We start from the raw sequence: 57,671 nt of genomic DNA, 5'->3' as shown, positions 1-57,671 counted from the left end.
AAGAGCAAATGTGTTTTTAACTGATGCTTTTAAAGACGGATTATTTGAAGTGCAAGATGCTTCATCGCAATTAGTAGCTTATTTCTTGGATGTTCAGCCAGGAATGAGAGTTGTAGATACTTGTGCTGGTGCTGGTGGAAAAACCTTGCATTTGGCTTCTTTAATGGAAAATAAAGGACAATTAATTGCTATGGATTTATACGAAAGTAAATTAAAGCACTTAAAAATTAGAGCTAAACGTAATGGCGCTTTCAATATTGAACCTAGAGTAATTGAAAGTACAAAAACAATAAAAAAATTACACGAAAAGGCCGATAGAGTTTTAATTGATGCGCCTTGTAGTGGTTTAGGTGTTTTAAAAAGAAACCCTGATAGTAAATGGAAATTACAACCTGAATTTATCGACAATATTCGTAAAGTTCAAGCTGAAGTATTAGAAAATTATTCTAAAATTGTAAAACCTGGCGGGAAATTAGTATATGCTACATGTTCGGTTTTACCATCTGAAAATCAAGAACAAATTAAGCATTTCTTAAGCACAGAAATCGGAAAAGAGTTTAATTTTGTTAAAGACCAAAAAGTCTTAGCTAGCGAAAGTGGCTTCGATGGATTTTATATGGCATTATTAGAAAGAAAAAACAAATAGTATATGAAAAAAAACTTTACTTTATTAGCATTTTTATTGTGTTCAGTTATAGGATTGGCACAAATTCCTGCAGGATATTATAATACTGCAACCGGAACTGGTTACACCCTAAAGACACAATTAAAAAGAATAATTGATAATAACAATGATGGACTTCCATCAGAACGTATTTCAACTGATCCTGGATATGCAGGCTTATATGTTACTTACACTACATCCGACATTGATTTATATTATGAAAATAATGGAACGATGTTAGATATGTATACTGAAAATCCAACTGGTCCAGATAATTGTGAATTTACTTATGGAACTAATCAAGATGATGGCACATTAGGTACAGCAGAATGTCAAAGATACAATAGAGAACATATTATTCCGCAATCTGTATTTAGTTCGGCTACACCAATGTATTCTGATGCTCACTTTGTAGTACCATCGGATAAATATGTAAATGCACAAAGAGGAAATTTCCCTTTTGGAAGAGTTAATGTTGCTACCAATACCTATTCTAATGGTTCAAAAAAAGGAAACAATTTAAATTCAGGTTACTCAGCAGGTTATTCAACAACAGTTTTTGAACCTATCAATGAATTTAAAGGCGACATAGCTAGAATGTTTTTTTATTTTGCTACCCGCTATGAAGACCAAGTTGCTTCTTGGCCATATGATATGTTTAATGGAACATCTAATCAAGTTTTTGACAATACTTTTTTAAATATTTTAATTACATGGCATTTAAACGATCCTGTAAGTCAAAGAGAAATTGATAGAAATAATGCTATTTACGCAAGACAAAATAACAGAAATCCATTTATTGATAATTCAGGTTATGTTTGCCAAATATACCCAACACAATGCGCAACTTTGTCAACTAATAGTTTTGAATTTGAAAACACTATTTCAATTTATCCAAATCCAGCTGTTAATAACGAAGTTACAATTTCATCTGAAACAGAATTAAAATCAATTGTTTTATACAATATCAATGGTCAAATCATTCAGGAAATTAAAAACCCTACGAGAGTTGATAATTCTTACAAAGTAAATAATTTATCAAGTGGGTTTTATTTAGTTCAAATGGCTTCTGAAAATGCAATCGCAACTAAGAAACTTATTGTAAACTAAGATTCAAAATATATAATAAATAGAAAAGTCTCATCAGTTGATGGGACTTTTTTATACAATAAAAAGAGTGCTAAAGTACAAACCTTAACACTCTTTTCCCCTATTAACAAAAAATATTTAATGACAATTGGCTTCGGGCTGCACAAATAAACTCATATTACTTGGCGATAAATATGGGATATTTAACCCTAAACCTCTTATTATAAATAACATTCCAATAATAACTGCTACTAACGGAATTGCTTTTTGAATAGCTCCTCTAAATGAAAAAGATAACAATCCTGAAGCATAAACTACTGCTACCATCATAGGAATTGTCCCTAATCCGAAAAGTAACATATACCCTATTCCTAAAGTTACATTTTGCATAGCAATTGCACCAAACAGCGCTACATAGACCATTCCACAAGGTAAAAAACCATTTAATAATCCAATAGTAAACAACGATTTATAGCTTTTGTTTTTAAATTGTTGGCCTAAACTCGATTTTACTTTCGTTATCAATCTGTAAACTGGTTTTGAAAAATTATATTTAGCAAATACTTTTTCAGGAATTACGGCTACCATAATCATTAAAACCCCAACGATTATAGATAATTGCTGTTGCATTCCTGCTAAATAAAAGCTTCTTCCTAATAAACCAAACAATAATCCTAGAATTCCGTAAGTTGTTAATTTTCCAATATGATACGTAATAATTTGAGTGATTTTTTTGGCTTCATTTGTTCTATCAATGGGTAACATCATAGCAATTGGACCGCACATTCCAATGCAGTGAAAACTACTAATTAACCCAAATATGAAAGCCGAATAAAACATTACAATTTAAATGATTCTTTGTTTAAATATGCTACACCATCGTAATTCCATTCTATAGAAATGTCCCAAAGACCGTCAGCCAAATTACTTTTAGGTATGAGCAAATGTGGACTAGATAGTGAAATCGGAATTTCAAAATCTAATTTCTGACTTGACGGTCTATAAAAGGACACTTTTCCATTAATTTTTGAATAATCGAAATCTACCGGAAACTGAATTTTGACGCCTTCCGCAGTATTTTCAATAGTAACTTTATTTGTTAATGCATTCGCATTTTCTTGTTTTTCAATATCGCCTTGAACTAATGCTTCTTTTTTGTAATAATCTTCTACTACTAGTTCGTGATCATATTTATCATTGGATTGAACTTTGTACACATATGACAAAATAAATGTCATAAAAAGCGCAAAAGCAATAACGATACCTGTTCCCCAATTAAATTTCATAATATCTTTTTTTTAATTAAAGTTTCTTGGTCCTTGGAAATTTGTTGATGTTTCTTCAATCAACTTATCTCCATTATATAATTCTAATTTTAAGTGTACTTTTTCGTCTTTTAATAAATTCTCTGGAATATCTATATATAATGTTCCACTTACTAATCCTTGTTTTGGTACTTTAATAACTGGACTTCCAACTAATATTATTTCTCCTTTATAATTTACAATTTTAACAGTAACATTGTCAAATTCTTCTTCAGTTTTATTTACTACTTTATAAGTATAAAAATTTCTAATATTTTCTCCATTATGTTGGAATAATTGTCCAGACATAGGTAAGAAATTAGCTTCTACATCATTTCGTAAGAACAACATTCCAATTAAAACTCCAATTAACAAAGTTAAAACTCCAATATAACCTTTCATTCGAAGTGTTAACTTGAACTTTTCTTTATTGACAATTTCATCTTCACTGGCATAGCGGATTAATCCTTTTGGCAATCCTACTTTATCCATAATAATGTCGCATTCATCAATACAAGCGGTACAATTGATACACTCTAATTGCGTACCGTTACGAATATCAATTCCTGTTGGACAAACTACTACACATTGATTACAATCGATACAATCACCATAACCTGCTGCTGTTCTATCTTCACCGTTTCTCCATTTTTTTCTTCCGTTTGTACTTTCTCCTCTTACATGGTCGTAGGCAACATTTATGGATTTATTATCCAATAAAACACCTTGCATTCTTCCGTAAGGACAAGCGATAATACAAACTTGCTCTCTAAACCAAGCGAATACAAAATAGAAAACTTCTGTAAAAATTAATAAAGCAATAAGTGTACTTAAATTATTTGCTGGACCTTCAGTAACCATCTTGATTAACTCGTCGCTGCTAATTAAATACGCTAAGAAAACATTAGCAATGAAGAATGAAAAAATAAAAAAGATAATCCATTTAGTAACTCTTTTTCTTATTTTTTCAGCATCCCACTTTTGTTTTGCTAATCGCATTTGAGCTCCTCTGTCACCATCAATCCAATACTCGATACGTCTGAAAACCATTTCCATAAAAATAGTTTGCGGACAAAACCAACCACAAAAAATACGTCCGAAAGCCACGGTAAATAAGGTTAACCCTACTACTCCAACAATCATTGAAATTACAAACAAATGAAAGTCTTGAGGCCAAAATGCAAATCCGAAAATACTAAAACGTCTTTCTAACACATTGAACATCAAAAACTGATTTCCATGAATTTTAATGAAAGGTGAAGCAATTAAAAAAACCAAAAGAAAATAACTCAGTAACTTTCTCTTTTCATAAAAAGGGCCAGAAGGTTTTTTAGGATGGATAAAATTTCTCTTACCTTCCGCATTTATTGTGGCTATGGTATCTCTAAAACTATCGTCTGGTAAATTTGACATAATAAATCATTTGTTAGTTTAAAAAAGGTTTTGAGAATTTCCCAAAACCTTTTTATTTACTAGTTATTTTTTTGCTGGTATTTCTACTTTAGTTGAATCTACAACAGCTTCTGTTGCTGGTTTAGCTTCTGCAGTTTCTTTCCAAATTTCTCCTTCAGCTGCTTTTGCTCCAGCTGGATTAGAACCTTTTAATGTTAAAATATAACTTGCTATACTTTGAATATCTTTAGAAGATAAAGTTTTATTCCAAGCCACCATTGAAGGATTATTTTTACTACCCTCAGAAATTAATTTGAAAACATTTTTAATTCCTCCTCCATTAATCCAATGGTCATCAGTTAAATTTGGACCAACTAAACCTCCACCATCAGCTTTATGACAAGCAGCACAAGCATTTATAAAAATTTCTTTTCCTTTTGCTAAACTTGCTGCATCTGTAACTGCTACTACAGTTTCATAACTTACTTCATCAGCTGGATCTTTAGGTAATTTAGATTTTTCTAATTCTGCTAACTCCACTTCATTTTTAAATTCTTGCTCTTGATCATATTCATTAATTACATGGAAACGAACCATATAAACCAAGGCAAAAATAATTGTACCATAAAATAAATATACCCACCATGGTGGTAATACATTATCTAACTCTTTGATACCATCGTAGTCGTGATCTAACATGATATCCTCTTCTCTTTCAATTTCTTTAGAGCGAGTAAGTTTGCTAACAATATTTTGGTACCACTTACTTTCTGTAAAAGAAACTGACTGAGCGTCTGCTAATTGTTTCTTTTGATCGTCTGTTAATAAATGATAGGTAACTTTATCAACAGCGTCAATTACAATTTCGATTGCAATTAATAGGAATAAAAATACTCCTAAAAATAAAGCTACCATTGGAAACTTTATAAAAGCTGGCCTGTCTCCTGAATCGATAAAATATTCCATAGCTGCAAATACAAATGCGAATAGCAACGGAACTCTTACGTATGATGGAATTAATTTTTTCATTTGTTGAAAATTTTTGATGTTATGAGAACCTGTACAACCACGATACTACCCAAAAAATTACAATTATCTTGGTTGTATCAGTTTCTCTCTATTTATAATTATTCGTCGTTTAAAGGCATTTCGCTTATTTCTTTGATTTTTTCTTTACTGTAGGTAAACGCCCAAACCGTGAACAATACAAAAGCAGTGAAAAAAATTGTCAAAGAAATGATTGGATAAATTTCTACTCCCGTTATGGTTTCTAAATTATGTTTAATGAACTTTAGCATAACTTTTATTTTTTAACTTGAGTATCTGTTCCTAATCGTTGTAAGTAAGCAATAAGTGCTACAATTTCTCTATCTTTTAATGGAGACGCTGTTTCATTTCCGAATGATTTCTTAATTTCTGGATTAGCTAATAAATTAGTTTCAATCTTAGTAGCTTGTTCCTCCATATGTTTAAGAGCATTATTAATATCTGCATCAGAATAAGGTACACCTAACGTAACCATAGCCTTCATTTTATCTTGAGTAGAAGATTTATCTAACTCATTTTTAATTAACCATTGGTATCTTGGCATAATTGATTTCTCATTTAAACCTTGAGGATCGTACATGTGGTTAAAATGCCATACATCATCTCTACCTCCGTTGAATGGTTTTCCTTTAACACCTTCACGAGCTAAATCTGGACCAGTACGTTTAGAACCCCATAAGAATGGATGGTCGTAAACGAATTCTCCTGCTTTAGAATAATCTCCATAACGTTCCACTTCTGAACGGAACGGACGAACCATTTGAGAGTGACATCCCACACAACCTTCACGGATATATAAATCTCTACCTTCTAATTCAAGTGGTGTGTAAGGTTTAACTGCTGCTATTGTTGGAATATTTGATTTTACTAAAATCGTTGGTAAAATTTGGATTAAACCTCCAATTAAAATAGCAACTGTAGTCAATAACATGAATTGAACTGGTTTTCTTTCTAACCAAGAGTGTAATTTTTCACCTTTTAAACGGTTTGGAGAAATTACAGCTAAAGCTGGAGCTTCTACTAATTCGTTTTCTACTGGAGAACCTTGTCTAACTGTTCTAATAATGTTGTACACTAATACGATAACTCCTGTAAGATATAATGTTCCTCCAATAGCACGCATCCAATACATTGGCATTAATTCGGTAACTGTTTCAAGGAAGTTTCCGTATTGTAAAGCACCACCATCTGGTTTAAATTGTTTCCACATAGAAGCTTGTAAAAACCCAGCTACATACATTGGAAGCGAATATAAAATAATACCTAAAGTACCAATCCAGAAATGGAAATTAGCTAATTTTTCAGAGAATAATTTCGTTTTTGTCATTCTTGGGATTAACCAATAGATCATACCAAATGATAAGAAACCATTCCAAGCTAAAGCCCCAACGTGTACGTGAGCAATAATCCAGTCAGTAAAGTGTGCAATAGCATTAACGTTTTTTAATGATAACATTGGACCTTCAAAAGTTGCCATACCATAACCTGTAATAGCTACTACGAAGAATTTCAATACTGCATCTGTACGTACTTTATCCCAAACACCTCTTAATGTTAATAATCCATTAATCATACCTCCCCAAGATGGAGCTATCAACATTACAGAGAAAACAACTCCTAAGTTTTGAGCCCAATCTGGTAAAGCAGTGTATAATAAGTGGTGAGGTCCAGCCCAAATATAAATGAAGATTAACGACCAAAAGTGAATAATTGATAATCTATAAGAGTATACTGGACGATTTGCTACTTTAGGTACAAAGTAATACATCATACCTAAGAAAGGCGTAGTTAAGAAAAATGCTACCGCATTGTGACCATACCACCATTGTACTAAAGCATCTTGAACACCAGCATATACTGAATATGATTTCATTGCTGAAACTGGTAATTCTAAACTATTAAAAATATGTAGTACTGCAACCGTTACAAACGTTGCGATGTAAAACCAAATTGCTACATAAATATGACGTTCTCTTCTTTTAATAATGGTTCCAATCATGTTGATACCAAATACTACCCAAATAAGAGCAATTGCAATATCAATTGGCCATTCTAATTCGGCATACTCTTTTGATGTAGTGAAACCTAATGGTAATGAAATTGCTGCAGCAACAATAATTAACTGCCATCCCCAAAAGTGTATTTTACTTAAAAGGTCGCTAAACATTCTTGCCTTTAATAAACGCTGCATTGAGTAATAAACTCCTGCAAACATTGCGTTACCAACGAAGGCAAAAATGACCGCATTGGTGTGTAAAGGTCTTAAGCGTCCAAAACTTAAAAACGAAACGCCGCTCGTTAAGTTTGGAAACAAAAATAGGAAAGCCAAAATAAGCCCTACTAACATCCCCACTACTCCGAAAACGATACTAGCGTAGATGAAATTCCTTACAATTTTGTTGTCGTAATAAAATTGTTGCTTCTCCATAAATTAGATTGATTTTTGTTTTTCTGTTTGTATTAATTTGTTTGGATTTTCTTTTACAATTTCATCGTCAAATAACATTCTGACTGATGGTGTGTAGTCATCATCGTATTGGCCACTTTTAACTGCTTTAATAAAAGCAACTAAAAAAGCTATAGCAACTACTATACTGATCGTGATTAATAAATAAATGACACTCATACCTTAAATTGTGTTAACAAAGTTACTTGTACTCCTTTTTATAAAACATGACTTTTATCATGTATTAAAATTTTCTTAAATATTACTTCTTACTAGCGTACCAATTTGTCATGATAGTTACAAAACTTACAATAGTTATGGTGCTCAATGGCATAATGATAGCCGCTACAATTGGGTCTAATTTTCCTGTGATTGCATAACTCAATCCTACTACATTATATAATAAGGATAAGCCAAAACTCATATAAATGGTCTTCATAGCGTTTTTAGAATAGCGCATATAAAAAGCAATCTTATCAAATTGTGATGCGTCTAAAATTCCATCGCAAGCTGGCGAAAAAACATTTACGTTTTCTGAAATGGATAATCCTAAATTACTTTGAGCTAAAGCTCCAGCATCGTTTAAGCCATCGCCTACCATCATAACATTTTTACCTTCATTTTGTAATTGTTCGATGTATTGTAGTTTTTGCTCTGGTTTTTGATTAAAAACTAATGTTGTTTTAGCTGGCAACATTTTTTCTAATATGCTACGCTCACCATCATTATCACCAGATAAAACAACCAAATTGTAATGCTTCGCTAAATCATCAAACAATTGTTCTAATCCTTTTCTGTATTGGTTATTGAACACATAACTTCCTTTATAAACTCCATTGACTTCCACATGCACTTTGGTTTTCTTATGCGTGTTTTCGGTCATGGTTTTTAGGAATTGAGACGAACCAAGTTTTATTGTATTTCCATCGATTTCGGCGAAAATTCCTTTTCCGATGATTTCCTCGAAGCTTGAAGTTTCTAATTTTTCTTGATTCGGAATAAACTCGTACAATCTTCTGCTTAAAGGATGATTAGAACCTCGTAAAACGTTTTTTAATAATTTTAATTCGGAAGTATTTAATTCGGTTCCTTCGTAAGTAATGGCTGTTTTTTTATTGGTTGTAATCGTTCCTGTTTTATCGAAAACGATGGTATCTACTTTGGCTAATTGTTCTACCACCAAAGCATTTTTTAAGTATAATTTTCTATTACCTAAAATTCGCAACACATTTCCCAATGTAAACGGAGCCGTTAATGCTAATGCACACGGACAAGCCACAATCAAAATCGCAGTGAAAACATTAAAAGCGGTTTGAACATCTATAAAAACCCAATAAATAAAGGAAACGACCGACAAAGCCAGTAAAGCCGGCGTAAAATAGCGACTAATTCTATCCGTAATGTTTTTGTGTTGCTGTTCTACGCGTTTTTGGAAGACATCGTTGCTCCATAATTGAGTCAAGTAACTGTTTGAAACTGAAAACAAAACTTCCATTTCGATGACTTTCCCCATTTGTTTTCCACCAGCGAAGACTTTATCACCTGATTTTTTTTCAATTGGAACCGCTTCACCTGTAACGAAACTGTAATCTATTGAAGCTTTTTCGGAAATTAAAATTCCATCTACCGGAATTAACTCTTGATTACGAATTAAAAGCCTATCACCTTTTTCAATATCATAGACTTGAACCGATTCTTCTTCTCCATTTGGTAATATTTTCGTGATGGCAATTGGAAAATACGATTTATAATCGCGCTCGAAAGAAAGGAAATCGTATGTTTTCTTCTGGAATAACTTTCCTAATAACATGAAGAAAATCAATCCCGCCATACTATCAAAGAAACCTTGACCGTAATCGAAAATGATATCTACTGTACTTCTTACGAACATGACTACAATTCCTAGAGCAATTGGAATATCAATATTCAATAAACCCGATTTCATGCTTTTCCAAGCGGAAACATAATAACCAGAAGCCGAATAAATAAACGTAGGAAGCGATAATCCAAAAATCAACCAACGGAAAAATCCTCGATATTGATCAATCCAATATTCTTCTACTTCAAAGTATTCGGGAAACGAAAGCAGCATGATATTTCCAAAACAGAAAAAAGCTACTCCTATTTTATAGATTAAACTTCGGTCAATTTTTTTCTTTCCTTCATCAAAATTTTCTAAACTGATATACGGTTCGTAACCTATTGAACTCAATAAGTATACAATATCCTTTAAAGAAGTTTGTTCGGGATTGAACGTAACTCGGACTTTCTTTTCGCCAAAGTTAACTTGAGAAGCGTTTATTCCTGGTTGAAGTCTTTGTAGATTTTCCAGAATCCAAATACACGAACTACAGTGTATATGAGGAATGTAGAGTGAAACAATATGTGTTGTACGCTCTTGGAATTCCAATAGTTTTGAAACAATTTCTTCATTGTCTAAAAAGTCATATTTGCCCTGAATGTCTTGTGGAGTGGCGCCGGGTGCTGCCTGAAAATCGTAATAACACGTTAAATCGTTCTGACTAAAAATTTCGTACACGGTTTTACAACCATTGCAACAAAACTTCTTTTCATCAAATAGAATTTCGTCTTTTTTTATGATTTCATTACCACAATGGAAACAATTTTCTGTGTCCATATATTTGCTCATTTTACCTAAGCACAAATTTCTTACTTCGTGGCAAAACAAAATATGATAATTGTCATACTTTGTTTATATTTGTATCAAACTCTAAACATTTCTTAAAATGAGTAAATGCGAACAATGTATTGTGAGGCAATTTAGTTCATTAAAAGCCTTAAATAAAGAAGAATTGCTACGCATGGCCGAATGCAAAACATCTTATACCATAAAAAAAGGCGAACCTATTTTTGAAGAAGGTGAAGTAACCAATGGTATTTATTGTATAAAAGATGGAATTTGTAAATTATCTAAGTTAAGTGATAACGGAAAAGACCAAATTGTAAAACTAGTAAAACCAGGAGAATTGCTAGGACAACGTTCTATGATTAGCGACGAACCTGCAAATTTAAGTGCGGTGGCGCTTGAAGACATGGAAGTTTGTTTTATTCCAAGAAGCGAAGTCATGCAGTTTTTTAATCAAAATAATCAGTTTTCGATGAATGTGATGCGTACCATTTGCGACGATTTAAAAGGAGCCGATGATCACATGGTGAATATGGCACAAAAAACCGTTCGCCAACGTTTAGCCGAAACCTTAATGTATTTGGAAGAAACGTTTGGTAAAAACGAAGATGGCTCATTACACATTCAACTATCCAGAGAAGAATTAGCCGGAATGATTGGCACCGCAACCGAGAGTTGTATTCGATTGTTATCTGAGTTAAATAAATCAGGTTATATTGAATTAACAGGTAAGAAGATTACGCTGTTAGATAAAAATAAATTAAAACGATTAACATAAGAGAATCCGCTGAAGAGCGGATTTTTTGTTGGGTGAAATTGTAAGATTTTTTTAGTATTTTTGAAAAAGGTTACTTGTAGGGCATATACAACCAAAAATGGGTAGATTGGCGCTATTTTGTAGCGCATATATACAAGTTGTGTGTAATTATAAAAACCAAATAATTGAAAAACAAAATCATCTTTTTTATTTTAATTTTATCTTGCAACTTTCAATTGATTGCACAAACAAAAGTGCGTGAAATTGAATCTGAATTAATTAGTGGAGAAAATATAAAACCATTCATTGACAGCCTAAATCATAAAATCCTTAATGATACTGTAAAATTTGATCTAAAAGATTTAATACACTTAGATGGATATACAAAAAATCTAAAACCTTATTCAATGTTGATTATTGTTAATTCAAAACGTAGTTATAGCTATCGACTAGATATTATAGAAAGTAATTTAGTGAAAGAGTTCGCAGATGAAATATTAAATTATCAAAATATTGAATCAATTAGATATATAAAAAAAATAGATGCTCCGCTTTTATACGGACCAATGGCAAAAGAAGGTTGTATTTTTATAACTTTAAAACCGAAAGTAAAATTAAATTATAAAGTTGGAGGTTTAAAATATCGAAAAGGCAAAAAGAGAAAAGGTGGAGACAATTTTCTCCAACGAAAAGAAGGCGAAATAATGATCAGGACATAAAAATTAACTACACGCAACAGCGGTTTGCTTCAATGGCTACTTCCGGATTTTCCAGCGGAAAATCCGCTGCTGAATGGAATGTTTTGTTAAATTTGTAATGGTTTGGTGTTGGTTCAGCGCCACTGAAAGCAAGCCTCATAACGTTAACAACAAGTTTGATGAAATACATTATTTTATTTACAAGTCTTCTTCTTATTTCTTGCAATCAAAGTAAAAAAACAGAAAAGGATTTTCTAAAGTTTTCTGAATTAATAGTAACAAAACTAAAAAACAAAAAACTTGAAAATCTTGACAAGATGTTTTATGATATTGATGTAATTAAAACAATTAATAAGACGTCAGATTCATTAGGGTTTAAAAATGAAGTTGAAAGGAAAATTTTCCATTCGAGATATAATTACACTAGGCATGCTTCGGAATATCTTAAAAATATTTCAAGAAAGCTAACTGGTGAAATTAAGATTACGAATTATTATTTTGAAAATAATAATTTTCATGTAATTATCTGTTCTGAAATAAGTGATAAAATTGAAGGAACAGAACTAATCCTAACCGAAAAGAACAATAAAATAGTTATAGATAATTATTATTCGTTCACAACTGGTCTAAATATTAAAAAAAATTACATTGAAAACGCTATTTATGAATTAAACGACCGAAGTTTAATGGATTCAAATAAAATATTGAAACAGTCCTTAAATCTTCATAAAAGTGGATTAAATCATCAAGCATATGAATTGATTAAACAAATTCCTTCTGAACATTCATCTTTGCATAATTTTTTAGCAGCTAGATATAAAATAATGCGAAGTACAATAAAAGATTTAAACCCAGAAGAAGTTGATGAAATTTATCGTGAATTAATTTCAAACAATTTTGATAATAAAGGTTTTCGGTATAACTATACAATTGAATATTTAAAAGTGTTTAGACAAGACAGTATAGCAAACATATACAAAGACTCGCTTTTCGGAATAGTTAAAGACCAATACTTCATAAAAAAACTAAAATAAAAACCTGTTGTTAACAGCGGTTTGCTTCAATGGTTACTTCCGGATTTACCCGATAGCATTAATTACATTCAATACCCACAAAAAAAATCCGCTCTTCAGCGGATTTCTTTTTATTCTGTTGGTCCTTCCCAATTAGAAAAACCACCTACTAAATTAAAGGTATTTTCAAAACCTAATTGTTCCATGGCGTTACAAGCGTTGGCACTACGTACTCCAGCCGCACAATACACATAATAGTTTTTCGATTTGTCTAACTCCTCTACTCTATAAATAAAACCTTGTCCTTTATAAATGTCGATATTAATCGCGCCTGGAATATAACCATCGTTAAATTCATCTTCAGTACGAACATCTACTATTACACCGTTTGCATCTTGCAAAAACTGGCTCCACCACGTATTTTGATCTAAGTTTTTCATCTCTATTTTTTTTTCAAAAGTACTATCAAAAAATACAATTTTAAAACTTTAACAAAAATTTATTAAACATTTGTACATACAAATAAAATTATTACTACATTTGTACATACAAATTTTACAACATCAAATGAGAATAGAAGAAATCATAAAACCAAATACTCCAATGGCAATGGAGAAGAAAACATTACTTAACGTGATGTACACTCAAAATGTCATTTCGGAAAAGTTTAATGAGATATTAAAGCCATTTGACCTTTCCCCAGAACAATTTAATGTGTTACGCATTTTACGTGGTCAGAAAGGAAAGCCTGCTAATATGTGTATGATACAAGAACGCATGATTGCGAAAACCAGTAACACCACACGTTTAGTAGACAAATTGTTATTAAAAGAATTAGTGCTTAGAGAAATTTGCCCCATCAATCGCCGTAAAATGGAAATTACCATTACCGAGAAAGGGTTGCAACTTTTACTACAATTGGATCCATCAGTAGAAGCTCATGAGCGCTCTTTTTCTAAAAATTTGACGGTTGAAGAATTAGAATTGTTAAACGAATTGCTAGAAAAATTTAGAAATTAAAAACCCAACATTTACTATGAGTCACTTTATAGAAAACCAAAAATGGCGTTACGCCACCAAAAAATTTGACGCTGCTAAAAAAATATCTGCAGCAGATTTAGAAACCTTAAAAGAAGCAATCCAATTAAGTACTTCTTCTTACGGATTACAGTTATACAAAGTTTTTATCATCGAAAATCCAGAAGTTAGAGCCAAGTTACAACCGGTTTCTTGGGGACAATCACAAATTGTAGATGCATCTCACCTATTAGTATTTGCTAACATTGTAGATGTACAAGAAAATCACATTGATGCATATGTTCAAAACATTGCAACTACAAGAGGATTATCAGTTGACGATTTAAAAGGATATTCAGACTTTATGAAATCTAAGATTGTTTCGTTACCAGTAGACCAAAAAGCAGTTTGGACATCAAAACAAACGTATTTAGCTTTAGCCAACTTAATGAATGCAGCAGCTGAATTAAAAATTGATGTTACACCAATGGAAGGTTTTGAACCAGAAAAATACAATGAAATTTTAGGTTTCAATGCATTAGGATTAAACGCTTCATTAGTAGCAGCTGTTGGATATCGTCATGAAGAAGATGCAACACAGCACTATGTAAAAGTGAGAAAACCAAAACAAGAATTATTTACTACCATTTAATTATAACCATTAACATTAAAACAATTTTAAACATGAAAAATTTTAAATCAATCGCTTTAGCTCTTGTAGCATTAGTAACTTTTACGGCTACAGCACAAAAATCAAAAAAAGTAGACGCATCAAAAAGTACTATCAACTGGGTTGGTAAAAAAGTAACTGGATCTCATGAAGGTACAATCACTTTAAAAGAAGGTGCTTTAATTTTCAAAGGAAAAAAATTAGTAGGTGGAAACTTTACAGTTGACATGACTACAATTAATACAACTGATTTATCAGGAAAAGGAAAAGCAAACTTAGATGGTCACTTAAAATCAGATGATTTCTTTGGTGTTGAGAATTTCCCAACAGCAACTTTAGTTATCAAATCTCTTGGTGAAAAAGGAAACGGTGTTTACGCTGTAACTGCTGATTTAACAATCAAAGGAAAAACTGAATCTATTAAATTTGACTTAACTGTAGGTAAAAATACAGCTGAAACTTCTTTAAAAATAGATAGAACTAAATACGGTATCCAATATGGTTCTGGAAGCTTCTTTGATAACTTAGGAGACAAAACAATCAGTGACGAATTCGAATTAAAAGTAAAATTAGTATTCTAATTGAACTGGGAAACTTTGCTATGAAAAACAAAAAGCCTTGAAGAAATTCAGGGCTTTTTTGTGTTTTTCTAGAAAAAATTAATGATTATTCGTCTAATATTTTCTCAAAAGCTTCTCTAGTTATCAGATTTAATGTATCTTTTTCACAATCCCAAATTGAAACATATTTTTCAGAAATAACAAAGTGTTCTTTCAAATTGTAAAGTTTTCCATAAAGCATTAAAGTACAAATATCAGTTGAAGTAATAAATTCGCCAGTCTCTGGTAGATGACTGTGCATTGTAGCTTCAATTTCTTTATCATCCTCAATTTGAATTGGAATGATATTTTTATGTAATGCTTTACGATTTAACAGTTTATTATTCTTGTCAAAATTCATTAAATAATCATTTCCTAAAATAATAACGTTATTAACTTTTGGACCAGTTAAAACAAATACTTTTTTTTCTTTTTTATTAATAATTGGAACAATATTAAAACTTGTATTCTTATAATTTTTAAAAATAGTATCAGAATAAATAATATTCATAGCTTCTTTTCTAAGTTCATAATAGTCCAATTCATTTTTGGTGAATTCTCTTTCTTTTAAATCGGCTTTTGCTGTTTCCAATTTAATTTTAGCTTCAAAATTGATGGTGCCAATAACTTTTGGTTTTTTATCTTTTGAAAAAAATACACATTTTGGAACATTGTTTTCTGTATATGAAAAGTAACCGCCAATATTTTCTTTTTCTTTATAAAGCTCTATAAAAATATCGGTTCCATACCAAGAAGCCATTTCTGAATTATAAAGCATTTTTCCTTCTTCAACAATTTTGTTTGTTTCTTTGTCGATATTGGATTGACCAAAAGCGGTAATTCCAATGAAGATGATAAATAGTTTTCTCATTATTTAATTGGTGTTAAAGCATCAAATATAAGAAATTACTTTCATGAAAAAATATGGAAATCCGTAAAAAGAAAATAAAAAAAGCCCTGAATTACTTCAGGGCTTTCCAATGTTAAGGGTGAAAGACGGGTCTCGAACCCGCGACCTTCGGAACCACAATCCGACGCTCTAACCAACTGAGCTACAATCACCATTTGTTTTGCGAGTGCAAATATAGGGGTTTACTTCTATCTTGCAAAGATTTTTTTTACTTTTTTACGACTATTTTATTTCAAATCGCCTAAGCTATTGACTGCCAAATATCTTTCGGTTGTAAAACCTTCTGCATATTCTACTCCAACGAGTCTTCCAAGGTCTTGAGCACGATATTTTACACTATCTAAAAAGTTTTTTGAAGTAATTGGTGAAACCGGTTCTTTTGAATTTGGATCATAAAATTGCGAACCATAAGCTAACACTGATTCCATTTTTTTTCCGATAAATTCCGAAATATCTACCACAAAATCAGGTTCGATGTTTTGCCATTGAATGTAATGATACACTACTTTTGGTCGCCAAGCTTCTTGTGCTTCGCCGTCATATTCCGTTTTAATTTGTCGCAAACCTGATAAAAAACAAGCATCGCTAACTAATTTACTTCCTTTTCCGTGGTCGATGTGTCTATCCGTAATCGCATTGCACAACACGATTTCAGGTTGGTATTTGCGAATCATTTCAATCACTTTCATTTGATGTGCTTCATCGTTTACGAAGAAACCATCACGCATATCTAAATTCTCACGCACCACAACTCCTAAAATTTCAGAAGCTTTAGCTGATTCCTTATTACGAATAGCCACAGAACCACGTGTACCTAATTCACCACGAGTTAAATCGATAATCCCGACTTTCTTTCCTAAGCTAACTTCTTTGGCAATCGTACCACTACAACCTAATTCTACATCGTCTGGATGAGCTCCAAAAGCTAATATGTCTAATTTCATTTTTAAACTTTTATATTTTTTTAAACACATAGAATCATAGATTTTCTTTGTGTTTATTTTAGTCGTTTTACTTAACATAGTTTACATAGAAATACTAAACGAACTATTCAAAATACAATGCCTTTCAATATTTTCTATGTGCCTATGTGTTTCAATTTCATTTTGAAACTTTTATATTTTTAAACACATAGAATCATAGATTTTCTTTGTGTCTATTTTTTAGTCGTTTTACTTAACATAGTTTACATAGAAATACTATGCGAACTATTTAAAATACAATGTCTTTTAAATTTTCTATGTACCTAATGTGTTTCCAATTTATTTTGAAACTAAAACATTCCGCATCGTCATCGATTTATTCTCGGTTTCAATGAATTCCTTTTCAGGATTGCTGTCTTTTGTGATGCCACAACCTACGTAAATATTCACAACATCATTCTCTACTTCTAAACAGCGTAAATTTACGAATAAATCGGTTTGATTGTCTTTATTGTATTCGCCTAAAAATCCAGCGTAATATTTTCGATTGTAACCTTCATTTTTAAGAATAAAATCGATGGCTTTTTCTTTGGGTAAACCACAAACCGCTGGAGTTGGATGTAATGTTTTTATTAAATCTTTCGCTTGAAAATCAGTAGTTAATACTCCTGAAATAAACGATTTTAAATGAGCTAAATCTCCAGCTTTAACTGTTTTAGCATCAGTAATTATAAGTTGGCTTACTTTATCTTTTACTTTAGTAACAATATAATCGGTTACAAATTGCTGTTCTTCTATTTCTTTGGTTGCCCAAATTACATTTTCCGAATACAATTGAGTACCAGCCAAAGCCACCGTTTCAAATTGATTTTGATTGATTTTTACCAATTGCTCAGGCGTTGCTCCCATCCATAAACCAATTTTAGGATGAAAAAACAAATAGCGAAAAGCAGTTGGATAAGATGAAATCAAGTTCTGAAAGGTTTCTACAATTGAGATTTGTTTCTTCAAATCCATTTTACGAGACAAAACCACTTTATCAAATTCGTAATTTTGAATGGCGGAAATTCCTTTGGAAACTAAATTTTCAAAAGCTTCTTTTTGATTGATTTCTGAAGTGAAATTTTCAGTTGATTTTTGCTTTAATTTTTCAAGATTTCCTTGTAAAAACTCATTCCCTTCAAACGGAATTACTACTTGTTTTCCTTCATAAAAAGGCATAAAAACAAATCCGGCTTGATTAGAAAATTCAATAATTTCATCGTTTTGTTGCACGAGTAAATTCCAAATAGTTTCATTTGGTTTAACATAGCAAACAAAAGGTGAATTTGTTTCTAAATGATTTGATATTGTATCAAAAACTGACATTATAAAATTAAATTATCAATTTCGGAAGACGTTAATACCAGAATGTTTTGAGTTATTTTATCGATATCCCAATTCCACCATTGCAATTCAAGCAATTGCTGAATCTTCTCGTCTGAAAAACGCTTTCTTATTTCTTTTGCAGGATTTCCACCTACAATTGAATAAGGCGCAACATCTTTTGCAACAGTAGCATTAGTGCCAATAATCGCTCCGTCTCCAATGGTTACACCTGCCATAATAGTTGCATTGTAACCAATCCAAACATCGTTTCCTATAGTAATATTACCTTTATTGGGATAGCTTTTTCCATCCATCGCATTTTCCCATCCGTTTCCGAAAATTGCAAAAGGATAAGCTGAAATTGCATCTGATAAATGATTCGCTCCATTCATAATAAACTTCACATCGGAAGCAATCATGCAAAATTTACCAATAATCAATTTATCATTTACAAAATCAAAATGGTATTTTACGTTTTTCTCAAAATTAGCAACATCTTCAAAATCATCATAATACGTGTAATCACCCACTATAATATTTGGATTTTTAACTACATTTTTAAGAAAACATAATCTTTTATAATTCTCTAAAGGAAAAAGCGTGTTTATATCTGGTCCAGTCATTTATAATCGAATTATTGTCTTCTCGATAATACCATATTCGTCAATTTACAAAGCGAAATTAACTTTCCTTCTTCATCAACAATTCTAATTTCCCACAAGTGAATACTAGCACCCTTATGAATGATTTTTGCTGTAGCTGTAACCATTCCTTCTCGTTTGCTTTTCAAGTGGTTTGCCGAAATTTCAATTCCACGAACTTCTTGCTTTTCGGGATTTACAAACATTAATGATGCAGCACTTCCCACACTTTCAGCTAACGCAACTGTTGCACCTCCATGTAATAATCCCATAGGTTGATGCACTCTTGGATTCACAGGCATTGTAGCGGTTAAGAAATCTTCACCTGCATCGGTGTAGACAATATCTAAGGTATTCATTAAAGTATTTTTGCTCCAATCGTTACACAATTGCAATATTTTTTCTCTATCAAACATCATAACTTTATTTTTGGTAAAATTAAGCATTCCGAAGAGAATAATTCAACTGATTTAACGTTTTAGTAAGTAATTTAAGCACATTTAGTTTTTATAGATTTAAAATTAATAATTACATTTACCAAAATTAACTATACATGCGTCGTTTATTACTTTTAATACTAATAGGATTTGCCGTTTCATTAACTTCATGCCGAAACGATTTTGATTTTGAATCGAACACAGGAGGCTTACGATTTTCAAAAGATACGGTGTATTTAGACACTGTTTTTACAAATATCGGTTCAAGCACTTACACTCTAAAAGTGTACAATAGAAGTGATAAAAATATCTCGATTCCAAAAGTACAATTAGCTAAAGGAGAAACGTCTAAATATCGCATGATGGTAGATGGAATTCCCGGAAGAGTTTTTGACGATGTGGAACTATTGGCTAAAGACAGTATGTTCATTTTTATTGAAGTTACAGCTGATGTAGCCGATGCTAATCCTACTGATTTTCTGTATACTGACCAAATTTTATTTGGAGAAGGAATCAATACTCAAAAAGTAGAATTAGTTACATTGATTCAGGATGCCATTTTCTTATATCCACAAAAATTTTCAGACGGAACAACCGAAACTTTACCTATTGGTGATGATGAAATCTATGGATTTTACCTAGACGAAGCTGATCCAACCAATGGAAACGAATTGCATTGGACCAATACCAAACCTTATGTGGTTTATGGATATGCCGCAGTTCCGCCTAATAAAACTTTAGTTGTGGATGCTGGTGCAAGAGTTCATTTTCATGCAGAATCTGGAATTATTGTTGCTAATAACGCTTCAATTCATGTGAATGGTAGTACATCCACAACGGAAGCTTTAGAAAACGAAGTTATTTTTGAAGGTGATCGTTTAGAACCTGATTTTGCAGATGTTCCTGGACAATGGGGAACGATTTGGTTAACACAAGGCAGTACAGATAATCAAATTAAAAATTTAACACTAAAAAATGCCACGGTTGGAATTTTAGTATCTGGAAATGATGGTACTCCTACTCCAACTTTAGATCTTGAAAACACTCAAATTTATAATTGTTCTAATGTTGGTATTTTAGCACGAACTGGAAATATTGAAGGTAGAAATGTAGTTATCAATAATTGTGGTCAAACTTCGTTTGCTGGAAGTTTTGGTGGAAGTTATGAATTTGTACATTGTACTTTTGCTAACTATTGGCCAACACCAAATCAAACCGCAGTTTTACTTGACGATTACGATGGAAGTGCCATTTATGCTCTAACAAAAGCTAATTTTAAAAACTGTATCATTCATACTTCAAGTAATTTTGGAATTGTTTTGAAAAAAACTGGAAGTACTTTCGTTTATAATTTTGACCATTCTTTAATCAAGTTTGCCGATTTCAGTAATCAATTCACTAATAATCCGTTGTATGCTTTTTCAAATACTGCTTTGTATACAAATTGTTTGATTGCTACAAACTCAACCGTAAATAATCCCGATTTTAAAGATGCTCGAAATAATGAATTGATTATTGGTGAAGATTCTTCAGCAAGAGGAAATGCTGACAACACCTACTCTACTTTTAATGATATATTAAACAATCCAAGAACTAATCCATCCGATATGGGTGCTTACAATTGGACCACTTTTGACTAACCAAATAAATTATACAATTATGAAAAATCTCTCTTTATCTCTTTTAATTATTGGTTTAACATTCGTTTCTTGTAAAAAAGAAGAAGCGCAAAAACCAGAAGAAACAACAACTAAAGAAGAAGTTACAACAGAAACAAAACCCGATTCTGCTACAGTTGCAAAAGCTTGGGCGGATTATGCTACACCATCAAAGGCGCATGAAATGTTGGCTAAAGATAGTGGAACTTGGGATGCCGAATTAACATTCTGGTCACCAGACAATCCTCAGGAAATGAAATCAACTGCTACCGTAACTTATAAAATGATTATGGGAGGAAGATATCAAGAAGGAACTTATTCTGGTGATATGTTCGGAATGCCATTTGAAGGAAAAGGAACGGTTGCTTTTGATAATGCAACTCAAGAGTTTGTATCAACTTGGATTGACAATATGGGAACTGGAATGATGGTTACTCGTGGAAAATATGATGAAGCAACAAAAACATCAACTTTTCACGGCGAAATGGTGGATCCTGTAACCAAAAAAGCTAAAAAAGTAAAAGAAGTTATTACTTACATTGATGATAACAACCAAAAAATGGAAATGTTTGATGTTGCTGAAGATGGTAAAGAATTCAAATCGATGCAAGTAGTTTCGAAACGTAAAATGTAGTTTTCAACAAATAAAATTAAAGCTGTTCAAAAAAGAACAGCTTTTTTTGTTTTTATGCGCTCTTAAAACTTTGAACTTCTAACTTTTTAGAATAAATTTGCACTTTCAAACAACAACACAAACAACTACATACAATGATTCATTTCTTCGGAAACCAATCCAACACAGTTTTTGCGGTTCAAACGCAAAACGAGATTTCATCAGAAGACATCAACAAATTAAATTGGCTTTTTGGCAATGCACATAAAATAGAAAAATCCGTATTGTCGGATTTTTTTGTTGGACCACGTGCCGCTATGGTTACGCCTTGGAGTACAAATGCAGTAGAAATTACTCAAAACATGGGAATTTCTGGCATCATTCGTATCGAGGAATTTGAAAAAGTAGCTACCGATTTTAACGATTTTGATCCAATGCTTTCGCAAAAGTATTCGGAATTAAATCAAGAAATTTATACAATTAATATCCAACCAGAACCAATATTGGATATTGAAGATATTGACGCTTACAATAAATCAGAAGGTTTAGCTTTGAGTCCAGAAGAAGTGGACTATTTGAATAATCTTTCAACTAAATTAGGTAGAAAGTTAACTGATTCTGAAATTTTTGCTTTCTCACAAGCAAATTCAGAACACTGTCGTCACAAAATTTTTAACGGAACATTTGTGATTGATGGCGAAGAAAAACCAACTTCTTTATTCAAATTAATCAAGAAAACATCGGAAACAAATCCAAACGATATTGTTTCGGCATATAAAGATAACGTAGCTTTTGTAAAAGGTCCGAAAGTGACCCAATTCGCACCAAAAAGTGCCGACAAGCCAGACTTCTATCAAGAAAAGGAATTTGATTCGGTTCTTTCCTTAAAAGCAGAAACACACAACTTCCCAACAACAGTTGAGCCTTTCAACGGAGCTGCAACAGGTTCAGGAGGAGAAATTCGTGACCGTTTGGCTGGAGGACAAGGTTCTTTACCATTAGCAGGAACTGCAGTTTACATGACTTCTTATTCTCGTTTAGCAGAAGAACGTCCTTGGGAAAATGGAATGAACGAAAGACCTTGGTTGTACCAAACACCAATGGATATTTTAATTAAAGCTTCAAACGGAGCATCTGATTTTGGAAATAAATTTGGACAACCTTTAATTACAGGTTCTATTTTAACTTTCGAACATGAAGAAAACAATCGTAAAATTGGTTACGATAAAGTAATCATGCAAGCGGGTGGAATTGGTTACGGAAAATTAGATCAAGCGATTAAAAAGAAACCTATGGCTGGCGATAAAATCGTTATTTTAGGTGGAGAAAATTATAGAATTGGAATGGGTGGTGCTGCAGTTTCTTCTGCAGATACTGGTGCTTTTGGTTCAGGAATTGAATTAAATGCCATCCAACGTTCTAATCCAGAAATGCAAAAACGTGCTGCCAACGCCATTCGTGGTTTGGTAGAGAGTGATAACAATCCAATTGTTTCAATACACGATCATGGTGCAGGTGGACATTTAAACTGTCTTTCTGAATTAGTAGAAGAAACTGGAGGATTAATCGATTTAGATAAATTACCGGTTGGTGACCCAACGCTTTCGGCTAAAGAAATCATCGGAAACGAATCGCAAGAAAGAATGGGATTAGTTATTGGTGAAAAAGACATCGAAACATTACAAAGAATTGCTGACAGAGAGCGTTCTCCAATGTATCAAGTTGGTGACGTAACTAACGACCATAGATTTACTTTCGAATCAAAATCTACAGGTTTAAAACCAATGGATTATGCTTTAGAAGATTTCTTCGGAAGTTCGCCAAAAACGATTATGACGGATAAAACCGTTGCTACCAACTATTCAGATTTAAAATATTCAAAAGAAAATATAGGAAGCTACTTAAGTCAAGTTTTACAATTAGAAGCAGTAGCTTGTAAAGATTGGTTAACCAATAAAGTTGACCGTTGTGTAGGCGGACGCGTTGCAAAACAACAATGTGTTGGTCCATTACAATTGCCACTGAACAATGTTGGTGTAATGGCATTGGATTTCAAAGGAAAAGAGGGAATTGCTACATCGATTGGACACTCACCTATTTCAGCTTTAGTAAATCCTGTTGCGGGTTCAAGAACTGCGATTGGTGAAGCTTTATCAAATTTAGTTTGGGCTCCGTTAAAAGAAGGAATGAAATCGGTTTCATTATCAGCTAACTGGATGTGGGCTTGTAAAAATGAAGGAGAAGATGCTCGTTTATATGAAGCAGTAAAAGGTTGTTCGGATTTTGCTATTGAATTGGGAATCAATATTCCAACAGGAAAAGATTCGCTTTCGATGAAACAAAAATATCCAAATGATGAAGTAATTGCTCCAGGAACGGTAATTATTTCAGCAGCTGGAAATTGTTCGAACATTACAAAAGTAGTTGAACCTGTTTTACAAAGAAATGGCGGAAACATTTACTATATCAACTTATCGCAAGATTCGTTCAAATTAGGTGGAAGTTCATTTGCGCAAGTATTGAATAAAATTGGAAATGATGTTCCAACGATTCAAAACTCGGAATTCTTCAAAAAAGCGTTCAACGTTTTACAAGATTTAATTAAGGATAGAAAAATTAAAGCAGGACACGATATTGGAAGCGGTGGTTTAATCACTACGCTATTAGAAATGTGTTTTGCAGATGATAAATTAGGTGCGTTAATCGACTTGACTTCTTTAGGAGAAAAAGATACGGTTAAAGCCTTATTTAATGAAAATATAGGAGTTGTTTTCCAAGCAAATGCTGAAGTGGAAGCAACTTTCGCACAACATAATATTGAGATTTTCAAAATTGGTTCGGCTATCGATGGCGATGCGTTTACAGTTATCAACGTTGAAGATAGTTTAACATTTAGTATTTCAACTTTAAGAGATACTTGGTTTAAAACATCATTCCTTTTAGATTCAAAACAATCTAAAAATGGAATGGCACAAGAACGTTTTGACAATTATAAAAATCAAAAATTACAATTTACTTTCCCATCGCATTTTGATGGTAAATTACCTGTAATTGATGCTTCAAAACCAAGACCAAAAGCAGCAATCATTCGCGAAAAAGGAAGTAATTCAGAACGCGAAATGGCAAATGCTATGTTCTTAGCAGGATTTGATGTAAAAGATGTCCACATGACCGATTTAATTTCGGGAAGAGAAACATTGGAAGATATTCAATTCATTGGAGCTGTTGGAGGATTTTCGAATTCGGATGTTTTAGGTTCGGCTAAAGGTTGGGCTGGAGCGTTTTTATACAACGAAAAAGCAAATACGGCTTTGAAAAACTTCTACAAGCGTGAAGATACACTTTCTGTTGGAATTTGTAATGGATGTCAGTTATTAATGGAATTAGAATTGATAAATCCAGAGCACGAAGTACACGGAAAAATGCATCACAACACTTCGAACAAACACGAAAGTGGTTTTACTTCGGTAACAGTTCAAAAGAATAATTCAGTGATGTTATCTACTTTAGAAGGAACGACTTTAGGAGTTTGGATTTCACATGGAGAAGGAAAATTCAAGTTACCTTATTCAGAAGAGAAATATAACATTGTAGCTAAATATGGGTACGAAAATTATCCGGCGAATCCAAATGGTTCTGATTTCAACACAGCTATGATGTGTGATACTACTGGAAGACATTTGGTAATGATGCCACATATTGAGCGTTCAACTTTCCCTTGGAACTGGGCACATTATCCAGAAAGAGGTCAAAAAGACGAAGTTTCGCCATGGTTAGAAGCATTTGTGAATGCTAGAAAATGGATTGAAAATAAAAAATAATTTACCTAAACTTTATAAAAAAGCATCTTTTAATTAAGGTGCTTTTTTTGTACTATTGTGTCAAAATAAAAGAATATGTGGTTTGTCATTTTAAGTGTAATTTGTAGTGTAACTGTTGGGATATTTTTAAAAGTAGCCAAACGATTTCATTTGAATATTTTTCAAATCATCACTTTTAATTATTTTTCGGCTTTATTACTCACCTATTTTACGTACCAACCAAATTTATTTATTGAACAAAAATCTATTCCATATTACCTTTTCATAAGTTTGGCATTTTTATTACCTATCGTATTTTTTATTCAAGCAAAATCCATCAAGCTAACTGGAATCGTAAAAACTGATATTGCGCAACGACTATCTTTATTTATTCCGCTAATTGCTTCTTATTATCTATTTAATGAATCGTTTAGCCAACTTAAAATCATTGGTTTTATATTTGGTTTTTCGGCTATATTCTTCACATTGAACAAAAAATCAGAAAATAAATCAAATAATTGGGTTTATCCTTTATTGGTTTTATTGGGATTTGGAATTATTGATATTCTATTTAAGAAAGTTGCTGTTTTTAAGGACTTTAGTTTTACAACTTCTTTGTTTTTAATATTTTGTGGTGCTTTTATAGTTTCCATTTTATTTCTAATTGGAAAAATTCTTATTCAAAAAGAGAAACTAGAATCAAAAAATATACTTTGGGGATTGGCTTTAGGAATTTTAAATTTTGGAAACATTCTCTTCTATCTAAAAGCGCATAAAGCTTTAGCAGAAAATCCTTCGACTGTTTTTGCTGGTATGAATATGGGAGTTATCATACTAGGAAGTTTAGCAGGAATACTATTATTTAAAGAAAAAATGACCAAATGGAACTATATAGGAATAGTTTTAGCTATAATTTCAGTGATTATTATTACTCTTGCACAATTAAATAAAGCTTAAAACCTATTTAACCGAATCTTTTCTTCTGATATAAGTATGAAGAAAATCTCCTTTTGGTTCACCTAAATCAAATGGGCTCCATTTTGTTATGAATCTAGCCTTAGTTCTTGCTTCATCTCTATTCATATTTTCGTACTCAATTCGATATAGAGCTGTATACATTTCAGCTCTACCAACACCGTGATAACAATGAATCAAAACAGGGTAATTATCTGGATTGTCCATAATTTTGAAGAAATAATCTAAATTATGTTTTTGAGGAACTTGTTTGGAACCGTTATTAAAATAATTTACACCCGAAATTTTCCCAACAGCATCTTTTTCTGCAGTTAATTCTTCAGGAATTTCTGGATTATTAATGGTATCTTCTGTACCCGGAAAACGTAAATCTACAATACTTTTGATTTTATATTTTTTTACATAATCAGCAATTTGATCTGGAGGAATTACACCTGATTTATAAACTTTACCTTCTGTAACCGTTTCAAAATTATGGTTAATATGCATCTGATATACATAGGCTCCAACTCCAATTAAAACAACAAATAAAACTAGTATTCCAATTCTTTTTTTCATCTTACGATTATAATTTTTTATTAACGATTCTATCAAAATAGTCTTGTAAAAATGCTTTACATTTTATTTCTAAAGCATTCATTTCAGCATTTCGTTTAGAAATCAAATTCTTTTCAAGTCCTTTATCAGAAATAGCGTAAAAACCAGTAGCTTTCTTACCATCAAATGTACAAATATAATTTCCACTTTGAAATTGATATTGATTAGAAAAATAATTTATGGCATATGGGGTTTCCTTATTATTACTTACTAAACTTCTACCCCAACTTCTAAAAGGTTTATTATATCCAATCATATCAAGAATGGTTGGATAGATATCGATATGTTGCACAATATCAGTTCTCTTTCCTACTAAGTTTTTCTTTGGATAATAAATCAATAATGGAATAGCAGAACGATTTACTACTTTTTTATATTCTGGATAAAATGTTTGATTACAATGGTCTGCAGTAATAATAAAAATAGTGTTTTCAAACCATGGTTCTTTTTTAGCTGCCTCAAAGAATTTTTCAAATGCCATATCGGTATAACCAACACATTGATGAATGGGTAAATCTCCTTTTGGAAATTTATTTTCATACTTTTTAGGAACTATATAAGGTTCATGAGAAGAAACTGTAAAAATGGTACTAAAAAAAGGACCTTTCTTTTTATCCAAAGTTTGTTTCATGAATTGAAAAAATGGTTCATCCCAAATTCCCCAAACACCATCAAAATCGTTATCATTATTATATTCTGTTTTACCATAATAATGATCAAATCCTAAAATATTACCAAATCCTTGAAAACCCATAGAACCATTAGGCGCTCCATGAAAAAATGACGTATCATAACCTTGCCCTTTTAATATCGAAACCAAAGATTCTACTTTTTGTTTAGCATAAGGAGATGATGTATAAGCATCTTTAAACGAAGGGATCCCTGCAAGAACAGAGGACATTCCATGAATCGATTTGCTTCCATTGGCATAAACATCGGTAAAAATCAAACTGTTTTTTGCTAATTTATCAAGAAATGGTGTGTAACTTACATAATTAGGAATTTGTTTGTCTTTATTAAATGCCCCCCAATATTCTCTTCCATAACTTTCTGTAATAAACAAAACAATATTAGGTTGTGATGTTTCATCAGAAGAATATACCTTAAAAGGCTTTATAGATTCATTTACAATTTTTTCTGAAATATTAAAATTGGTTTCTTTAAAACTTGTTTTTCCTAGCGTTCTAATAATGGCAAAGGGAGTATTTAAAATAACGTCTGCATGTTCAACTTTTGTAACATTTCTGTTTGCATCAATCATGTTTAAAGGTCTAGTACTCTTTTTAAAATCACCTCTAATTCCACCCACCATTAACACAAGAATTAAAACTACACCTATTTTAGAAAACGAAAAGTACTTGATTTTAGAATATTGAATTTCTTTATGTTCCACTCTAACTTTTTTGTATAAATAAATCCACAAATATGATGTTGCAAAAAATAGAGCAAAAACATGCCAATAGCTAACTAAAAATCTAAAAAACATACTACCCAAATTATTTTCATCCTTCAACGAATCCAAAACTGCAATGGTTGTTCTTGCGTATATGAATTTGTAGTAAATAAAATCAATGAAATTGGTAGCATAAGCCAACAAATTGGTAATGAAATAAAGATAAAATGTAAACTTTTGATAACCTGGTTTGGTGTTTTTCCAAAATGGTAAAATAGAAAATAGTATAAACAAAGCATTGATATACAAAATAGCCGTTGTGTCAAAAGCCAAACCTTGGTAAACCAAATTAAAAAACTCAGAAATACTAGTAACTTTTAATAGACTATAATTGTACACAAGAAATAAAAACCGTGCTATGAAATAAAAAAAATATACTAAACTAATTCTGTATAATAAAGCTTTGTATTCTTCTATTCTGAAAAAATTCTTCATAAATTTATTGAACTGAAATAAAAATTTTTCAAATTTACAAATAATAAATTGTATACAGATAATTATTATGCATGCATAATAATTTAAAAATCAATAAGTTAATACTATTTCATTATCATATCAATAAAAAATTGCTTAATTAATTAAATTTTTATAATTTGCATCAATTAATAATTGCGAATTATGAACAATATTACACGCTTATTTGACTTTCCTTACTATCAATTAGAAAAGTATAATTTAAAGGATGCTTTAGTTACAAAATATGATGGACAGTGGATTAAAACATCTACTCAAGAATATTTAGATAAAGCCAACGCCATTTCTAGAGGTTTACTTCGATTAGGTGTTAATAAAAATGATAAAATTGCTATCATTTCTTCAAATAATAGAACCGAATGGCACATTACTGATATTGGAGTTTTACAAACAGGAGCGCAAACAGTTCCTATGTATCCTACAATTTCAGCTGAAGATTATGAATATATCTTAAATCACTCTGAATCAAAATATGTTTTTGTTTCTGATGATGAAGTGTATGAAAAACTAAAAAGCATCAAAGCTAATGTTCCTACATTAAAAGAAGTCTATTCTTATAATGATATTTCAGGATGCAAAAGTTGGAAAGAAATCTTAGAATTAGGTGCAGATAAAGAAAATCAAGATGTTGTAGAAGATAGAAAAAATAATGTCCTAACTACAGATTTGGCTACTATTATTTATACTTCTGGAACAACAGGAAGACCAAAAGGTGTAATGTTAACACATCAAAATATTGTTTCAGATGTATTAATGAGTGCGCCAAGAGTTCCATTAAGAGCTGGAGATACAAGAGCTTTAAGTTTCTTACCTATTTGTCATATTTTCGAAAGAATGTTGACGTATTTATACCAATATTATGGTATCTCTATTTACTTCGCTGAAAGTATTGAGAAGATTTCTGATAACTTAAAAGAGGTAAAACCACACGTTATGTCGGTTGTTCCTCGTTTATTAGAAAAAGTTTACGATAAAATTTATGCTAAAGGAGCAGATTTAACTGGAATCAAAAAAGCACTTTTCTTTTGGGCTTTAGATTTAGGTATGGACTACAAACCTTATAAACAAAACGGAGCTTTCTACGAATTCAAATTAAAAATTGCACGTAAATTAATTTTCTCTAAATGGCAAGAAGGTTTAGGTGGTGAATTAGAATTATTAGTTTCAGGAAGTGCTGCGTTACAAAGTAGATTAACAAAAGTTTTTTGTGCTGCTAATATTCCAGTTATGGAAGGTTATGGTTTAACTGAAACTTCTCCTGTAATTTCTGTAAACGACATGAGAAATGGTGGTTTCAGAGTTGGATCTGTTGGAAAAGTATTAGACGGAGTTGAAGTTAAGATTGCAGAAGACGGTGAAATCTTATGTAAAGGTCCAAACGTTATGATGGGATATTACAAAGATGAAACACAAACTGCTGAGGTTTTAAAAGATGGCTACTTCCATACAGGTGATATCGGTGAAATTGATTCAGATGGTTTCCTAAAAATTACCGATCGTAAAAAAGAAATGTTCAAAACTTCTGGTGGAAAATACGTAGCACCTCAAATTCTAGAGAATACTTTCAAACAATCACGTTTTATTGAACAAATCATGGTTATTGGTGATGGCGAAAAAATGCCAGCAGCTTTCATTCAACCAAATTTTGAATTTGTTAGAGAATGGGCAACAAGACATAATCTTAATTTCAATACCAATGAAGAATTATGTACTAATAAAATGGTAGTCGACAGAATTCAGGAAGAAATTGATCAATGCAATGAGAAATTTGGAAATTGGGAAAAAGTAAAACGATTTGAACTTACTCCAGATGTTTGGTCAATCGTTGATGGTCACCTAACTCCAACCATGAAATTAAAACGTAAAATCATTAAAGAAAAATATAACGATTTATATCAAAAAATTTACGGATAGAAACGCTAAAACCCACATTTCGTGGGTTTTGCTATTTTAAAATGTTAAATTTTGCAAAAAATGTTAAAAATACTATGCGTGCATAGTATTTTTTTTTATATTTGAAAAAGTTTAGATAGTAATTCTATGAAAGATAAAACAATAGACTATATACTTAGAGCAACTTGGCAAGCGGTTGCCAGGATGTACAACGAAGAAGCTGCAAAATACAGTGCTACAATGGCAACGGGTTTTGCTCTTTTAAGTATCGATAGAGAAAATGGTTCACCATCAACAACTCTAGGTCCAAAAATGGGAATGGAAGCCACAAGCTTAACCAGAACGTTAAAGTCAATGGAAGAACGAGGATTAATTACGCGTAAAAAAAATCCAACCGATGGTCGTGGCGTAATTATTCAATTAACTAAAGAAGGAAAAGAAAAAAGAGAACTTTCTAAAGAAACCGTACTTCGTTTTAATGAAACCGTAAAGCAACATATTAGTGAAGAAAAATTACAACACTTTATGGAAGTTGCCGAAATCATTAACGAATTAATTGCAGACAAAAAAATCTATAACGACAAATAAAACAACAAACCTATAAACATGAAACGTAATATTAAAAAAGTTGCTGTTATTGGTTCCGGAATTATGGGAAGTGGTATCGCTTGCCATTTTGCTAATATTGGTGTAGAAGTCTTATTATTAGACATTGCTCCAAACGAACTAACCGAAGCCGAACAGAAAAAAGGATTGACTTTAGAGAGTAAAGCCGTTAGAAACCGATTAGTTAATGATCATTTAGCTAACGCTTTAAAATCGAAGCCATCTCCTATTTATCATCCAAGTTTTGCTTCAAGAATTACTACTGGTAACACCACAGATGATATGTCAAAAATTGCAACTGCCGATTGGATTATCGAAGTTGTAGTAGAACGATTAGACATCAAGAAAATCGTTTTCGAACAAGTTGACAAATATAGAAAACCAGGAACTTTAGTTACTTCAAATACATCTGGTATTCCAATTCAGTTCATGAGCGAAGGAAGAAGCGAAGATTTCCAACAACATTTCTGTGGAACGCACTTTTTTAATCCAGCACGTTACTTAAAATTATTTGAAATCATTCCAGGTCCAAAAACCTCTAATGAAGTATTAGATTTCTTAAATGGTTATGGTGAAAAATTCTTAGGAAAAACTTCAGTTGTTGCTAAAGATACTCCAGCTTTTATTGGAAATAGAATTGGAATCTTCGGAATTCAAAGTTTATTCCACCAAGTAAAAGAAATGGGATTAACTGTTGAAGAAGTAGATAAACTAACTGGACCAGTTATTGGTCGACCAAAATCGGCTACTTTTAGAACTGTAGATGTTGTAGGTTTAGATACTTTAGTTCATGTGGCTAACGGAATTTATGAAAATTGTCCAAACGACGAAGCACATGAATTATTCAAACTTCCAGAATTTGTTAACAAAATGATGGAAAACAAATGGTTAGGAAGCAAAACAGGACAAGGTTTCTACAAAAAAGAAGGAAAAGACATTCTAACTTTAGATTTAGATACATTAGAATACAGAGCTAATAAAAAAGCATCTTTCGCAACTTTAGAATTAACCAAAACGATTGAAAAACCAATCGATAGATTCAAAGTTTTAGTTACTGGAAAAGACAAAGCAGGCGATTTCTACAGAAAAAACTTCGCTTCTATGTTCCAATATTGTTCAAACAGAATTCCTGAAATCACAGACGCTTTCTACAAAATCGACGATGCTATGAAAGCTGGTTTCGGTTGGGAAAACGGTCCATTCGAAATTTGGGATGCCATCGGAATTGAAAAAGGAATCGAATTAATGAAAGCGGAAGGTTATCAACCAGCTTCTTGGGTAACCGATATGTTAGCTTCAGGAAACACTTCTTTCTATTCGATTAAAGATGGGGCAACACACTTCTACTCTATCACAAACAAAAAAGTAGAGAAAATTCCAGGTCAAGATGCCTTCATTATCTTAAATAACATTCGCGAAAGCAAAAAAATATGGAACAATAGCGATTCAATCATTACCGATTTAGGTGATGGAATTATCAATTTAGAATTTACATCTAAAATGAATTCTATTGGCGCTGGTGTTTTACAAGGAATTAACAAAGCGATTGATATTGCTGAAAAAGATTACAATGGTTTAGTGATTGGAAATCAAGGAGCTAATTTCTCTGTTGGAGCTAATTTAGGAATGATTTTCATGATGGCAGTCGAACAAGAATATGACGAATTAAACATGGCTATCAAAATGTTCCAAGACACGATGATGCGTTGCCGTTATTCTGCAATTCCTGTTATTGCTGCTCCTCACGGAATGACATTAGGTGGTGGTTGTGAATTAACCATGCACGCTGACAGAGCAGTTGCCGCAGCAGAAACCTACATCGGATTAGTAGAATTTGGTGTTGGAGTTATCCCTGGCGGTGGAGGTTCTAAAGAAATGGCATTGAGAGCTTCTGATTTATTCCGTAAAAATGATGTAGAATTAAATGTTTTACAAGAATATTTCTTAACTGTTGGTATGGCAAAAGTAGCTACTTCAGCTTACGAAGGTTTTGATACGGGAGTTTTACAAAAAGGAAGAGATATCGTAGTGGTAAACAAAGACCGCCAAATCGCAACAGCTAAACAAGTGGCTTTACAAATGGCAGAACAAGGTTATACACAACCTGTAAGAAGAAAAGATATTAAAGTATTAGGTAAACAAGCTTTAGGTATGTTCTTAGTTGGAACTGACCAAATGGAAGCTGGTAAATACATTTCTGAACACGATAAGAAAATTGCAAACAAACTAGCTTATGTAATGGCTGGTGGTGATTTATCAGAAGCAACTTTAGTTTCTGAACAATATTTATTGGATTTAGAAAGAGAAGCATTTTTATCATTAACTGGAGAAAGAAAATCTTTAGAAAGAATTCAGTACATGTTAACCAAAGGGAAACCATTAAGAAACTAAGAAATGAGAACAGCATATATAGTAAAAGGATATAGAACAGCAGTTGGAAAAGCCCCTAAAGGCTTATTCCGATTCAAAAGACCTGACGAATTAGCAGCAGAAACCATCGAATACATGATGAAAGAGCTGCCTGATTTCGACAAAACACGTATTGATGACGTAATGGTAGGAAACGCCATGCCAGAAGCTGAACAAGGTTTAAACGTTGGACGTTTAATATCATTAATGGGATTAAAAATCACGGATGTTCCTGGAGTTACAGTAAACAGATATTGTGCTTCTGGAGTAGAAACTATCGCAATGGCAACAGCTAAAATTCAATCAGGAATGGCAGATTGTATTATTGCAGGTGGTGCCGAAAGTATGAGTTATATTCCAATGGGAGGTTACAAACCAACACCAGATTACAAAGTTGCCGCTGCAGGTCACGAAGATTATTACTGGGGAATGGGATTAACGGCTGAAGCAGTTGCAAAACAATTCAATGTTTCTCGTGCTGATCAAGATGAATTTGCTTATCAATCACACATGAAAGCGTTAAAAGCGCAAGCTGAAGGGAAATTCGATAAACAAATTGCTCCTATTAATGTAGAACAAACGTTTATTAATGAAAACGGTAAAAAAGAAACCAAATCTTATGTAGTGAATAAAGACGAAGGTCCAAGAGCTGGAACTTCAGTAGAAGCTTTATCAGGATTACGACCTGTATTCGCAGCTGATGGTTCGGTTACTGCTGGAAACTCTTCACAAATGAGTGATGGAGCTGCTTTCGTGTTAATCATGAGCGAAGAAATGGTAAAAGAATTGAACTTAGAACCAATTGCAAGAATGGTAAGCTATGCTGCTTCAGGTGTAGAACCAAGAATCATGGGTATCGGACCAGTTACTGCAATTCCAAAAGCATTAAAACAAGCAGGATTAAAACAAGACCAAATTGATTTAATTGAGTTAAACGAAGCTTTTGCAGCACAATCTTTAGCAGTTTTGAGAGAATTAGGTTTAAATCCAGAAATCGTAAACGTTAATGGTGGAGCTATCGCTTTAGGTCACCCACTAGGTTGTACTGGTGCTAAACTATCAGTTCAATTGTTTGATGAAATGCGCCTGAGAAACAGCAAATACGGAATCGTTTCAATGTGTGTTGGAACTGGTCAAGGAGCTGCCGGAATTTTTGAATTTTTAAAATAAAACTATAAAACTTAATAAGTTATGTCAGATATCATCAGAGGAGGTCAATTCCTTGTAAAAGAAACAAAATGCGAAGACATCTTCACACCAGAAGATTTCAATGAAGAACAAGTTATGATGCGTGATTCGGTTATCGAATTCGTAGACAAAGAAATTTGGCCAAACAAAGAACGCTTCGAAAAGAAAGATTACGCTTTAACCGAAGACATCATGCGTAAAGCTGGTGAATTAGGTTACTTAAGTGTTGCTGTTCCTGCTGCTTATGGCGGAATGGAAATGGGATTCGTAAACACCGTTTTAGTTTGTGATTATATTTCAGGAGCAACTGGTTCGTTTTCAACAGCTTTTGGAGCTCATACCGGAATTGGAACAATGCCAATTACATTATACGGAACTGAAGAACAAAAACAAAAATATGTACCAAAATTAGCTTCTGGCGAATGGTTTGGTGCTTACTGTTTAACAGAACCTGGAGCAGGATCTGATGCGAATTCAGGAAAAACAAAAGCCGTTCTTTCAGAAGATGGAACGCATTATAAAATCACAGGAGGAAAAATGTGGATTTCTAATGCTGGTTTTTGTAACGTAATGATTGTTTTCGCTCGTATTGAAGACGATAAAAATATTACAGGTTTCATTGTTGAAAATGATCCTTCAAACGGAATTTCAATGGGTGATGAAGAGCACAAATTAGGTATTCGCTCCTCTTCTACTCGTCAGGTTTTCTTTAACGAAACAAAAGTTCCTGTAGAAAATATGTTGGCAGGTCGTGGCGAAGGTTTTAAAATTGCTATGAATGCTTTAAATGTTGGTCGTATTAAATTAGCAGCTGCTTGTTTAGAAGCACAACGTAGAACAATTTCTGGAGCTGTAAATTATGCTAACGAAAGAGTTCAGTTTAAAACACCAATTTCAAGTTTTGGAGCAATTCAAGCTAAAATTGCTGAAATGGCAACAAATGCTTATGCAGGAGAAAGTGCAACGTATAGAGCTGCATCAGATATTGAAAACAGAATAAACATCAGAGTTAGTGAAGGAAATACGCATCAAGAAGCAGAATTAAAAGGTGTAGAAGAATTCGCAATCGAATGTTCTATCTTAAAAGTAGCGGTTTCTGAAGATGTTCAAGCTTGTACAGACGAAGGAATTCAAATTTTTGGTGGAATGGGATTCTCAGAAGATGCACCAATGGAAAGTGCTTGGAGAGATGCTCGTATCGCAAGAATTTACGAAGGAACTAACGAAATCAACAGAATGTTATCAGTTGGAATGTTAGTGAAAAAAGCAATGAAAGGTCATGTGGATTTATTAGGTCCAGCAATGGCTGTGGCTGAAGAATTAATGGGAATACCATCTTTCGACATTCCAGATTATTCAGAATTATTTGCTGAAGAAAAAGAAATGATTGCCAAATTGAAAAAAGTATTCTTAATGGTTGCTGGTGCTGCAGTTCAAAAATATGGAGCAGAATTAGAATCACACCAACAATTATTGATGGCTGCTTCTGATATCTTAATCGAAATTTACATGGCTGAAAGTACTATTCTTAGAACTGAAAAATTAGCCAAAAAAGAAGGTGAAGACAAAGTTCAGGAGCAAATTGCAATGGCAAAATTATACTTATATCATGCAGTAGATATCGTAAGCCAAAAAGGAAAAGAAGGAATTGTTTCTTTTGCTGAAGGCGACGAACAACGTATGATGTTAATGGGATTAAAACGTTTTACAAAATATACGAATATGCCAAATGTAATTGGTCTTCGTGAAAAAATTGCTGCAAAAATTATTAGCGAAAATAAATACGCTTTTTAATACAGCAATTAATTGGTTTAGTTTGTTTAAAAAAACCATCCGTTATTGCGGATGGTTTTTTATTATTTTAAAATCTGAGAAGCGTGTGCTTTCGTTTTTACATCAGAAATTACTTCTTCAATAATTCCGTTTTCATCAATTACAAAAGTAGTTCGGTGAATACCATCATATTCTCTTCCCATAAATTTCTTTGGTCCCCAAACACCAAACGCTTGAATAACCGATTTATCTTCATCCGCTAACAATGGAAATGGTAAATCGTATTTTTCAATAAATTTAGCTTGTGCTTTTGCGCTATCGGCACTTACACCTAACAAAGCGTAATTATTAGCTTGAAAACGAGCATAATTATCTCTTAAATCACAAGCTTCAGCTGTACAACCTGGTGTACTAGCTTTTGGATAAAAGAAAACTACTAATTTCTTTCCTTTATAATCGGTTAATTTGTGTGAAGTTCCATTTTGGTCTAAGCCTGAAAAATTGGGTGCTTTATCTCCAGTTTTTAATGTTGTCATATTTTTATACTTTTACAAATGATTCAAATAAAAACTAAAGATAGTTAAAATGACCAAAAGCGAGAAAGTAACATTTGTTATAAATACGTTAAATGAATTATATCCAGAAATTCCTATTCCGTTAGACCATAAAGACCCGTATACGTTGTTGATTGCAGTATTGCTTTCGGCACAATGTACTGATGTTCGCGTGAATCAAATTACTCCGCTCCTATTTGCTAAAGCTGATAATCCGTATGATATGGTAAAAATGTCTGTGGAAGAAATTAAAGAAATTATTCGTCCTTGTGGTTTGTCACCTATGAAATCGAAAGGAATCCATGGTTTATCGGAAATTTTAATTGAAAAACACAATGGCCAAGTACCACAAAGTTTTGAAGCTTTGGAAGCCTTACCTGCTGTGGGACACAAAACCGCAAGTGTGGTAATGAGTCAAGCGTTTGGAGTTCCTGCTTTTCCTGTAGATACACACATTCATAGATTAATGTATCGTTGGGGTTTAACTAATGGCAAAAACGTACAACAAACTGAAAAAGATGCCAAACGCATTTTTCCAGAAGAATGTTGGAACGAGTTACACTTGCAAATCATTTGGTACGGACGCGAATATTCTCCTGCTCGTGGCTGGAATTTAGAGAAAGATATTATCACAAGAACGATTGGAAGAAAAAGTGTTATTAATGAAATTAAAAAATAAATGGCATCAAGAAGTATTAATCATATGATCTTTGCTGGTGTTTACCCACATTACATAAACAAAGCTGAGAAAAAGAATCGCACAAAAGCCGAAGTAGACGAAGTAATTTGTTGGTTAACAGGTTACACACTTGAAAGCCTACAACACCAAATTGATACCAAAGTAGATTTTGAAACTTTTTTTGAACAAGCACCTCAATTAAACGAAAATGTTTCTAAAATTACAGGAGTTATTTGCGGTTATCGAATCGAAGAAATCGAAGATCCATTAATGAAAAAGGTACGCTATTTGGATAAATTAATTGACGAATTAGCGAAAGGGAAAAAGATGGAGAAAATTTTAAGACAATAAAAAAATGCCTCAAATCTCTTTGAGGCATTTTCCTTAATTAGCAATAATTTCAAAAGTTGATTTGCCCACCTTATGTATACTCAAAGCCTTTGAATAGTTGAGTAAAAACGAAATCGTTTCTTTTTTAGGTAACATTTTTTGAGTTGCTAATTTTTTCTTAGAGTAAAGTTTTGCCATTAATTTGTTTATTGATTATAATTCAATAACGACAATATTTTACTTTTAGTATTAGTTGGTCAAAATAATTTGATTTTTTTCTATAATTTTTCTCAAATTTAATAAAGCGTAACGCATTCTTCCTAATGCGGTATTAATACTAACCCCTGTTAAATCAGCTATTTCTTTAAAACTTAAGTCTTGATACATACGCATTACTAAAACTTCTTTTTGATCTGCAGGAAGTTCTTCTAGTAGTTTTGCTAAATCTGATTCTACTTGGGCTGTAATAATTTGCCCTTCAATATTTAATGTAGTATCAGTCATGTAGTTAAAAATAGAATATTCTTCCGTTTCACGTTGAAAAGGCATTTTCTTTGCTTTTCTAAAATGGTCTACTACCAAATTATGAGCAATTCGCATTACCCAAGGCAAAAATTTTCCTTCTTCATTATACGAACTCGTTTTCAACGTTTTAATTACCTTAATAAAAGTATCCTGAAAAATATCATCTGATAAATCTCTATCACCAATTTTGGAATAAATAAATCCGTAGATTTTAGATTGATGTCTGTTGATTAATGAAGCTAAAGCAGATTCATCTCCGCTTATATAATTCTTTACCAACACTGCATCTGGAAGTACAAGATTAGCCATAACAATACCTTTTAGTTAATTAAAGATCCGGGTTCTAAAAAGTAATTGTGTGTTATAGGCGATTTTTGTTTAAAGATTAAAGTCCAAATTTAACACATTTTTTTCTCAACTTCCAAATTTTTATGCAAATAAATTTAATTTTAATTGATAATAATGTAACACATCACCGAGTTTATTGAACAATTATCACGTTTTAATCTTTATTTATATATTATTTAAGATTTACATTCTAAGTATTTAACAGGAAAACACAAGGTAAGGCCTATTTTGTTCTAACAATTGTTATCTTTGCAATTCTATTAAAAAATGCCATGAAAAAACCTGATTTTTCTACCTTAGAACCTAAGAAAAACATCTTAATTAAAGGAGCACAATTGCACAACCTTAAAAATTTAGATGTTGCTATTCCACGAAACAAACTCGTTGTAATAACAGGTCTTTCAGGTTCAGGAAAATCGAGTTTGGCTTTTGATACTTTATATGCCGAAGGACAACGCCGATATGTAGAAAGTTTATCGTCTTACGCACGTCAATTCTTAGGAAGATTAGACAAACCAAAGGTTGAATACATAAAAGGAATTGCGCCTGCGATTGCAATCGAACAAAAAGTAAACACCAGTAACGCCCGTTCAACCGTTGGAACTTCTACCGAAATTTATGATTATTTAAAATTGTTGTTTGCCCGAGTTGGAAAAACCTACTCGCCTATTTCTGGGAAAGAAGTAAAAAAAGATACCGTTTCGGACGTGATAAATGACATCAAAGAATTTCCTTTAGACAGCAAATGGTTGCTACTTGCTCCAATTCACTTGGAAGAAGGAAGAGCTTTGGAAGACAAACTAAAAGTCTTATTACAACTAGGTTTTGCACGTATTTTAGTGGATAACGAAATGGTGCGTTTGGATACGATTGACCAACATCAATTGGACAACAAAGATATTTTGTTAATCATTGACCGTATTGTTGTCAAAGAAGAAGAAGAATTTTTCAATCGTTTAGCCGATGCAGTTCAAACGGCATTTTATGAAGGTAAAGGCGTTTGTTATTTACAAGAAGTTGATACTAAAAAACGCTTAGAATTCAGTTCTAATTTTGAATTGGATGGCATTACTTTTTTAGAACCAAATATTCACTTATTCAGTTTTAATAATCCTTATGGAGCTTGTCCTACATGCGAAGGCTATGGAAGTGTTATCGGAATTGATACCGATTTAGTGATTCCAAATACAGCCTTGTCTGTTTATGAAAATGCAGTATTTCCTTGGCGTGGCGATAGTATGAGTTGGTATCGAGATCAATTGGTAAACAACGCTTATAAATTTGATTTTCCAATTCATAAACCATTTTTTGAACTTTCAGACGAACAAAAACAACTGATTTGGGACGGAAATAAATACTTTACAGGATTAAACAATTTCTTTTCGGAATTAGAAGAAAAGAATTATAAAATTCAAAACCGCGTTTTACTTTCAAGATATAGAGGTAAAACAAAATGCAATACGTGTAAAGGCAAACGATTACGTTCAGAAGCCAATTACATAACCGTTGGTGGTAAAACGGTTTCTGATTTAGTGGATTTACCAATCGTAAATTTGATTGATTTCTTCAAAAAATTAGAATTAAACGAATATGATACCAAAGTGGCTAAGCGTTTGTTAATCGAAATCAACAATCGTTTGGACTTTTTATTCAATGTAGGATTGAGTTATTTGACGTTGAATCGTAACTCTAACTCACTTTCTGGTGGAGAATCGCAACGTATTAACTTAGCAACTTCGTTAGGAAGTAGTTTGGTGGGTTCGATGTACATTTTAGACGAACCAAGTATTGGTTTACACCCAAAAGATACCGAAAGATTAATCGAGGTATTAAAAGATTTGCGCAATTTAGGAAACACCGTTATCGTAGTAGAACACGACGAAGACATTATGAAAGCCGCTGATATGATTATTGATATCGGTCCCGAAGCGGGAACTCATGGTGGTGAATTAGTAGCACAAGGAACCTATAACGAAATTCTAAAAGCTGATTCTTTAACAGCAAAATACTTGAATGGAAAAGAAGAAATTTCGGTTCCAAAAACCAGAAGAAAATTCAAAAATCATATTGAAGTTATTGGCGCGAGAGAAAATAACTTAAAAAATGAAAACTTCACTTTCCCTCTAGAATGTTTGACAGTGATTACAGGTGTTTCTGGTAGTGGAAAAAGTACATTGGTGAAGAAAATTTTGTTTCCAGCCCTTCAAAAGAAATTAGAAGGTGTTGGAGAAAAAGCAGGCCAATTTACCGAATTAGCTGGAAGTTTCTCACACATCAAACATATCGAATACGTAGACCAAAATCCAATTGGAAGAAGTTCACGTTCAAATCCGGTTACTTACATAAAAGCTTACGATGATATTCGTGAACTATTTGCAAAACAGAATATTTCGAAACTTAGAAACTATCAAGCCAAACACTTCTCTTTTAACGTGGAAGGTGGACGATGCGAAGTTTGTAAAGGTGATGGCGAAGTAACTATCGAAATGCAATTCATGGCTGATGTTCACTTAGAATGTGAAGCTTGTAATGGAAAACGTTTTAAAAAGGAAATTTTAGAAGTTACATTTGAGGGTAAAAACATCAATGATATTTTAACTTTGACAATTGATGATGCTTTGGCATTTTTTGGAGCACAAAATCAAACTAAAATCACGCAAAAATTACAACCTTTGCAGGATGTTGGTCTAGGTTATGTACAATTAGGACAATCCTCCTCTACTCTTTCTGGTGGAGAAGCGCAACGTATTAAATTGGCTTCATTCTTGGTAAAAGGAACGATTAAAGATAAAGCATTATTCGTATTTGACGAACCTACAACAGGTTTACATTTTCATGATATCAAAAAATTATTAGCTTCGTTTGATGCTTTGTTAGACAAGGGGCATTCGATTATTGTAATTGAACATAATTTAGATTTAATTAAATGTGCTGATTATATTTTGGATATTGGTCCAGAAGGAGGTGAAAATGGTGGAAAGTTAATAGCTTTTGGAACACCTGAAGAAGTGGCTAAAAACAAGAATTCGGTTACTGGAAAATACTTAAAAGAGAAATTATAGAAAAATGATAAACCCTTCTGCAAATGGATGGATTGACAAGTTTTTTGCTGAAAATCAAACTAATTTTATTGATTTTCAAGGCGATTATTTGTCATTTTACGAAGATTGTAGAGCAACGGGTTTTATTTATGGTTATGTAGTTAATTTCCAACTTAAAAATCAAATTAACACCAGCAAATGGTCGTATGATGAAATAACAAAAGTAGGGTTTGTCAATACATTGTATTCGATTTATGCACTTCAAAATGCTAGTCCAAAATCGGAAGATTTTATTAAATCGGTATATAAGTTCTACGGTCTTATTCAGCCCGAAAATCTGAATTTTATCAAGAAATTATTACCAGAAGGAAGTCACAGTTCGCGATTAGAAAAGGTTATTGACGATAGAATTCAAACCAATCAGAACAGCATTAGCAAAAACTTTTCTCACATTATAACCAATGCTTTGTTGTTTATTGATGTTTTGGCGTTTCACTATTTTATAAAAAACGGTGAATTACAATCGGATTACTTAAAAAATGTAGAATCGGATTGTATTAAATTGGTAGCCTTGGCTTTAAATATCAAGCAAAATAAGTCTAAATATGATGAACTTTTAGTAAAGTTATTTGAAAATTCTATTCGCTACACCAAATTTACAAGTATCGAAAATATTGAGTTTTCAGATTTGAAATTAAACCGTTATCCCGATGTTTTAGAGAAATTATACTTGTTAGATATTGCTCAAATGGCATTGTGGAGCGATGAAAAATTAGAACAACATGAAGTTTCTTTTCTAGAAAATTTGACTAACGATTTAAAACTCAATAAAGTCATTTTAGATAAAAGTATAGGTGAAATTGATTACTTTATTAATAAGTACAATCATGAAATTCCGTTCTTTAATTATTCCAATCCTATCAAACATTTTTACGATCAAGCCAATAAAAATGTAACCAAACTAATCATTCGAAACAAAGACAGATTAACAAAAGAAATTAAGGAAAGTGGCGAATTGATGCAACTTTTAGCCAAATCAACCACTAAAGATTTGAGCAAAGACGAAAAAAAGAAAGTAAAAAAACAGTTACTAGATATCTGTAAAACAGTTCCGTCGTTAACTATATTTTTACTTCCTGGTGGTGGCTTATTATTGCCTATTTTGATAAAATTTATTCCGCAATTATTGCCTTCTGCTTTTAATGAGAATTTAGATGATTAAAACTTCAACTGATACACATCATCCAAGTCTTTATCGCAACTAAAATTCACACCTAAATCGGTTACATAACCATCGTTAAGACCATAAACCCAACCGTGTAACGATAACTCTTGTCCGTTTTTCCATGCGTTTTGAACAATGGATGTTTTGGCTAAATCCATAACTTGTTCTTTTACATTGATTTCTACGAATTTATTGAAGCGTTCTTTTTCATCGGTAATGGCATCTAATTCTTCATGATGAAAACGATATACATCTTTAATATGACGAATCCAATTATCAATAATTCCAATAGAAGTATTTCCCATTGCGGCTTTAACTCCACCACAACCATAATGTCCACAAACAATGACATGTTTTACTTTTAAAGCGTTTACAGCGTAATCCAATACGCTTAACATGTTCATATCAGAATGCACAACCATATTAGCAATATTTCGATGTACAAAAACTTCTCCAGGTTCAGCCCCAATAATTTCATTTGCAGGAACACGACTATCCGAACAACCAATCCATAAAAGTGGTGGACTTTGTCCGTCGGCTAAATTTTTGAAATAGTTTGGGCTAATGGCTAATTTGTTCTCCACCCATTTTTTGTTATTGTCTAATATCTTTTTGTAAAAATCAGTCATTTTCATTGTATATGTGGTATCAAATATAAAATAAAAAAGCTATCAATTCCATGTTACAATTTGGTAAATGATAGCTTTTTATAATTATGGTTTAAAATTTACTTTAGTGTCTTAGTGCTGTAACCGTAAATTCAGGATTAGAATTATCTTTAATATACATAACATCATCATAGAAAATTACTTTACCCGACTCGATATCGTGCATTGCTCCTACAATTCCGATTTGACCTTCTTCTAACATTTGTTCTAAAACAAAACTTCTTTCGATTATGTTTTTTACACTTCGTTTTACATTGATTTCTGCTACATTTTCAACGAATCCACTGTTTTTTGAAGTTCTGTCATCTGTCGTTTCTTTTTCTTGATAAACTGCAGGTTGAATTTTTGATAATAGTTCAGTTAAATTTCCCATTTCAACATGATCACAAGCTCCTTTTACAGCGCCACATTTTGAATGACCTAAAACAACGATTAATTTAGAACCAGCTACTTTACAAGCAAATTCCATACTTCCCAGAATATCGGTATTTACGATATTTCCAGCAATTCGTACCGAAAAAATATCGCCTAAACCTTGATCAAAAATCAATTCCGCTGAAGTTCTACTATCAATACAACTTAAAATCGTAGCAAATGGCCATTGTCCATCACGAGTTTCGTTGGCTTGTTCTAATAAGTTTCTGTTCGCTTTTAAATTATTAATAAATCGATCATTTCCCTCTTGTAAAAATTGTAATGCTTTACGAGGTGTCATTTGTGCTTGAGTTTCTTTATTATGTGCTTTCATATTTATTCTATTTCTTTTTTATCTTCTTTAATTTCAATGTGTTTAAATTCAGTATTATCTAAATTATAATGCTCTTTAAATCCTTTTAAGGTTAAATCTATTTTTTTGTCTTCGGCTTTTACATTCCTAAAATCCTTTATCAATTCTACCACATCAAAATCAATATATTTGGTGTTTGATGCATCGATAACTAATTTAGAACCTTTTGGAATACTTCCTAATGTATTTTTAATAGCTGCTTTATTTAAAAATGAAACTTCTTCAGCTAGTTTAATTGTAATTATATCACCATTGTGTAATGATTCCTTTTTGAAAGAATAAGCAAATTTCAAGTTTTGATACAAGATAAATATTATACTCACTGCTAAACCAATTCCTACACCTTTTAATAAATCGATACGAACAACCGCAATTACGGTAACTACAAAAGGAATAAATTGAGAATATCCATTATTCCACAAGTGAACAAAAACGCTTGGTTTCGCTAATTTATATCCAACCATTAATAAAACCGCAGCCAATGCAGCTAATGGAATTTTATTTAAGATAAACGGAATGGATAATGCAAAAGTGAATAACAACAATCCATGAAAAATAGTTGAGAATTTAGTTCTACCACCAGAATTTATATTGGCAGACGAACGAACAACAACAGATGTCATTGGCAAGCCACCTAATAAACCACTAACAATGTTTCCAATACCTTGAGCCTTCAACTCACGATTTGTGTCTGTAAATCGTTTGTAAGGATCTAATTTATCTGTCGCCTCAATACATAATAATGTTTCAATGGACGCAACAACAGCAATGGTTACCGCTACAATCCACACTTTTTCGTTTGTTAAGGAAGCGAAATTTGGTAAAGCAAATCCATTACTAATTTCAGTAAAAGAAGGCAAACTCACCAAATGGTTTTGAGTAACAATCGCTAAACTTGAACCCGATTGAATAAAAAATTCATTCAATAAAATACTAACTACAACGACAACTAATGCTCCAGGAACAACTTTTATATTTTTTAAAGCAGGAACCTTTTCCCAAGTAATTAAGATAGCAATTGATAATAACGCTATTATCAAAGCACCTGTATGAATATAGTTGATAGACTCAATTAAAGTATCAAAGGTAGTATGACCCGATTTTTCAATATAGAAAAAATCGCCCTCGTTATCTACATCATGACCAAAAGCATGTGGAATTTGTTTTAAAATAATAATGATTCCAATAGCAGCTAACATTCCCTCAATAACACTTGTGGGAAAATAATTAGAAAAACTTCCCGCTCTTAAAAAGCCTAAAGCGATTTGAATTAATCCTGCTAAAATTACCGCAACTAAGAAAATATCAAATCCTCCCAAATCAGTAATTGCTGCAAGAACGATAGCTGTTAACCCCGCTGCAGGTCCAGTAACACTCAATGCTGAATTACTTAAAAAACCAACAACTACACCGCCAATTACACCCGAAACAATACCTGAAAACAAAGGTGCTCCAGATGCTAATGCAATTCCTAAACACAATGGCAAAGCCACTAAAAATACAACAAGACCAGATGCAAGATCTCCTCTTACATTGGAAAAAATAGAATGATTATTCATGAATTTTTTTGTATAATACATTAATAGTACACTCAAAAATTAAAAGAGTGTTAATAAAGAAAAACGAAATGTATTATGAGAAATTAGGAGGTGGAGAGAAAATTTGGTGTGCCAAATTGTCAAAACTTAATAAATCGTGTTCTATTAGAACATTAAGTTTTGCTAACTCTCCGAATGAAAAATGAACAACTGAATAATTCGTAGTTTGTACCGTTTTAATTTCATTAAATAGCGAATGATTTTCCTCTTCTTCACACATCGTGTAAAAATAAGAGGTATCTGCTTCTTTATCTACCATACCAATTAATGTTGGAGTAGCTAAAAAAGTAATGAATAAGAATAAAAAAACAGTTGATAAAAACTTCATATAACAAATATAAAAATATTTTATAGTAATTCAACTATTAGTAAAAAAATAATGCTGTGAATTTTCACAGCATTATTTTTTTGAGCATCTTAAATTTCTTCGTCCAACCAAGCTTTGAGCATCCAGTTGGTTTTTTCTTGCTCGGCAATAAAATCACACATCATAGAATTAGTTCCTTCATCATTTATTTCTGATGCTTTAGCTAAAATTACTCTTTCAACTTGTAGCAAAACACTTAACGATTCTAAAATCAGCTGAATAGCTTCTACATCTTTTAAAATATCTTTTCCTACTTTTAATTTGCTATTTGCAATATAATCTGAAAATGTATGCAAAGGAGTTCCTCCTAAAGTAAGTACACGCTCTGCAATTAAATAAATTTTTAACTGACTATCGTTGTATAATTCTTCAAATTTTAAGTGCAAATCAAAAAATCTTTTTCCTCTAATATTCCAATGTAAACCCCTTAAATTTTGATAATATATTTGAAAGTTTGATAACAATCCGATCAATTCATTTACTAATTCTTCAGATTGTTCAACTGGTAATCCTAAGCTATTAAGTTTCATAATTTAGTACTTATTTTCTCAAATTTACAAAATTCCACACCCTTCCCTATAAATTTAATTGATAGTTTTTATATTTGCATCAAATTTACCAATGTTATGACAATTACTCAATTATACTATGTTTTGGCAGTAGCCGAATATAAAAACTTTACGTTAGCTGCTGAAAAATGTTTTGTAACACAACCTACATTAAGTATGCAAATTCAAAAATTAGAAGATGAATTAGATATTTTAATTTTTGATAGAAGCAAAAAACCAATATTGTTAACAGAAGTTGGTGAAAAAATCGTTAACCAAGCAAAAAACATAGTAAACGAAGCAGGAAGAATTAAAGATATTGTTGACCAACAAAAAGGCTACATTGGTGGCGAATTTAAAGTGGGGATAATTCCAACAGTAATGCCAACATTACTTCCTATGTTTTTGAGTAATTTCATTAAAAAATATCCAAAAGTCAATTTAATTATTGAAGAACAAACCACTGAAGATATTATCAAGAAATTAAAAAATGGTCATTTAGATTGTGCTATTGCAGCTACACCACTTGAAGAAGAAAATTTAAAGGAAATCGTTTTATATTACGAACCTTTCGTAGCTTATGTACCTTCAAATCATCCATCGATTGAAAAAAAAGAAATTGAAATCTCCGATTTAGACTTGGACAAGATTTTACTTTTACAAGACGGACATTGTTTCAGAAATGGAATTCTTAACTTGTGTAAAAACAATAAATATATAGCTGATAGTCATTTTCAATTGGAAAGCGGCAGTTTTGAAACGCTTATCAAACTAGCCGATGAAGGTTTAGGAACTACTTTGCTTCCTTATTTGCATACTTTAGATTTGAATGAAAAAAATAAAGAAAAACTAAAACCGTTTAAAGATCCAAAACCTGCGAGAGAAGTCAGTTTGATTTATCCTAAAAACGAATTGAAAATACACATTATTAACGCCCTACGAGATACTATATCTGGCGTTGTCCGTGGAGCAATAGCTTTTAGTGATGTAGAAATTATAAGTCCAAAAACAAAATAAATTTCAATTTAAACCATAAAAAAAGTCCCGAGATTATCGGGACTTTATATTTTTAGTTGATATAAATTAAACATTGTCTTAATTCTGGCTTCTCTTCGGTAAACTGTAAAAGCCACTCTCTCAATTGATCTATTTCATAAGGAAGCAATATTCTCACTGCTTTCTCTAATTCTTTACAAAATAGTTTCGCATCAAAACTCACTCTCTCCAAAATTGACTTGGTGTAAGAAAACATCGGTCTGGGCATACTTTTTCTAGATAAAAGGTTAGACTGGGGGTAAGAACTTGTCGTAAAGATAAATAAAAAAATCTTTCGAAAACGTTATAGTTAATAAAAAAAATGCTAAAATTTTATTAAATTCTTACTTTACAGTAAAAATCATACATTTTTTGTAGCGCGTAACATTTCGCGTTTTCCTGGAGCTCCAGGTAGTTTTTCAATTGAAAATCCGACACTTAGCATTGCGTTCTTAATAGATGAACGGCAAGCATAAGTAACAAGAGTTCCTTTTGATAAAAGTGCATCGTACATTTTCTTAAAAATGACTTCACTCCATAATTCGGGTTGTAATGGAAATCCGAAGGCATCAAAATAAATCAAATCGAATTGGTTTTTGTCTTCGATATCTTGAAAAAACTGTTTTCTCTTAGTTAAATGAAAATTTTCAGAAATCGTTTCTTGTTTTTCCCAATCACAAGAATGCATTTTATCAAAAATCTCCTGATACATTTCGGAATCTAATTCAGAAACATAATTCATTTGCGCTATTTCTTCCTGAGAAATGGGATATGCTTCTACTCCAACGTAATTAACTTTTTCTTTATTTATAGTTTCCAAAAAAGTAATGAAAGCATTCAAACCCGTTCCAAAACCAATTTCTAAAATAGAAATCGAATCCTGATTTTGAAATAAATCCAATCCGTTCTTGATAAAAACATGTTTCGCTTCCTGAATAGCACCATGAGTAGAATGATAGTTCTCGTCCCATTCTGGAATTCGTATAGTCGTGGATCCGTCGTCGGTGATAATGATTTCTCTTTTCATAATAAATTCAAAAAGAAAAGGTTTAAGAATTCGAAATCTAGCTCTTAAACCTTTTTTATTTTAATGAGTACATTACTCAATGTACAATTTCTTAATTTTCGGTATCGGTCCTCCACATTTTACTTCGTGGCATTTGATACAAGCATCAATTCCGTTATTAAAATGTTCTTTAGCATTTTTTGGATCTTGATAAATCAATTCCTGAGCTTTGATAAATTTAGCCGCTTGCTCATCAAAAAAAGCATCTTTATCGGTTTCGTCAGTCATTACTGCTTTATGAATGCGAATAAAATGTTGCGGAAATTTACCAATGGTATCTCCTTTCATGATGCGTTCTTTCAAACGTTCATTATCAACATACATTTGTTCCATAAGAGCTGCCATTTCTGACATTTCATACATTTCAAAACCGTCTTTATTTACTTTTGAATCGGTTTCACAAGCTTCTTTATCTGTAACTTTTTCATCCAGTTTCTTATCACAAGAAATCGACAAAATAGCAAAAGATACTAGTAGAATTAACTGTTTCATTATTTAGCAATTAAAACACCATTTGCCATAAACGAGTACGTTACTTTTGGCTCTACAATACTGTCAATTGCTGCTTGTGATTTTCCAGCATCTTTTGCATAATGTTTTAAAACATCAACACTTTCAACGCTTACAAATGCTTTTCCGTTCACAATAACTTCTTTGTCTTGTGCATTTTTTGGAACAAAGAAACCATAGTCTTTAAATTTTACAAAAGCTTCTTTATCATTTGCTAAATCTAATGTCATCCAACAACCTTTCTTTTGACAAACTTCGTTGATTCCTGATTTGAATTTTACTTCTAAAGTATCGCCTTCTTTTAAAGATTTGAATTTTTCCATCATTTCAGCATTCGATAAAGCGCCTTCAGATGAAATAGAGTCGCCAAAAACAGCATAATCTACTTTAGCAATTTCTGGAGTAGTTTCTTTTTTTTGTTCACATCCAACAAATGCAATAGTTAGAAGTGATAGAGTAAGTATTTTTTTCATTTTAATTGTGAATAATTTCAACAAAAATAACGATATTTTTTATATTTTCGGAGCATCAAAAAAGAAAGTTTCATCTCTTGTAAAAGAAGTTAACGACACGAAGATTTCTTATTTATTTAGGTGATTTAAAATCAATTTAAAGTTTTTATCAAGATAAAGTTTTGTCAGTTGTTGATAATTATTTTTTGGTAAGTAAAAATAAAACTTCTTTTTTTTAGTAAATTTGCAACGAATACGTAAAAATCTACCTTTTTTTTGTTGATTTTACAAAACTATAAATTATAACAGTTTGACCCTAATGGAATTAAAAACTTTAAACGAAATTGAAATTATTTCGGCTCCTCATTCAAAAATCAGCGAGGTTGATTTTGAAAACCTAACCTTTGGTAATGTCTTTACAGACCATATGTTAGTATGTGATTATGTAGATGGAGCATGGCAAAAACCTGTTATAGAACCATATGCACCTTTCATGATTGATCCTTCTGCAAAAGTGTTCCACTACGGACAAGCTATTTTTGAAGGAATGAAAGCTTACAAAGATGAGCAAGATGACGTTTGGTTGTTTAGACCAGATGAAAATTATCACCGTTTTAATAAAAGTGCTACTAGAATGGCAATGCCAGAAGTTCCTGAAGATGTTTTCTTAGGAGGTTTACACCGTTTATTAGAAATTGAAAAAGAATGGGTTAAAAAAGGAAAAGGAAATACTTTGTATATCCGTCCTTTTATGATTGCAACCGGACATGGTGTAATTGCGGCTCCTTCTCAAGAATACCGTTTTATGATTATATTATCACCAGCTCGTGCTTATTATTCTGGTGAAGTTAGAGTACTTATTGCGGAACATTTCAGTAGAGCGGCTAACGGAGGAATTGGTGCGGCTAAAGCTGCAGGAAATTACTCTGCACAGTTTTACCCAACAAAATTAGCAAACGAGCAAGGTTTCCAACAAATCATTTGGACAGATGATGCTACGCATACCAAACTGGAAGAAGCTGGAACCATGAATGTTTTCTTTAGAATTAATGATACAATTTACACAGCACCAACAAGTGAAAGAATCCTAGACGGTGTTACTCGTAAAAGTGTTATCGAATTAGCGCAAAGAGAAAACATTAAAGTAGAAGTACGTTCGGTTTTAGTTGACGAATTAGTATCTGCTGCAAAAGATGGTTCATTAAAAGAGATCTTTGGTGCAGGAACTGCGGCAGTGATTAATCCAATCGTAGGTTTTTCTTATTTAGGTGAATACTATGAATTACCAAAATTAGAAAACTCGGTGGCTTTAGAAATTAAAGAAAAGCTAACTAACATTCAATATAAATTAGCAGAAGACACTTTTGGTTGGACTGTTAAGATATAGTGTTCAGTGTTCAGTGTTCAGTGTTCAGTGTTCAGTGTTCAAAATTAAAAAACATATAAGTAAAAAGGCGATTTCAAAATTGAAATCGCCTTTTTTTATTTTAAAATTTCCTCAAAATTAGGTTTAAAGTAATTTGGACCTTTCATTACTTTTCCGTCTTCTCTATAAATAGGTTTTCCGTCTTCTCCAAGTTTACTCATATTTGAACGTTGAATTTCATCAAACACTTCTTCAATTTTATGTTGTAATCCGTGTTCTAAAATGGTACCACACAAAATATATAACATATCGCCTAGAGCATCGGCAATTTCAACGATATCATTGTTTTGAACGGCTTCTAAATATTCTTCATTTTCTTCTTTCATTAGGTTAAAACGAAGTTCATTTTTTAAAGCACCTAAATCGGCTTTCATTTCTTCACTCACTCCTAAACCATAGGTTTCATGAAAAATTCTTACTGCTTTTAATTGTTTTTGCATAATTGACCTTATAAATTTCTCTAAATTAAAAAATTAGATAGTATTAAATTCTTATTTTTGTAAAAATTTTCAATATGTTTTCAACAGGACAAATCTACTTTGCTATTTTCTTTATAATTGCGTTTGTAACCACAATGATATTGGTATACCGTAAAGATTTAAGACAAATGAAACCGTTCTATAAAGGAACCTATTGGGTATTTATTGGATTTTTAGGCTTCATTGGGTTACTCTTTTTAATTAAAGTACTAATGAAAGATTAATTTTCTTACTTTTGAAAAACAAATTCATGCCCTGATGAGAATTTTAAAATACATACTTCTTTTATTGCTTCTATTTAGTGTGGCCTTTGTTGTCTTTGTTGCTACTCAGCAAAGCGACTATAGAGTGGTTCGCTCTAAAGAAATAAAAGCTTCAAAGGATATTGTTTATAATTTTGTTTCCGATAGCACTTCTTTAGTTGATTGGAATCCTTGGGATAAAGACAATGCGGTTTTTAAAAATCTAAAATCAGTTCCAGGTGATACAATTATGCAAACCATTACGGTTTCAGGTGAGAAAAACGATTCCTTTATGCGTTTTCAAAAAACAAAAAAAGGAGCTTTAGTTACTTGGGAATTAAAAGGGAAATTAGATTTTGAATTAAAATTATTGAGTGTTTTACAAGGTGGCGTTGATAATGTATTAGGAGATAAATTAGAAGACGGATTAAACAACATTGACACCTATTTAGTTAAGGAATTGACTACTTACAATATTAAAATTCACGGATTGATAACTAAACATGCAACCAATTATATCCAACAAATAGATACTTGTTCATTTGCCGATTTTCAAAAAGTTTCTAAAACCATGTTGCAAAATATGATGGCTTTTGTGGAGAAAAACGATATTATCATTACGGGTTTACCTTTTATTACTTATGATACTTGGGATAAACAAAACAAAACAACCATTTTTTCAATGTGTGTTCCGGTTGAGGAAGAAATTTTAACAACTCCAGGAAGCGAAATTTCAGGAGGTCATTTTGATGAATTTTTAGCTGTAAAAACAACTTTAACTGGCGATTATTCTCACAATCAAGAAGCTTGGGACAAAACTTTAGCTTATATTAAAAAGAAAAAACTAATTGAGGATTTAGAAGGAACTAACATTGAAGTTTATAAAGTTAGTTTACCAAAAGAACGTAAACCTTCAAAATGGGTAACCGAAATTTTTGTACCAATAAAAAAACGAGTTTACATTCCAAAACCAAAACCAGTTGAAACTGAAGTAGAAATCACTACACCTGTAGAAGGAACGACAACTAATACAAATCAATAATTATTTTTAAATTTTATACTAATGAATAAACTTTTTTCATCAATTGTTTTTATACTAATTGGATCTTTTATAAATGCACAAGAAGTTGAAATTAAAGACGATAAAGTTCTTTTAGATGGAACACCAATTTTAAAATATGAAAAAATTAATGTTAGCCAACATTCCTTTTACTCATTAGAAGGCGATGACGAAATATTGCTATTCAAATGGCATTCCAACGAAACAAATGGATATACTGATGATGATTACATCATTCTAAACTTTTTAACCGCTAAAGTAAAAGTTGAATCTACAAGTGTTGAGCATATTATTTCAGGATTAGGTATGAATTCGAAAAAGAATATGCAAAAATTAGTAAAATGGCTATTAAAAGAAAAGGTTATTGATAGCAAAGGAATTTTAAATATTGAAAAAGTACAAACATTTTACGACAAATACAACGAAGACATAACGATGAGAACTTCTAGATAAAATAAAAAAAGGACATTTAAAATGTCCTTTTTTTTATTCTTTATTCTTTCCTATCAAATGCTTAACAACGGTTTCAGCGGCATGTAAACCAAACAAAGCTGGCATCCAACTGTTCGTTCCGTAAAAAGATTTCTTGAAATTTGTTCCATCAGTGGTTTTTACACTAGAATAATCTGGTCGTTCGTATGAATATACCACTTTTACTCCTTTTGAAATTCCTTCCATTTTTAAACGCTTGCGTACATTCTTCGCTAACGGGCAATATTCTGTTTTGCTTATATCACGAACTCTTACTTTTTCGGCTTCAAACTTCCCTCCTGCTCCCATGTTACTAATAACTTTAACTTTTTTGCGTTTGCAAGCAACAATTAAATTAATTTTTGGCGTAACACTATCAATACAATCTAAAACATAATCAAACTCTGGAGAAACCAATTCAAAAGCACGTTCTGGCGATAAAAACTCTTCTATTCGGGTTAATTTTAATTCTGGATTAATATCCATCAAACGATCTCCTACAATTTTTACTTTGGGTTCACCAACGGTGCTGTGCAAAGCGGGCAATTGCCGATTAATATTTGTAATATCCACCACATCTCCATCAACAATAGTCATAGAACCAACACCTGCACGAGCTAAAAATTCGGCAGCAAAACTTCCTACACCGCCTAAACCAACTACTAAAACATTTGCGCTTTCAAGTTTTTGAATTCCTTCTTCTTTAAATAATAAAGCTGCTCTTTCTTTCCACTTTGCCATTTTAATTTGTTTATGAAGACAAGTCACAACTTATCTTTACGAGTTTATTGTTTAACTGAAAATCCTTGAAAAATTAGTAAAAACGATTGTTTTCATTTCCTCAACTGAAATTCCTTTTATCGAAGCTGCTTTTTCATAAACTTCATAAATAGATTCTTCAATAGTATCGGTTTCTAATAAAACTTGATTTTCGGGTGCAAATTTAAACACTTTTTCTAATTCTTTGTTACGAAGTAAGTATTTTCCAAACGAAAGATAAAAACCATTTTCAAAAAGCGATTTTGCAACTTGTTCGTTTTTTGAAAAACCGTGAATTAGCATTGGATTTATAATTTTCATCTCTTTTTTGATGGCTATAACTTCATCAAAAGCAGCAACACAATGTAAAACAATTGGTTTATTGGTTTGTTGTACGATTTCTAATTGCTTCTTGAAAACAGATATTTGTAACTCCATTGGAATTTCAATTCGTTTGTCTAAACCACATTCACCAAGTGCTAAGCATTCCGACAATTGCAGTTTTTCTTTGATGATTTCTAAATCTTTTTCTAATCTACTTTCATCAATAAACCACGGATGAATTCCGATAGAATAGTTTGGAATATTCGTATCAAATTCCCACGGATATTGATTTACAACTTCAATAACATCCGATAAATTAGAAAATTTGTGCGTATGTAAATTGATGAATTTAGTCATGGAATTTTTTTACACCAGCATTAATTTCAATATCCAAATCGTTTTCTAAAGGTACAATTGGGCACGAATATTCATAATTATAAGCACAATATGGGTTATACGCCTGATTAAAATCGATTGTTATTTTTCCCGATTTTGGAATTCGCATATCAATATAGCGACCGCCAATATAACTATCTTTTCCACAGGTTAAATCAGAAAATGGAAGAAACAAGTAATCGTTAAAACCTGGTTTTTTTGACAATTCGATATTTTGAAACACATTTAATTTCAATGCTTTACCATCAATTGAAAAGTGCAATTCCCCATATTTTTTATACATTGGCGTTCTACTGGTTGTAGTTTTCATTTTGAACGATTTTTCTCTTTTTGTACGGATAAAAACCGCTTCAACCATAAATTTTTCGTCAATTGGATAAAAATCTAATCCTTTAAATTGCTTTAAATCGTCTTTCATTAGAGGACTTTTTAGCGAATCTGCATAACTTTTGTTTAATTCGGCTTGAAATTTTTCGGCTGCAGCCACATCTTTTTGAGCAAAAATTATGGAGGAACAAAAAAGAAAAAGAATGATTTTTTTCATGAGTAGTGTTTTTTACAAAAATATATAATTTCTATAACATTTTAATCGTGTTGGCTTTCGTAAATTTGCACATCAATAATCACTATGATACAACGCGCTTTTAATAAATATATCGACAATTTTAGAGGATTTTCTCGTGAAATATGGATTCTTACACTAATTACTTTCATAAATCGTGCGGGTACAATGGTACTTCCTTTCTTATCTAAATATTTGAAAGAAGATTTACATTTTTCGTACAGTCAGGTAGGTTGGATTATGGTGAGTTTTGGATGTGGTTCCATTTTGGGTTCATGGCTAGGCGGAAAGTTATCTGACAAAATTGGATTTTATAAAATAATGATTTTTAGTTTATTAACCAGCGGAATTTCGTTTTTCGGATTGCAATTTGTAACTAGTTATGAAGGTTTATTGCTTGCCATATTTTTAATAATGGTAGTTGCAGATATGTTTAGACCCGCAATGTTTGTGTCGTTAGGAGCTTACGCCAAACCCGAAAACAGAACTAGAGCATTAACATTGGTGCGATTAGCAATTAATTTAGGCTTTGCAGCTGGACCAGCACTGGGTGGATTATTAATTATGAGTGTAGGTTACAAAGGATTATTTTGGGTAGATGGTGCAACGTGTATTATAGCCATTTTGCTCTTTTGGATTTTAGTAAAAGAAAAGAAAAAATCAAAATATACCGACAAAGAACATCCTGGAGAAGTATTAACGTATTCGGTTTTTAAAGACAAACCTTTTTGGATTTTTCTTGCAGCAACATTAGTAACTGGAATCTTATTTTTTCAATTATTTACAACCATTCCGTTATATCATAAAGAACAATTTAACTTATCGGAATTTCAAACAGGATTACTTTTAACGTTAAACGGAATTTTAGTTTTCTTTTTAGAAATGCCAATTGTGAGTTATATTGAAAAACATAAAATCAATAAATTAAAAGTTATTACCTATGGTTGTGCTGCTATGGCAATTAGTATTTTTTTACTTTTAATTAATCAATGGGCTGGTATTTTAATTATTATGATGTTATTTATGACGTTTGCCGAAATGTTTGCTTTTCCGTTTTCCAATTCGTTTGCAATGAGCCGTGCTCCTAAAGGACATGAAGGACGTTATATGGCGATTTTTACAATGAGTTATAGTTTAGCTCATATTTTAAGTGCAAAA

Annotated in this window: 58 protein-coding genes and 1 tRNA gene (1 of these 59 running past the window's edge); 27 read left to right on the top strand and 32 right to left on the bottom strand. The window is 32.0% G+C overall.

Going from position 1 to position 57,671, the window contains the following annotated elements:
- Positions 1–646, top strand: partial view of an RsmB/NOP family class I SAM-dependent RNA methyltransferase gene (locus OJ995_RS12215; protein ID WP_264369682.1) — the 3' portion only. The gene continues 572 nt to the left of window position 1, outside the view; only the last 646 of its 1,218 coding nucleotides appear in the window; its start codon lies beyond the left edge, outside the window; it ends in the stop codon at positions 644–646.
- Positions 647–649: 3 nt separating this feature from the next.
- A complete protein-coding gene (locus OJ995_RS12210) occupies positions 650–1,774 on the top strand; it encodes an endonuclease (protein ID WP_264369681.1) in 1,125 nt (374 codons plus the stop codon).
- Positions 1,775–1,891: 117 nt separating this feature from the next.
- Here the strand turns inward: OJ995_RS12210 and OJ995_RS12205 are convergent, their stop codons facing one another.
- From OJ995_RS12205 to OJ995_RS12170, 8 genes are all read right to left on the bottom strand, one after another.
- On the bottom strand, positions 1,892–2,593 hold the full coding sequence (locus OJ995_RS12205) for a sulfite exporter TauE/SafE family protein (RefSeq protein WP_264369680.1): 702 nt from the start codon (positions 2,591–2,593) through the stop codon (positions 1,892–1,894).
- The gene (locus tag OJ995_RS12200) at positions 2,593–3,039 is read right to left on the bottom strand and encodes a FixH family protein (RefSeq protein WP_264369679.1); all 447 of its coding nucleotides are present in this window, start codon (positions 3,037–3,039) and stop codon (positions 2,593–2,595) included. The genes OJ995_RS12205 and OJ995_RS12200 overlap by 1 nt, the downstream gene beginning before the upstream one ends.
- 12 nt (positions 3,040–3,051) lie before the next feature.
- The gene (ccoG, locus tag OJ995_RS12195; protein WP_264369678.1) at positions 3,052–4,470 is read right to left on the bottom strand and encodes a cytochrome c oxidase accessory protein CcoG; all 1,419 of its coding nucleotides are present in this window, start codon (positions 4,468–4,470) and stop codon (positions 3,052–3,054) included.
- 63 nt (positions 4,471–4,533) lie between these two features.
- Entirely contained in the window at positions 4,534–5,478 is a 945-nt protein-coding gene (locus OJ995_RS12190; protein ID WP_264369677.1) for a cbb3-type cytochrome c oxidase N-terminal domain-containing protein, read from the bottom strand.
- A gap of 98 nt (positions 5,479–5,576) precedes the next feature.
- Positions 5,577–5,747, bottom strand: a complete 171-nt coding sequence (locus OJ995_RS12185; protein ID WP_133607121.1) for a CcoQ/FixQ family Cbb3-type cytochrome c oxidase assembly chaperone — start codon at positions 5,745–5,747, stop codon at positions 5,577–5,579.
- A 5-nt stretch (positions 5,748–5,752) separates the two neighbouring features.
- Positions 5,753–7,924, bottom strand: coding sequence for a cytochrome-c oxidase, cbb3-type subunit I (ccoN, locus tag OJ995_RS12180; protein ID WP_264369676.1), 2,172 nt, complete (start codon positions 7,922–7,924; stop codon positions 5,753–5,755).
- 3 nt (positions 7,925–7,927) lie between these two features.
- Entirely contained in the window at positions 7,928–8,122 is a 195-nt protein-coding gene (gene ccoS, locus OJ995_RS12175) for a cbb3-type cytochrome oxidase assembly protein CcoS (protein ID WP_264369675.1), read from the bottom strand.
- Positions 8,123–8,204: 82 nt separating this feature from the next.
- Positions 8,205–10,580 carry a heavy metal translocating P-type ATPase gene (locus OJ995_RS12170; RefSeq protein ID WP_264369674.1) on the bottom strand — a complete coding sequence of 792 codons (2,376 nt, stop codon included), beginning with the start codon at positions 10,578–10,580 and terminating at the stop codon, positions 8,205–8,207.
- Positions 10,581–10,689: 109 nt separating this feature from the next.
- Between OJ995_RS12170 and OJ995_RS12165 the strand changes: the two genes are divergently transcribed.
- From OJ995_RS12165 to OJ995_RS12155, 3 genes are all read left to right on the top strand, one after another.
- Positions 10,690–11,367, top strand: a complete 678-nt coding sequence (locus OJ995_RS12165) for a Crp/Fnr family transcriptional regulator (RefSeq protein WP_264369673.1) — start codon at positions 10,690–10,692, stop codon at positions 11,365–11,367.
- A 164-nt stretch (positions 11,368–11,531) separates the two neighbouring features.
- Positions 11,532–12,065, top strand: coding sequence for a hypothetical protein (locus tag OJ995_RS12160; protein ID WP_264369672.1), 534 nt, complete (start codon positions 11,532–11,534; stop codon positions 12,063–12,065).
- Positions 12,066–12,223: 158 nt separating this feature from the next.
- A complete protein-coding gene (locus OJ995_RS12155) occupies positions 12,224–13,078 on the top strand; it encodes a hypothetical protein (protein ID WP_264369671.1) in 855 nt (284 codons plus the stop codon).
- A 110-nt stretch (positions 13,079–13,188) separates the two neighbouring features.
- Here OJ995_RS12155 and OJ995_RS12150 read toward each other — a convergent pair whose 3' ends face one another.
- Entirely contained in the window at positions 13,189–13,497 is a 309-nt protein-coding gene (locus OJ995_RS12150) for a rhodanese-like domain-containing protein (RefSeq protein ID WP_264369670.1), read from the bottom strand.
- A gap of 127 nt (positions 13,498–13,624) precedes the next feature.
- On the opposite strand from OJ995_RS12150, the gene OJ995_RS12145 reads away from it, so the two are divergent.
- Genes OJ995_RS12145 through OJ995_RS12135 form a run of 3 tightly spaced genes read left to right on the top strand, consistent with a single transcriptional unit; the run spans position 13,625 to position 15,325 of the window.
- Positions 13,625–14,077 (top strand): MarR family winged helix-turn-helix transcriptional regulator, encoded by a 453-nt coding sequence (locus tag OJ995_RS12145; RefSeq protein WP_133607139.1) that lies wholly within the window; start codon positions 13,625–13,627, stop codon positions 14,075–14,077.
- A 16-nt stretch (positions 14,078–14,093) separates the two neighbouring features.
- Positions 14,094–14,726 (top strand): NAD(P)H-dependent oxidoreductase, encoded by a 633-nt coding sequence (locus OJ995_RS12140; protein WP_264369669.1) that lies wholly within the window; start codon positions 14,094–14,096, stop codon positions 14,724–14,726.
- 32 nt (positions 14,727–14,758) lie between these two features.
- On the top strand, positions 14,759–15,325 hold the full coding sequence (locus tag OJ995_RS12135) for a YceI family protein (protein WP_264369668.1): 567 nt from the start codon (positions 14,759–14,761) through the stop codon (positions 15,323–15,325).
- Between the two features lie 85 nt (positions 15,326–15,410).
- Here the strand turns inward: OJ995_RS12135 and OJ995_RS12130 are convergent, their stop codons facing one another.
- The 6 genes from OJ995_RS12130 to OJ995_RS12105 all read right to left on the bottom strand — a co-directional run bounded on the left by OJ995_RS12130 (position 15,411) and on the right by OJ995_RS12105 (position 19,604).
- A complete protein-coding gene (locus tag OJ995_RS12130) occupies positions 15,411–16,214 on the bottom strand; it encodes a hypothetical protein (RefSeq protein ID WP_264369667.1) in 804 nt (267 codons plus the stop codon).
- Positions 16,215–16,330: 116 nt separating this feature from the next.
- Positions 16,331–16,406 (bottom strand) — tRNA-His (locus tag OJ995_RS12125).
- A gap of 74 nt (positions 16,407–16,480) precedes the next feature.
- Positions 16,481–17,197 (bottom strand): bacillithiol biosynthesis deacetylase BshB1, encoded by a 717-nt coding sequence (gene bshB1, locus OJ995_RS12120; protein ID WP_264369666.1) that lies wholly within the window; start codon positions 17,195–17,197, stop codon positions 16,481–16,483.
- Between the two features lie 318 nt (positions 17,198–17,515).
- Complete coding sequence (locus tag OJ995_RS12115; protein WP_264369665.1) at positions 17,516–18,544, bottom strand: isochorismate synthase; 1,029 nt, start codon at positions 18,542–18,544, stop codon at positions 17,516–17,518.
- Complete coding sequence (locus OJ995_RS12110; protein ID WP_264369664.1) at positions 18,544–19,167, bottom strand: CatB-related O-acetyltransferase; 624 nt, start codon at positions 19,165–19,167, stop codon at positions 18,544–18,546. Before OJ995_RS12110 ends, OJ995_RS12115 begins: the two co-directional genes overlap by 1 nt.
- Positions 19,168–19,178: 11 nt before the next feature.
- The gene (locus tag OJ995_RS12105; RefSeq protein WP_264369663.1) at positions 19,179–19,604 is read right to left on the bottom strand and encodes a PaaI family thioesterase; all 426 of its coding nucleotides are present in this window, start codon (positions 19,602–19,604) and stop codon (positions 19,179–19,181) included.
- A 134-nt stretch (positions 19,605–19,738) separates the two neighbouring features.
- Here OJ995_RS12105 and OJ995_RS12100 point away from each other — a divergent pair, with 134 nt between their 5' ends.
- The 4 genes from OJ995_RS12100 (at position 19,739) to OJ995_RS12085 (ending at position 26,650) form a co-directional block, all read left to right on the top strand.
- Positions 19,739–21,262 (top strand): right-handed parallel beta-helix repeat-containing protein, encoded by a 1,524-nt coding sequence (locus OJ995_RS12100; RefSeq protein WP_264369662.1) that lies wholly within the window; start codon positions 19,739–19,741, stop codon positions 21,260–21,262.
- 19 nt (positions 21,263–21,281) lie between these two features.
- On the top strand, positions 21,282–21,914 hold the full coding sequence (locus tag OJ995_RS12095; protein WP_264369661.1) for a DUF1579 domain-containing protein: 633 nt from the start codon (positions 21,282–21,284) through the stop codon (positions 21,912–21,914).
- Between the two features lie 134 nt (positions 21,915–22,048).
- A complete protein-coding gene (gene purL, locus OJ995_RS12090; RefSeq protein ID WP_264369660.1) occupies positions 22,049–25,714 on the top strand; it encodes a phosphoribosylformylglycinamidine synthase in 3,666 nt (1,221 codons plus the stop codon).
- A 75-nt stretch (positions 25,715–25,789) separates the two neighbouring features.
- Positions 25,790–26,650 (top strand): DMT family transporter, encoded by an 861-nt coding sequence (locus OJ995_RS12085; RefSeq protein WP_264369659.1) that lies wholly within the window; start codon positions 25,790–25,792, stop codon positions 26,648–26,650.
- Between the two features lie 3 nt (positions 26,651–26,653).
- On the opposite strand, the gene OJ995_RS12080 is transcribed toward OJ995_RS12085, so the two are convergent.
- Both OJ995_RS12080 and OJ995_RS12075 read right to left on the bottom strand, forming a co-directional pair.
- Positions 26,654–27,226, bottom strand: coding sequence for a dual specificity protein phosphatase family protein (locus tag OJ995_RS12080; RefSeq protein ID WP_264369658.1), 573 nt, complete (start codon positions 27,224–27,226; stop codon positions 26,654–26,656).
- A 7-nt stretch (positions 27,227–27,233) separates the two neighbouring features.
- The gene (locus OJ995_RS12075) at positions 27,234–29,153 is read right to left on the bottom strand and encodes an LTA synthase family protein (protein WP_264369657.1); all 1,920 of its coding nucleotides are present in this window, start codon (positions 29,151–29,153) and stop codon (positions 27,234–27,236) included.
- A gap of 183 nt (positions 29,154–29,336) precedes the next feature.
- On the opposite strand from OJ995_RS12075, the gene OJ995_RS12070 reads away from it, so the two are divergent.
- The 5 genes from OJ995_RS12070 to OJ995_RS12050 all read left to right on the top strand — a co-directional run bounded on the left by OJ995_RS12070 (position 29,337) and on the right by OJ995_RS12050 (position 37,082).
- Complete coding sequence (locus OJ995_RS12070; RefSeq protein WP_264369656.1) at positions 29,337–31,106, top strand: AMP-dependent synthetase/ligase; 1,770 nt, start codon at positions 29,337–29,339, stop codon at positions 31,104–31,106.
- 126 nt (positions 31,107–31,232) lie between these two features.
- The gene (locus tag OJ995_RS12065; RefSeq protein WP_133607181.1) at positions 31,233–31,673 is read left to right on the top strand and encodes a MarR family winged helix-turn-helix transcriptional regulator; all 441 of its coding nucleotides are present in this window, start codon (positions 31,233–31,235) and stop codon (positions 31,671–31,673) included.
- Positions 31,674–31,691: 18 nt separating this feature from the next.
- Positions 31,692–34,082: a 3-hydroxyacyl-CoA dehydrogenase/enoyl-CoA hydratase family protein gene (locus OJ995_RS12060; RefSeq protein WP_264369655.1), complete on the top strand. Its 2,391-nt coding sequence runs from the start codon at positions 31,692–31,694 to the stop codon at positions 34,080–34,082.
- 3 nt (positions 34,083–34,085) lie between these two features.
- Positions 34,086–35,270 carry an acetyl-CoA C-acyltransferase gene (locus OJ995_RS12055; protein ID WP_264369654.1) on the top strand — a complete coding sequence of 395 codons (1,185 nt, stop codon included), beginning with the start codon at positions 34,086–34,088 and terminating at the stop codon, positions 35,268–35,270.
- 21 nt (positions 35,271–35,291) lie between these two features.
- On the top strand, positions 35,292–37,082 hold the full coding sequence (locus OJ995_RS12050) for an acyl-CoA dehydrogenase FadE (RefSeq protein ID WP_264369653.1): 1,791 nt from the start codon (positions 35,292–35,294) through the stop codon (positions 37,080–37,082).
- Positions 37,083–37,144: 62 nt separating this feature from the next.
- Here OJ995_RS12050 and bcp read toward each other — a convergent pair whose 3' ends face one another.
- Positions 37,145–37,597, bottom strand: a complete 453-nt coding sequence (bcp, locus tag OJ995_RS12045) for a thioredoxin-dependent thiol peroxidase (RefSeq protein ID WP_264369652.1) — start codon at positions 37,595–37,597, stop codon at positions 37,145–37,147.
- Between the two features lie 49 nt (positions 37,598–37,646).
- On the opposite strand from bcp, the gene OJ995_RS12040 reads away from it, so the two are divergent.
- Both OJ995_RS12040 and OJ995_RS12035 read left to right on the top strand, forming a co-directional pair.
- Entirely contained in the window at positions 37,647–38,294 is a 648-nt protein-coding gene (locus OJ995_RS12040; RefSeq protein WP_264369651.1) for an endonuclease III domain-containing protein, read from the top strand.
- The gene (locus OJ995_RS12035) at positions 38,295–38,645 is read left to right on the top strand and encodes a DUF2200 domain-containing protein (RefSeq protein WP_264369650.1); all 351 of its coding nucleotides are present in this window, start codon (positions 38,295–38,297) and stop codon (positions 38,643–38,645) included.
- Positions 38,646–38,873: 228 nt separating this feature from the next.
- On the opposite strand, the gene OJ995_RS12030 is transcribed toward OJ995_RS12035, so the two are convergent.
- Entirely contained in the window at positions 38,874–39,458 is a 585-nt protein-coding gene (locus tag OJ995_RS12030; protein WP_264369649.1) for an RNA polymerase sigma factor, read from the bottom strand.
- Positions 39,459–39,769: 311 nt separating this feature from the next.
- Between OJ995_RS12030 and uvrA the strand changes: the two genes are divergently transcribed.
- Positions 39,770–42,559 carry an excinuclease ABC subunit UvrA gene (uvrA, locus tag OJ995_RS12025; protein ID WP_264369648.1) on the top strand — a complete coding sequence of 930 codons (2,790 nt, stop codon included), beginning with the start codon at positions 39,770–39,772 and terminating at the stop codon, positions 42,557–42,559.
- A gap of 4 nt (positions 42,560–42,563) precedes the next feature.
- Entirely contained in the window at positions 42,564–43,760 is a 1,197-nt protein-coding gene (locus OJ995_RS12020; RefSeq protein WP_264369647.1) for an LETM1-related biofilm-associated protein, read from the top strand.
- Here OJ995_RS12020 and can read toward each other — a convergent pair.
- The 5 genes from can to OJ995_RS11995 form a co-directional block, all read right to left on the bottom strand.
- Positions 43,757–44,392 (bottom strand): carbonate dehydratase, encoded by a 636-nt coding sequence (can, locus tag OJ995_RS12015; RefSeq protein WP_133607466.1) that lies wholly within the window; start codon positions 44,390–44,392, stop codon positions 43,757–43,759. The genes OJ995_RS12020 and can overlap by 4 nt on opposite strands.
- Before the next feature lie 103 nt (positions 44,393–44,495).
- Positions 44,496–45,179, bottom strand: a complete 684-nt coding sequence (locus OJ995_RS12010; protein ID WP_264369646.1) for a carbonic anhydrase family protein — start codon at positions 45,177–45,179, stop codon at positions 44,496–44,498.
- Positions 45,180–45,181: 2 nt separating this feature from the next.
- Complete coding sequence (locus tag OJ995_RS12005; RefSeq protein WP_264369645.1) at positions 45,182–46,777, bottom strand: SulP family inorganic anion transporter; 1,596 nt, start codon at positions 46,775–46,777, stop codon at positions 45,182–45,184.
- Positions 46,778–46,850: 73 nt separating this feature from the next.
- Positions 46,851–47,144, bottom strand: a complete 294-nt coding sequence (locus OJ995_RS12000) for a hypothetical protein (RefSeq protein WP_264369644.1) — start codon at positions 47,142–47,144, stop codon at positions 46,851–46,853.
- Between the two features lie 89 nt (positions 47,145–47,233).
- Complete coding sequence (locus OJ995_RS11995; RefSeq protein WP_264369643.1) at positions 47,234–47,713, bottom strand: Dps family protein; 480 nt, start codon at positions 47,711–47,713, stop codon at positions 47,234–47,236.
- Between the two features lie 96 nt (positions 47,714–47,809).
- On the opposite strand from OJ995_RS11995, the gene OJ995_RS11990 reads away from it, so the two are divergent.
- Positions 47,810–48,748 carry a LysR substrate-binding domain-containing protein gene (locus OJ995_RS11990; protein WP_264369642.1) on the top strand — a complete coding sequence of 313 codons (939 nt, stop codon included), beginning with the start codon at positions 47,810–47,812 and terminating at the stop codon, positions 48,746–48,748.
- Between the two features lie 52 nt (positions 48,749–48,800).
- Here OJ995_RS11990 and OJ995_RS11985 read toward each other — a convergent pair whose 3' ends face one another.
- From OJ995_RS11985 to OJ995_RS11970, 4 genes are all read right to left on the bottom strand, one after another.
- Positions 48,801–48,995, bottom strand: coding sequence for a hypothetical protein (locus tag OJ995_RS11985; protein ID WP_111565666.1), 195 nt, complete (start codon positions 48,993–48,995; stop codon positions 48,801–48,803).
- A 132-nt stretch (positions 48,996–49,127) separates the two neighbouring features.
- Positions 49,128–49,793 carry a tRNA (5-methylaminomethyl-2-thiouridine)(34)-methyltransferase MnmC2 gene (gene mnmC2, locus OJ995_RS11980; protein ID WP_264369641.1) on the bottom strand — a complete coding sequence of 222 codons (666 nt, stop codon included), beginning with the start codon at positions 49,791–49,793 and terminating at the stop codon, positions 49,128–49,130.
- Between the two features lie 72 nt (positions 49,794–49,865).
- Positions 49,866–50,324 carry a hypothetical protein gene (locus OJ995_RS11975; protein ID WP_264369640.1) on the bottom strand — a complete coding sequence of 153 codons (459 nt, stop codon included), beginning with the start codon at positions 50,322–50,324 and terminating at the stop codon, positions 49,866–49,868.
- Positions 50,324–50,815: a DUF4920 domain-containing protein gene (locus tag OJ995_RS11970; protein WP_264369639.1), complete on the bottom strand. Its 492-nt coding sequence runs from the start codon at positions 50,813–50,815 to the stop codon at positions 50,324–50,326. The genes OJ995_RS11975 and OJ995_RS11970 overlap by 1 nt, the downstream gene beginning before the upstream one ends.
- Positions 50,816–51,113: 298 nt before the next feature.
- Between OJ995_RS11970 and OJ995_RS11965 the strand changes: the two genes are divergently transcribed.
- Entirely contained in the window at positions 51,114–52,181 is a 1,068-nt protein-coding gene (locus OJ995_RS11965) for a branched-chain amino acid aminotransferase (RefSeq protein WP_264369638.1), read from the top strand.
- 95 nt (positions 52,182–52,276) lie between these two features.
- On the opposite strand, the gene OJ995_RS11960 is transcribed toward OJ995_RS11965, so the two are convergent.
- Positions 52,277–52,660 carry a pyrophosphohydrolase domain-containing protein gene (locus tag OJ995_RS11960; protein ID WP_133607486.1) on the bottom strand — a complete coding sequence of 128 codons (384 nt, stop codon included), beginning with the start codon at positions 52,658–52,660 and terminating at the stop codon, positions 52,277–52,279.
- A 74-nt stretch (positions 52,661–52,734) separates the two neighbouring features.
- On the opposite strand from OJ995_RS11960, the gene OJ995_RS11955 reads away from it, so the two are divergent.
- The 3 genes from OJ995_RS11955 to OJ995_RS11945 are packed head-to-tail and all read left to right on the top strand — an operon-like array spanning position 52,735 to position 54,454.
- Complete coding sequence (locus tag OJ995_RS11955) at positions 52,735–52,923, top strand: hypothetical protein (RefSeq protein WP_133607488.1); 189 nt, start codon at positions 52,735–52,737, stop codon at positions 52,921–52,923.
- Between the two features lie 34 nt (positions 52,924–52,957).
- Positions 52,958–53,983, top strand: coding sequence for a GyrI-like domain-containing protein (locus OJ995_RS11950; protein ID WP_264369637.1), 1,026 nt, complete (start codon positions 52,958–52,960; stop codon positions 53,981–53,983).
- Between the two features lie 21 nt (positions 53,984–54,004).
- Positions 54,005–54,454, top strand: a complete 450-nt coding sequence (locus tag OJ995_RS11945) for a hypothetical protein (RefSeq protein WP_264369636.1) — start codon at positions 54,005–54,007, stop codon at positions 54,452–54,454.
- 33 nt (positions 54,455–54,487) lie between these two features.
- Here OJ995_RS11945 and OJ995_RS11940 read toward each other — a convergent pair whose 3' ends face one another.
- Genes OJ995_RS11940 through OJ995_RS11930 form a run of 3 tightly spaced genes read right to left on the bottom strand, consistent with a single transcriptional unit; the run spans position 54,488 to position 56,495 of the window.
- Entirely contained in the window at positions 54,488–55,213 is a 726-nt protein-coding gene (locus tag OJ995_RS11940) for a tRNA threonylcarbamoyladenosine dehydratase (RefSeq protein ID WP_264369635.1), read from the bottom strand.
- A 51-nt stretch (positions 55,214–55,264) separates the two neighbouring features.
- Entirely contained in the window at positions 55,265–55,912 is a 648-nt protein-coding gene (locus OJ995_RS11935) for a TatD family hydrolase (RefSeq protein ID WP_264369634.1), read from the bottom strand.
- Positions 55,905–56,495 carry a DUF1684 domain-containing protein gene (locus OJ995_RS11930; RefSeq protein WP_264369633.1) on the bottom strand — a complete coding sequence of 197 codons (591 nt, stop codon included), beginning with the start codon at positions 56,493–56,495 and terminating at the stop codon, positions 55,905–55,907. The genes OJ995_RS11935 and OJ995_RS11930 overlap by 8 nt, the downstream gene beginning before the upstream one ends.
- 84 nt (positions 56,496–56,579) lie before the next feature.
- On the opposite strand from OJ995_RS11930, the gene OJ995_RS11925 reads away from it, so the two are divergent.
- Positions 56,580–57,671: MDR family MFS transporter (locus OJ995_RS11925; protein ID WP_264369632.1), on the top strand; the 1,092-nt coding region annotated here is incomplete at its 3' end.

It is taken from the genome of Flavobacterium lacisediminis, assembly GCF_025909975.1.
Lineage (GTDB): Bacteria > Bacteroidota > Bacteroidia > Flavobacteriales > Flavobacteriaceae > Flavobacterium > Flavobacterium lacisediminis.
The sequence above is the reverse complement of the archived record's forward strand: the minus strand, read 5'-3'. Positions and strand labels throughout refer to the sequence as shown.

Bases quoted from the DNA above. Each gene is read 5' to 3' on its own strand.
- OJ995_RS12055 (WP_264369654.1), top strand. From the start codon at position 34,086: ATGAGAACAGCATATATAGTAAAAGGATATAGAACAGCAGTTGGAAAA.
- OJ995_RS12165 (WP_264369673.1), top strand. From the start codon at position 10,690: ATGAGTAAATGCGAACAATGTATTGTGAGGCAATTTAGTTCATTAAAA.
- OJ995_RS12085 (WP_264369659.1), top strand. From the start codon at position 25,790: ATGTGGTTTGTCATTTTAAGTGTAATTTGTAGTGTAACTGTTGGGATA.
- OJ995_RS12035 (WP_264369650.1), top strand. From the start codon at position 38,295: ATGGCATCAAGAAGTATTAATCATATGATCTTTGCTGGTGTTTACCCA.
- bcp (WP_264369652.1), bottom strand. From the start codon at position 37,597: ATGACAACATTAAAAACTGGAGATAAAGCACCCAATTTTTCAGGCTTA.
- OJ995_RS11955 (WP_133607488.1), top strand. From the start codon at position 52,735: ATGTTTTCAACAGGACAAATCTACTTTGCTATTTTCTTTATAATTGCG.
- ccoG (WP_264369678.1), bottom strand. From the start codon at position 4,470: ATGTCAAATTTACCAGACGATAGTTTTAGAGATACCATAGCCACAATA.
- OJ995_RS11935 (WP_264369634.1), bottom strand. From the start codon at position 55,912: ATGACTAAATTCATCAATTTACATACGCACAAATTTTCTAATTTATCG.
- uvrA (WP_264369648.1), top strand. From the start codon at position 39,770: ATGAAAAAACCTGATTTTTCTACCTTAGAACCTAAGAAAAACATCTTA.
- OJ995_RS12135 (WP_264369668.1), top strand. From the start codon at position 14,759: ATGAAAAATTTTAAATCAATCGCTTTAGCTCTTGTAGCATTAGTAACT.
- OJ995_RS12200 (WP_264369679.1), bottom strand. From the start codon at position 3,039: ATGAAATTTAATTGGGGAACAGGTATCGTTATTGCTTTTGCGCTTTTT.
- OJ995_RS12065 (WP_133607181.1), top strand. From the start codon at position 31,233: ATGAAAGATAAAACAATAGACTATATACTTAGAGCAACTTGGCAAGCG.
- OJ995_RS11990 (WP_264369642.1), top strand. From the start codon at position 47,810: ATGACAATTACTCAATTATACTATGTTTTGGCAGTAGCCGAATATAAA.
- OJ995_RS11960 (WP_133607486.1), bottom strand. From the start codon at position 52,660: ATGCAAAAACAATTAAAAGCAGTAAGAATTTTTCATGAAACCTATGGT.
- OJ995_RS12075 (WP_264369657.1), bottom strand. From the start codon at position 29,153: ATGAAGAATTTTTTCAGAATAGAAGAATACAAAGCTTTATTATACAGA.
- OJ995_RS11975 (WP_264369640.1), bottom strand. From the start codon at position 50,324: ATGAAACAGTTAATTCTACTAGTATCTTTTGCTATTTTGTCGATTTCT.
- OJ995_RS12010 (WP_264369646.1), bottom strand. From the start codon at position 45,179: ATGAAAGCACATAATAAAGAAACTCAAGCACAAATGACACCTCGTAAA.
- bshB1 (WP_264369666.1), bottom strand. From the start codon at position 17,197: ATGAAATTAGACATATTAGCTTTTGGAGCTCATCCAGACGATGTAGAA.
- OJ995_RS12145 (WP_133607139.1), top strand. From the start codon at position 13,625: ATGAGAATAGAAGAAATCATAAAACCAAATACTCCAATGGCAATGGAG.
- OJ995_RS12150 (WP_264369670.1), bottom strand. From the start codon at position 13,497: ATGAAAAACTTAGATCAAAATACGTGGTGGAGCCAGTTTTTGCAAGAT.
- OJ995_RS11945 (WP_264369636.1), top strand. From the start codon at position 54,005: ATGAATAAACTTTTTTCATCAATTGTTTTTATACTAATTGGATCTTTT.
- OJ995_RS12110 (WP_264369664.1), bottom strand. From the start codon at position 19,167: ATGACTGGACCAGATATAAACACGCTTTTTCCTTTAGAGAATTATAAA.
- OJ995_RS12210 (WP_264369681.1), top strand. From the start codon at position 650: ATGAAAAAAAACTTTACTTTATTAGCATTTTTATTGTGTTCAGTTATA.
- mnmC2 (WP_264369641.1), bottom strand. From the start codon at position 49,793: ATGAAAAGAGAAATCATTATCACCGACGACGGATCCACGACTATACGA.
- OJ995_RS12080 (WP_264369658.1), bottom strand. From the start codon at position 27,226: ATGAAAAAAAGAATTGGAATACTAGTTTTATTTGTTGTTTTAATTGGA.
- OJ995_RS12185 (WP_133607121.1), bottom strand. From the start codon at position 5,747: ATGCTAAAGTTCATTAAACATAATTTAGAAACCATAACGGGAGTAGAA.
- OJ995_RS12095 (WP_264369661.1), top strand. From the start codon at position 21,282: ATGAAAAATCTCTCTTTATCTCTTTTAATTATTGGTTTAACATTCGTT.
- can (WP_133607466.1), bottom strand. From the start codon at position 44,392: ATGACTGATTTTTACAAAAAGATATTAGACAATAACAAAAAATGGGTG.
- OJ995_RS12020 (WP_264369647.1), top strand. From the start codon at position 42,564: ATGATAAACCCTTCTGCAAATGGATGGATTGACAAGTTTTTTGCTGAA.
- OJ995_RS11985 (WP_111565666.1), bottom strand. From the start codon at position 48,995: ATGCCCAGACCGATGTTTTCTTACACCAAGTCAATTTTGGAGAGAGTG.
- OJ995_RS12060 (WP_264369655.1), top strand. From the start codon at position 31,692: ATGAAACGTAATATTAAAAAAGTTGCTGTTATTGGTTCCGGAATTATG.
- OJ995_RS12140 (WP_264369669.1), top strand. From the start codon at position 14,094: ATGAGTCACTTTATAGAAAACCAAAAATGGCGTTACGCCACCAAAAAA.
- ccoN (WP_264369676.1), bottom strand. From the start codon at position 7,924: ATGGAGAAGCAACAATTTTATTACGACAACAAAATTGTAAGGAATTTC.
- OJ995_RS12005 (WP_264369645.1), bottom strand. From the start codon at position 46,777: ATGAATAATCATTCTATTTTTTCCAATGTAAGAGGAGATCTTGCATCT.
- OJ995_RS12050 (WP_264369653.1), top strand. From the start codon at position 35,292: ATGTCAGATATCATCAGAGGAGGTCAATTCCTTGTAAAAGAAACAAAA.
- OJ995_RS12000 (WP_264369644.1), bottom strand. From the start codon at position 47,144: ATGAAGTTTTTATCAACTGTTTTTTTATTCTTATTCATTACTTTTTTA.
- OJ995_RS11970 (WP_264369639.1), bottom strand. From the start codon at position 50,815: ATGAAAAAAATACTTACTCTATCACTTCTAACTATTGCATTTGTTGGA.
- OJ995_RS12105 (WP_264369663.1), bottom strand. From the start codon at position 19,604: ATGATGTTTGATAGAGAAAAAATATTGCAATTGTGTAACGATTGGAGC.
- OJ995_RS11930 (WP_264369633.1), bottom strand. From the start codon at position 56,495: ATGAAAAAAATCATTCTTTTTCTTTTTTGTTCCTCCATAATTTTTGCT.
- OJ995_RS12115 (WP_264369665.1), bottom strand. From the start codon at position 18,544: ATGTCAGTTTTTGATACAATATCAAATCATTTAGAAACAAATTCACCT.
- OJ995_RS12070 (WP_264369656.1), top strand. From the start codon at position 29,337: ATGAACAATATTACACGCTTATTTGACTTTCCTTACTATCAATTAGAA.
- OJ995_RS12205 (WP_264369680.1), bottom strand. From the start codon at position 2,593: ATGTTTTATTCGGCTTTCATATTTGGGTTAATTAGTAGTTTTCACTGC.
- OJ995_RS12190 (WP_264369677.1), bottom strand. From the start codon at position 5,478: ATGAAAAAATTAATTCCATCATACGTAAGAGTTCCGTTGCTATTCGCA.
- OJ995_RS12155 (WP_264369671.1), top strand. From the start codon at position 12,224: ATGAAATACATTATTTTATTTACAAGTCTTCTTCTTATTTCTTGCAAT.
- OJ995_RS12040 (WP_264369651.1), top strand. From the start codon at position 37,647: ATGACCAAAAGCGAGAAAGTAACATTTGTTATAAATACGTTAAATGAA.
- OJ995_RS12100 (WP_264369662.1), top strand. From the start codon at position 19,739: ATGCGTCGTTTATTACTTTTAATACTAATAGGATTTGCCGTTTCATTA.
- OJ995_RS12130 (WP_264369667.1), bottom strand. From the start codon at position 16,214: ATGAGAAAACTATTTATCATCTTCATTGGAATTACCGCTTTTGGTCAA.
- OJ995_RS12170 (WP_264369674.1), bottom strand. From the start codon at position 10,580: ATGGACACAGAAAATTGTTTCCATTGTGGTAATGAAATCATAAAAAAA.
- OJ995_RS11995 (WP_264369643.1), bottom strand. From the start codon at position 47,713: ATGAAACTTAATAGCTTAGGATTACCAGTTGAACAATCTGAAGAATTA.
- OJ995_RS11950 (WP_264369637.1), top strand. From the start codon at position 52,958: ATGAGAATTTTAAAATACATACTTCTTTTATTGCTTCTATTTAGTGTG.
- ccoS (WP_264369675.1), bottom strand. From the start codon at position 8,122: ATGAGTGTCATTTATTTATTAATCACGATCAGTATAGTAGTTGCTATA.
- purL (WP_264369660.1), top strand. From the start codon at position 22,049: ATGATTCATTTCTTCGGAAACCAATCCAACACAGTTTTTGCGGTTCAA.
- OJ995_RS11940 (WP_264369635.1), bottom strand. From the start codon at position 55,213: ATGGCAAAGTGGAAAGAAAGAGCAGCTTTATTATTTAAAGAAGAAGGA.
- OJ995_RS12030 (WP_264369649.1), bottom strand. From the start codon at position 39,458: ATGGCTAATCTTGTACTTCCAGATGCAGTGTTGGTAAAGAATTATATA.
- OJ995_RS11965 (WP_264369638.1), top strand. From the start codon at position 51,114: ATGGAATTAAAAACTTTAAACGAAATTGAAATTATTTCGGCTCCTCAT.